The organism is Alteraurantiacibacter aestuarii (assembly GCF_039523595.1).
Taxonomy (GTDB): Bacteria; Pseudomonadota; Alphaproteobacteria; order Sphingomonadales; family Sphingomonadaceae; genus Alteraurantiacibacter; species Alteraurantiacibacter aestuarii.
This window is the reverse complement of sequence record NZ_BAAAFP010000002.1, coordinates 1,294,136-1,350,021: the sequence shown is the minus strand read 5'-3', so window position 1 is coordinate 1,350,021 and position 55,886 is coordinate 1,294,136. Positions and strand designations below refer to the sequence as shown.

General features: G+C 61.7%; 56 protein-coding genes and 2 tRNA genes (2 of these 58 running past the window's edge). 38 read left to right on the top strand and 20 right to left on the bottom strand.

The annotated features are described in order from the left end of the window. Positions 1-1,465, bottom strand: partial view of a M3 family metallopeptidase gene (locus tag ABDZ98_RS10120; RefSeq protein WP_343807204.1) — the 5' portion only. It extends 575 nt beyond the left edge of the window; only the first 1,465 of its 2,040 coding nucleotides appear in the window; the start codon lies at positions 1,463-1,465; its stop codon lies off the left edge, out of view. Between the two features lie 177 nt (positions 1,466-1,642). Between ABDZ98_RS10120 and ABDZ98_RS10115 the strand changes: the two genes are divergently transcribed. After that, the gene (locus tag ABDZ98_RS10115) at positions 1,643-3,961 is read left to right on the top strand and encodes a ribonuclease R family protein (protein WP_343807202.1); all 2,319 of its coding nucleotides are present in this window, start codon (positions 1,643-1,645) and stop codon (positions 3,959-3,961) included. Here the strand turns inward: ABDZ98_RS10115 and ABDZ98_RS10110 are convergent. Beyond that, positions 3,958-4,410: a universal stress protein gene (locus ABDZ98_RS10110; protein ID WP_343808929.1), complete on the bottom strand. Its 453-nt coding sequence runs from the start codon at positions 4,408-4,410 to the stop codon at positions 3,958-3,960. The two genes, ABDZ98_RS10115 and ABDZ98_RS10110, sit on opposite strands and share 4 nt — an antisense overlap. Positions 4,411-4,547: 137 nt before the next feature. On the opposite strand from ABDZ98_RS10110, the gene ABDZ98_RS10105 reads away from it, so the two are divergent. The 3 genes from ABDZ98_RS10105 (at position 4,548) to lpdA (ending at position 7,928) form a co-directional block, all read left to right on the top strand. Further along, on the top strand, positions 4,548-5,825 hold the full coding sequence (locus tag ABDZ98_RS10105) for a pyruvate dehydrogenase complex dihydrolipoamide acetyltransferase (RefSeq protein ID WP_343807201.1): 1,278 nt from the start codon (positions 4,548-4,550) through the stop codon (positions 5,823-5,825). A gap of 279 nt (positions 5,826-6,104) precedes the next feature. Next, positions 6,105-6,512 carry an acyl-CoA thioesterase gene (locus tag ABDZ98_RS10100; RefSeq protein WP_343807200.1) on the top strand — a complete coding sequence of 136 codons (408 nt, stop codon included), beginning with the start codon at positions 6,105-6,107 and terminating at the stop codon, positions 6,510-6,512. Between the two features lie 6 nt (positions 6,513-6,518). Then, the gene (gene lpdA / locus ABDZ98_RS10095; RefSeq protein ID WP_343807198.1) at positions 6,519-7,928 is read left to right on the top strand and encodes a dihydrolipoyl dehydrogenase; all 1,410 of its coding nucleotides are present in this window, start codon (positions 6,519-6,521) and stop codon (positions 7,926-7,928) included. A gap of 21 nt (positions 7,929-7,949) precedes the next feature. Here the strand turns inward: lpdA and ABDZ98_RS10090 are convergent. After that, positions 7,950-8,039: transfer RNA gene (locus ABDZ98_RS10090), tRNA-Ser, on the bottom strand. A 143-nt stretch (positions 8,040-8,182) separates the two neighbouring features. Between ABDZ98_RS10090 and ABDZ98_RS10085 the strand changes: the two genes are divergently transcribed. From ABDZ98_RS10085 to mazG, 12 genes are all read left to right on the top strand, one after another. Next, entirely contained in the window at positions 8,183-9,025 is an 843-nt protein-coding gene (locus tag ABDZ98_RS10085; protein ID WP_343807196.1) for a DUF8021 domain-containing protein, read from the top strand. A gap of 57 nt (positions 9,026-9,082) precedes the next feature. Further along, positions 9,083-9,943, top strand: coding sequence for a DUF8021 domain-containing protein (locus tag ABDZ98_RS10080; protein ID WP_343807195.1), 861 nt, complete (start codon positions 9,083-9,085; stop codon positions 9,941-9,943). A gap of 105 nt (positions 9,944-10,048) precedes the next feature. Beyond that, positions 10,049-11,068: a lytic murein transglycosylase gene (locus ABDZ98_RS10075; RefSeq protein WP_343807194.1), complete on the top strand. Its 1,020-nt coding sequence runs from the start codon at positions 10,049-10,051 to the stop codon at positions 11,066-11,068. A gap of 70 nt (positions 11,069-11,138) precedes the next feature. Then, positions 11,139-12,176, top strand: a complete 1,038-nt coding sequence (locus ABDZ98_RS10070; protein WP_343807193.1) for an SPOR domain-containing protein — start codon at positions 11,139-11,141, stop codon at positions 12,174-12,176. A gap of 7 nt (positions 12,177-12,183) precedes the next feature. Continuing rightward, positions 12,184-13,380: a D-alanyl-D-alanine carboxypeptidase family protein gene (locus ABDZ98_RS10065; protein WP_343807192.1), complete on the top strand. Its 1,197-nt coding sequence runs from the start codon at positions 12,184-12,186 to the stop codon at positions 13,378-13,380. Beyond that, positions 13,377-14,015, top strand: a complete 639-nt coding sequence (gene tmk, locus ABDZ98_RS10060; RefSeq protein ID WP_343807191.1) for a dTMP kinase — start codon at positions 13,377-13,379, stop codon at positions 14,013-14,015. Before ABDZ98_RS10065 ends, tmk begins: the two co-directional genes overlap by 4 nt. Next, positions 14,012-14,974 carry a DNA polymerase III subunit delta' gene (locus tag ABDZ98_RS10055; protein WP_343807189.1) on the top strand — a complete coding sequence of 321 codons (963 nt, stop codon included), beginning with the start codon at positions 14,012-14,014 and terminating at the stop codon, positions 14,972-14,974. Before tmk ends, ABDZ98_RS10055 begins: the two co-directional genes overlap by 4 nt. Then, entirely contained in the window at positions 14,967-16,529 is a 1,563-nt protein-coding gene (gene metG / locus ABDZ98_RS10050; RefSeq protein WP_343807187.1) for a methionine--tRNA ligase, read from the top strand. Before ABDZ98_RS10055 ends, metG begins: the two co-directional genes overlap by 8 nt. Next, positions 16,529-17,305, top strand: coding sequence for a TatD family hydrolase (locus ABDZ98_RS10045; protein WP_343807185.1), 777 nt, complete (start codon positions 16,529-16,531; stop codon positions 17,303-17,305). Before metG ends, ABDZ98_RS10045 begins: the two co-directional genes overlap by 1 nt. Further along, the gene (locus tag ABDZ98_RS10040) at positions 17,302-18,069 is read left to right on the top strand and encodes an MBL fold metallo-hydrolase (protein ID WP_343807182.1); all 768 of its coding nucleotides are present in this window, start codon (positions 17,302-17,304) and stop codon (positions 18,067-18,069) included. The genes ABDZ98_RS10045 and ABDZ98_RS10040 overlap by 4 nt, the downstream gene beginning before the upstream one ends. After that, positions 18,066-18,236 (top strand): hypothetical protein, encoded by a 171-nt coding sequence (locus tag ABDZ98_RS10035; RefSeq protein WP_343807179.1) that lies wholly within the window; start codon positions 18,066-18,068, stop codon positions 18,234-18,236. Before ABDZ98_RS10040 ends, ABDZ98_RS10035 begins: the two co-directional genes overlap by 4 nt. Positions 18,237-18,326: 90 nt before the next feature. Beyond that, positions 18,327-19,088 (top strand): nucleoside triphosphate pyrophosphohydrolase, encoded by a 762-nt coding sequence (gene mazG / locus ABDZ98_RS10030; RefSeq protein ID WP_343807176.1) that lies wholly within the window; start codon positions 18,327-18,329, stop codon positions 19,086-19,088. 9 nt (positions 19,089-19,097) lie between these two features. Here mazG and ABDZ98_RS10025 read toward each other — a convergent pair whose 3' ends face one another. The 8 genes from ABDZ98_RS10025 to dusB all read right to left on the bottom strand — a co-directional run bounded on the left by ABDZ98_RS10025 (position 19,098) and on the right by dusB (position 29,232). After that, positions 19,098-19,856: a Stf0 family sulfotransferase gene (locus tag ABDZ98_RS10025; RefSeq protein ID WP_343807173.1), complete on the bottom strand. Its 759-nt coding sequence runs from the start codon at positions 19,854-19,856 to the stop codon at positions 19,098-19,100. 87 nt (positions 19,857-19,943) lie between these two features. Continuing rightward, positions 19,944-21,236, bottom strand: coding sequence for a GTPase HflX (hflX, locus tag ABDZ98_RS10020; protein WP_343807170.1), 1,293 nt, complete (start codon positions 21,234-21,236; stop codon positions 19,944-19,946). A gap of 56 nt (positions 21,237-21,292) precedes the next feature. Beyond that, on the bottom strand, positions 21,293-21,859 hold the full coding sequence (hfq, locus tag ABDZ98_RS10015; RefSeq protein ID WP_343807167.1) for an RNA chaperone Hfq: 567 nt from the start codon (positions 21,857-21,859) through the stop codon (positions 21,293-21,295). Between the two features lie 144 nt (positions 21,860-22,003). Further along, positions 22,004-23,401 (bottom strand): nitrogen assimilation response regulator NtrX, encoded by a 1,398-nt coding sequence (ntrX, locus tag ABDZ98_RS10010; RefSeq protein WP_343807164.1) that lies wholly within the window; start codon positions 23,399-23,401, stop codon positions 22,004-22,006. Positions 23,402-23,420: 19 nt separating this feature from the next. Then, entirely contained in the window at positions 23,421-25,652 is a 2,232-nt protein-coding gene (locus tag ABDZ98_RS10005) for a sensor histidine kinase (RefSeq protein WP_343807161.1), read from the bottom strand. 72 nt (positions 25,653-25,724) lie between these two features. Next, positions 25,725-27,137: a sigma-54-dependent transcriptional regulator gene (locus ABDZ98_RS10000; RefSeq protein WP_343807158.1), complete on the bottom strand. Its 1,413-nt coding sequence runs from the start codon at positions 27,135-27,137 to the stop codon at positions 25,725-25,727. A 5-nt stretch (positions 27,138-27,142) separates the two neighbouring features. After that, the gene (locus ABDZ98_RS09995; RefSeq protein ID WP_343807156.1) at positions 27,143-28,213 is read right to left on the bottom strand and encodes a two-component system sensor histidine kinase NtrB; all 1,071 of its coding nucleotides are present in this window, start codon (positions 28,211-28,213) and stop codon (positions 27,143-27,145) included. Next, positions 28,210-29,232, bottom strand: a complete 1,023-nt coding sequence (gene dusB, locus ABDZ98_RS09990) for a tRNA dihydrouridine synthase DusB (RefSeq protein WP_343807153.1) — start codon at positions 29,230-29,232, stop codon at positions 28,210-28,212. Before dusB ends, ABDZ98_RS09995 begins: the two co-directional genes overlap by 4 nt. Before the next feature lie 71 nt (positions 29,233-29,303). On the opposite strand from dusB, the gene ABDZ98_RS09985 reads away from it, so the two are divergent. The 3 genes from ABDZ98_RS09985 to ABDZ98_RS09975 are packed head-to-tail and all read left to right on the top strand — an operon-like array spanning position 29,304 to position 31,511. Then, on the top strand, positions 29,304-30,461 hold the full coding sequence (locus ABDZ98_RS09985; RefSeq protein ID WP_343807150.1) for a bifunctional 2-C-methyl-D-erythritol 4-phosphate cytidylyltransferase/2-C-methyl-D-erythritol 2,4-cyclodiphosphate synthase: 1,158 nt from the start codon (positions 29,304-29,306) through the stop codon (positions 30,459-30,461). Between the two features lie 34 nt (positions 30,462-30,495). After that, positions 30,496-31,017, top strand: coding sequence for a hypothetical protein (locus ABDZ98_RS09980; protein WP_343807147.1), 522 nt, complete (start codon positions 30,496-30,498; stop codon positions 31,015-31,017). After that, positions 31,017-31,511: a CinA family protein gene (locus ABDZ98_RS09975; protein ID WP_343807144.1), complete on the top strand. Its 495-nt coding sequence runs from the start codon at positions 31,017-31,019 to the stop codon at positions 31,509-31,511. Before ABDZ98_RS09980 ends, ABDZ98_RS09975 begins: the two co-directional genes overlap by 1 nt. Here the strand turns inward: ABDZ98_RS09975 and ABDZ98_RS09970 are convergent. Together ABDZ98_RS09970 and lipA are read right to left on the bottom strand one after the other, a co-directional pair. After that, positions 31,472-31,933, bottom strand: coding sequence for a type II toxin-antitoxin system RatA family toxin (locus ABDZ98_RS09970; RefSeq protein WP_343807141.1), 462 nt, complete (start codon positions 31,931-31,933; stop codon positions 31,472-31,474). The genes ABDZ98_RS09975 and ABDZ98_RS09970 overlap by 40 nt on opposite strands. A gap of 5 nt (positions 31,934-31,938) precedes the next feature. Beyond that, positions 31,939-32,865 (bottom strand): lipoyl synthase, encoded by a 927-nt coding sequence (gene lipA / locus ABDZ98_RS09965; protein ID WP_343807138.1) that lies wholly within the window; start codon positions 32,863-32,865, stop codon positions 31,939-31,941. Between the two features lie 118 nt (positions 32,866-32,983). On the opposite strand from lipA, the gene ABDZ98_RS09960 reads away from it, so the two are divergent. From ABDZ98_RS09960 to ABDZ98_RS09945, 4 genes are read left to right on the top strand one after another with little or no spacing between them, the layout of a single operon-like run. After that, complete coding sequence (locus ABDZ98_RS09960; RefSeq protein WP_343807135.1) at positions 32,984-33,964, top strand: sodium-dependent bicarbonate transport family permease; 981 nt, start codon at positions 32,984-32,986, stop codon at positions 33,962-33,964. A 1-nt stretch (position 33,965) separates the two neighbouring features. Continuing rightward, positions 33,966-34,286, top strand: a complete 321-nt coding sequence (locus ABDZ98_RS09955; protein WP_343807131.1) for a DUF190 domain-containing protein — start codon at positions 33,966-33,968, stop codon at positions 34,284-34,286. Continuing rightward, the gene (locus ABDZ98_RS09950; RefSeq protein WP_343807128.1) at positions 34,286-34,924 is read left to right on the top strand and encodes a carbonic anhydrase; all 639 of its coding nucleotides are present in this window, start codon (positions 34,286-34,288) and stop codon (positions 34,922-34,924) included. The genes ABDZ98_RS09955 and ABDZ98_RS09950 overlap by 1 nt, the downstream gene beginning before the upstream one ends. A 40-nt stretch (positions 34,925-34,964) precedes the next feature. Then, positions 34,965-35,675 (top strand): NYN domain-containing protein, encoded by a 711-nt coding sequence (locus ABDZ98_RS09945; protein WP_343807125.1) that lies wholly within the window; start codon positions 34,965-34,967, stop codon positions 35,673-35,675. An 18-nt stretch (positions 35,676-35,693) separates the two neighbouring features. On the opposite strand, the gene ABDZ98_RS09940 is transcribed toward ABDZ98_RS09945, so the two are convergent. Together ABDZ98_RS09940 and mutL are read right to left on the bottom strand one after the other, a co-directional pair. Continuing rightward, positions 35,694-36,191, bottom strand: a complete 498-nt coding sequence (locus ABDZ98_RS09940) for a hypothetical protein (protein WP_343807122.1) — start codon at positions 36,189-36,191, stop codon at positions 35,694-35,696. Next, positions 36,191-37,996: a DNA mismatch repair endonuclease MutL gene (gene mutL / locus ABDZ98_RS09935; protein ID WP_343807119.1), complete on the bottom strand. Its 1,806-nt coding sequence runs from the start codon at positions 37,994-37,996 to the stop codon at positions 36,191-36,193. Before mutL ends, ABDZ98_RS09940 begins: the two co-directional genes overlap by 1 nt. Before the next feature lie 183 nt (positions 37,997-38,179). Here mutL and ABDZ98_RS09930 point away from each other — a divergent pair, with 183 nt between their 5' ends. The 8 genes from ABDZ98_RS09930 to ABDZ98_RS09895 all read left to right on the top strand — a co-directional run bounded on the left by ABDZ98_RS09930 (position 38,180) and on the right by ABDZ98_RS09895 (position 46,013). Beyond that, positions 38,180-39,226 (top strand): rod shape-determining protein, encoded by a 1,047-nt coding sequence (locus tag ABDZ98_RS09930; protein ID WP_343807116.1) that lies wholly within the window; start codon positions 38,180-38,182, stop codon positions 39,224-39,226. Positions 39,227-39,258: 32 nt separating this feature from the next. Next, positions 39,259-40,176: a rod shape-determining protein MreC gene (locus ABDZ98_RS09925; protein WP_343807113.1), complete on the top strand. Its 918-nt coding sequence runs from the start codon at positions 39,259-39,261 to the stop codon at positions 40,174-40,176. Continuing rightward, a complete protein-coding gene (gene mreD, locus ABDZ98_RS09920; protein WP_343807110.1) occupies positions 40,176-40,730 on the top strand; it encodes a rod shape-determining protein MreD in 555 nt (184 codons plus the stop codon). The genes ABDZ98_RS09925 and mreD overlap by 1 nt, the downstream gene beginning before the upstream one ends. Before the next feature lie 3 nt (positions 40,731-40,733). Beyond that, positions 40,734-42,761 carry a penicillin-binding protein 2 gene (mrdA, locus tag ABDZ98_RS09915; RefSeq protein ID WP_343807107.1) on the top strand — a complete coding sequence of 676 codons (2,028 nt, stop codon included), beginning with the start codon at positions 40,734-40,736 and terminating at the stop codon, positions 42,759-42,761. Then, the gene (rodA, locus tag ABDZ98_RS09910) at positions 42,758-43,876 is read left to right on the top strand and encodes a rod shape-determining protein RodA (protein ID WP_343807104.1); all 1,119 of its coding nucleotides are present in this window, start codon (positions 42,758-42,760) and stop codon (positions 43,874-43,876) included. Before mrdA ends, rodA begins: the two co-directional genes overlap by 4 nt. 76 nt (positions 43,877-43,952) lie before the next feature. Then, a tRNA-Lys gene (locus ABDZ98_RS09905) sits at positions 43,953-44,028 on the top strand. A gap of 102 nt (positions 44,029-44,130) precedes the next feature. Continuing rightward, positions 44,131-44,859, top strand: a complete 729-nt coding sequence (locus ABDZ98_RS09900) for an SDR family oxidoreductase (protein ID WP_343807102.1) — start codon at positions 44,131-44,133, stop codon at positions 44,857-44,859. Positions 44,860-44,864: 5 nt separating this feature from the next. Then, positions 44,865-46,013, top strand: a complete 1,149-nt coding sequence (locus ABDZ98_RS09895; protein WP_343807100.1) for an alpha-hydroxy acid oxidase — start codon at positions 44,865-44,867, stop codon at positions 46,011-46,013. On the opposite strand, the gene ABDZ98_RS09890 is transcribed toward ABDZ98_RS09895, so the two are convergent. Further along, positions 46,014-47,018 (bottom strand): GDP-mannose 4,6-dehydratase, encoded by a 1,005-nt coding sequence (locus ABDZ98_RS09890; protein WP_343807098.1) that lies wholly within the window; start codon positions 47,016-47,018, stop codon positions 46,014-46,016. It lies immediately after the preceding gene. Between the two features lie 196 nt (positions 47,019-47,214). Between ABDZ98_RS09890 and ABDZ98_RS09885 the strand changes: the two genes are divergently transcribed. Then, positions 47,215-48,189, top strand: a complete 975-nt coding sequence (locus ABDZ98_RS09885) for a M48 family metalloprotease (RefSeq protein WP_343807096.1) — start codon at positions 47,215-47,217, stop codon at positions 48,187-48,189. Here the strand turns inward: ABDZ98_RS09885 and ABDZ98_RS09880 are convergent. Beyond that, complete coding sequence (locus ABDZ98_RS09880) at positions 48,186-48,707, bottom strand: flavin reductase family protein (RefSeq protein ID WP_343807094.1); 522 nt, start codon at positions 48,705-48,707, stop codon at positions 48,186-48,188. The two genes, ABDZ98_RS09885 and ABDZ98_RS09880, sit on opposite strands and share 4 nt — an antisense overlap. Before the next feature lie 110 nt (positions 48,708-48,817). On the opposite strand from ABDZ98_RS09880, the gene ribB reads away from it, so the two are divergent. From ribB to ABDZ98_RS09855, 5 genes are read left to right on the top strand one after another with little or no spacing between them, the layout of a single operon-like run. After that, positions 48,818-50,140 (top strand): 3,4-dihydroxy-2-butanone-4-phosphate synthase, encoded by a 1,323-nt coding sequence (ribB, locus tag ABDZ98_RS09875; RefSeq protein WP_343807092.1) that lies wholly within the window; start codon positions 48,818-48,820, stop codon positions 50,138-50,140. Next, complete coding sequence (gene ribH, locus ABDZ98_RS09870) at positions 50,140-50,559, top strand: 6,7-dimethyl-8-ribityllumazine synthase (RefSeq protein ID WP_343807090.1); 420 nt, start codon at positions 50,140-50,142, stop codon at positions 50,557-50,559. The genes ribB and ribH overlap by 1 nt, the downstream gene beginning before the upstream one ends. Further along, a complete protein-coding gene (locus ABDZ98_RS09865; protein ID WP_343807087.1) occupies positions 50,556-51,482 on the top strand; it encodes an aldo/keto reductase in 927 nt (308 codons plus the stop codon). The genes ribH and ABDZ98_RS09865 overlap by 4 nt, the downstream gene beginning before the upstream one ends. A gap of 23 nt (positions 51,483-51,505) precedes the next feature. Further along, entirely contained in the window at positions 51,506-52,351 is an 846-nt protein-coding gene (locus ABDZ98_RS09860; RefSeq protein ID WP_343807084.1) for a class I SAM-dependent methyltransferase, read from the top strand. Further along, a complete protein-coding gene (locus ABDZ98_RS09855) occupies positions 52,284-52,598 on the top strand; it encodes a hypothetical protein (protein ID WP_343807081.1) in 315 nt (104 codons plus the stop codon). The genes ABDZ98_RS09860 and ABDZ98_RS09855 overlap by 68 nt, the downstream gene beginning before the upstream one ends. A gap of 18 nt (positions 52,599-52,616) precedes the next feature. On the opposite strand, the gene ABDZ98_RS09850 is transcribed toward ABDZ98_RS09855, so the two are convergent. The 3 genes from ABDZ98_RS09850 to eno form a co-directional block, all read right to left on the bottom strand. Beyond that, a complete protein-coding gene (locus ABDZ98_RS09850) occupies positions 52,617-53,468 on the bottom strand; it encodes a hypothetical protein (protein WP_343807079.1) in 852 nt (283 codons plus the stop codon). Beyond that, complete coding sequence (locus ABDZ98_RS09845) at positions 53,459-53,845, bottom strand: DUF6152 family protein (RefSeq protein WP_343807076.1); 387 nt, start codon at positions 53,843-53,845, stop codon at positions 53,459-53,461. Before ABDZ98_RS09845 ends, ABDZ98_RS09850 begins: the two co-directional genes overlap by 10 nt. Positions 53,846-53,909: 64 nt before the next feature. Continuing rightward, a complete protein-coding gene (eno, locus tag ABDZ98_RS09840; RefSeq protein WP_343807073.1) occupies positions 53,910-55,193 on the bottom strand; it encodes a phosphopyruvate hydratase in 1,284 nt (427 codons plus the stop codon). A 193-nt stretch (positions 55,194-55,386) separates the two neighbouring features. On the opposite strand from eno, the gene ABDZ98_RS09835 reads away from it, so the two are divergent. After that, on the top strand, positions 55,387-55,886 hold the 5' portion of the coding sequence (locus ABDZ98_RS09835) for a hypothetical protein (RefSeq protein ID WP_343807070.1). Its footprint extends 7 nt past the window's final position; the window shows 500 of its 507 coding nt (coding positions 1-500); its start codon is at positions 55,387-55,389; its stop codon lies off the right edge, out of view.

Sequence of the window (55,886 nt, the reverse complement as noted above, 5' to 3'; positions counted from 1 at the left end):
AAACGCCGAACCACCGCTGGTTGCCGCCCAGGATATTGTGCAGCAGATGGCCAAATTCGTGGAGAAAGGTCTCCACATCGCCATGCTCCATCAGGCCGGTCTCATACCCGCCACGCGGCAGGTTCATCGTCAGCACCGACACAGGCAGGCTGTCACCCGTTACACCCCGGCGCAGGGCGATGTGGTTGGCATGCTGGTACTTGCCCGGACGCGGGTGCGAATCGAGGTAGAACGCACCGAGCAACTGATCGCCGTCGAAAATCTGGAATGCTTCCACATCGGGATGCCACACCGGCGTATCCCACGGCCGGATATCGATGGAGAACAGGTCTTCCGACAGCTCCAGCACGCCGGCACGCACATTGTCATAGGTGAAGTACTGGCGCACTTCCTGCGCATCGAGGTCATAGGCACTTTTCAGAACCTGCTGGCTGGCCCAGCTGGCGTTGAACATGGTCAGCGGCGCGCCGCCGCGACGTTCATCCAGAACGGCCTGCATCTGGTCCTTGTCCCTTTGCGCGGCAGGGGTAGCGGCCTCAGCCATTTCGGCCATGTGCGCCTCCACCTGTTCGGCCGTGGTCAGCATCCGGTCTTCGAGCACCAGAGTCGCGTAATCAGGCCGCCCGATCAGGCGTGCCAGTTCATCGCGCTTGGTGAAAATCTGCCCGAGTATCTCGCTGTTCACCGGGAAGGCGCGGGACAGGTAAGCGCGTGAGAGCTTTTCACGCAGATTGTCATCCTCGGCATATTGCATCACCGGTAAGTAGTCCGGCGTGTCGGTGGAGATGTCCACCATGCCGTCCACGCCGGGCGGGTGGGCATCGATCCAGTCCTGCGGCAGTCCGGCCAGCTCTCGCGGCAAGGCCTTGATGATGCTGCGCGCATTGGCGTAATTTTCTGCGAACCGGGCGCTCAGATCGGTCAGTTCTTCCTGCAGGGTCTGGAAGCGATCGCGATCTTCACCGTCCAGCGCAACACCGCTGCGCTCAAAGCCCGCCAGGATCTGTTGCAGGTAATAGCGCGTGCCTTCATCCTCATTGCTGGCATCGATCGCGGCAAGGCGATCATAGATCGGGCGCGACAGGCCGATGCGCGTCTCGATCTCGTTCATCCTTGTATAGCAATCCACACCTGCGGCGCGCTTTTCCGCCGTATCCATCGACTGGCTGAACGAATAATACTCGGCGCCGCCGTAATAGAGGATGGCGGACAGATCATCGAACGGCCTGAGCGCGGTTGTCACCGTGGCCGGGCCGGTCTGGCCTGCCAGCGCATCGAAGCGCCGCTCAACCTCACCCACATATTCATCGCAGCGCACCCCAAGGGCCTCGGCATCGACAGCATCGGCATAGATTGCGCCGGCGAATGCGCCGGGGCCTGCAAATTCCTCGGCCTGATCCTGGGCAAGGGCAGGGGAAACAAAGACGCTGCTCGCAAGCAGGGAAGCGACGATCAGATGGCGCATGGGGGCAATATCCCGGTAATAGTTTGTGTAGAAACCAGTTAGGCATGGATTGGCCCGGAATCAATGAAGCATCAATGGAGCATCAATGAAGCGTCCACCAACCATCACATCCATGATCCGGCATGCTGGCGCGGCGGATGACTTGTGTTTTGCCGTCACCGCGCCCACATCGCACCCATGCCAGCGCGTCCCACACCCGGCCTGCCCAGCAAGGATCAGGTCCTCGAATTTATCCGCAATTCAGACATTACTGTCGGCAAGCGCGAGATTTCCAAGCATTTCGGCCTCAAGGGGCAGGAAAAGATCGCGCTGAAAGCGCTGCTGAAGGACATGGCCGAGGAAGGCCTGATCGATGGCAACCGCAGCGCGTTCCACCGCATGGGCGGCATTCCCAAGGTCACCGTGCTGCGCATTGTCGATATCGAGGAGGGTGAGCCAATCGCCATTCCCGAGACATGGCAGCCGGACGATGCCACGCCGCCGCCGCGCCTGCGGGTGATCGAGAACAAGAAGGGTCCCGCTCTTCGCAACGGTGACCGCATCCTTGCGCGCACCGAGGAAGCGGGCAGCGGCTGGACCGCCCATCCGATGCGCAAGCTGCCTTCGCAGGAAGGCGCCGTGTTGGGAGTGATAGAGATCGACAAGGCGGGCAAGGCGTGGCTGGCACCGGTCGACAAACGCATCCGCACCTCCTCGCCCGTGTCCGATCTGGGGCAGGCAGAGGCCGGAAACCTGGTGCTGGCGGAACCTGCCGGGCGTACGCCGCGTGCGGGCGTAAAGGTCATCGAAGTGCTGGGCGATCCGCTCGCCCCGCGCGCCTACAGCCTGATCGCGATCCACAAATACGGCATTCCCAATGTCTTCTCCCAGGAGACGCTGAGCGAGGCTGAGCGCGCTGCAAAACTGCCTTTGAGCGAGGAAAAGCGCGAGGATCTGCGTCACCTGCCGATTCTCGCCATCGATCCCGCCGACGCGCGCGACCACGACGATGCCATCTGGGCCGAGCCTGACGGCAATGGCGGCTATGACGCCATCGTCGCGATTGCCGATGTGTCTTTCTATGTCCGCCCCGGTGGCAATCTGGACCGCGAGGCCCGCAAGCGCGGCAATTCGGTCTATTTCCCCGACCGCGTGGTTCCGATGCTGCCCGAAGTGCTCAGCGCAGACGTCTGCTCTTTGAAAGAGGGGCAAGACCGCGCCGCGATGGCCTGCCACCTGAAGATCAACTCGCAAGGCGTGGTGACTGACTGGCGTTTCACCCGTGCGCTGGTGCGGATTTCCAATTTCTGGCCATACGAAAAGGCGCAGGAACTGATCGACAGCGGCGATGCGCCGGATAATCTTACCCATCTGTGGGGCGCGTGGAAGTTGCTGGCAGAGGCGCGCGCCGCGCGTGATCCGCTGGAACTGGAACTGCCCGAACGCCGGGTGGTGCTGGATGAAATGGGCAAGATAACCGAGATCGCCGTGCGCGAACGGCTCGATGCCCACCGCGTGATCGAGGACTTCATGATCTGCGCCAACGTGGCCGCGGCCAAGGCGCTGGAAAGCAAGGCCAGCCCGGTCGTCTACCGCGTGCATGAACCGCCAACGCGCGAGAAGCTGGTGGCGTTGAAGGAATATTTCGATTCGCTGGGCAAGAACCTGGCGCTGGGCCAGGTGATCACCCCCGGCCTGTTCAACCGCATGCTCAAGGATATTGGCGAGCCGGCGGAGCGGGCGCTGGTGATGGAGGCCGTGCTGCGCAGCCAGACGCAGGCCTATTATGGCCCGGCCAATGCCGGCCATTTCGGGCTGGCGCTGGGGTCCTACGCCCACTTCACATCCCCCATCCGCCGCTATGCCGATCTGCTGGTGCACCGCGCGCTGGTGGATGCCTTCCATCTTGAGCAGGACAAGCCAAAGCTGGACGTGCCGCATTCCACCGGCCTTGCCGACCGCGACCGCGAGGACCTGACCCGCATCACCGATGCCATCAGCGTGACCGAGCGGCGCGCGATGGAGGCAGAGCGCGACACGATTGACCGCTATGTCGCCGCATGGCTTTCCGCGCGTGTGGGCGAGACATTTTCCACCCGCATCACCGGGGTGCAGAAGTTCGGCTTCTTCGCCACTATCATCAGCCTGGGCGGAGACGGGCTGGTGCCTGTGTCATCGCTGGGCCGCGAATATTTCCGCTATGAAGAAGGCGCGCGTTCGCTGATCGGCGAAGACAGCGGGCAGAAATATTCAGTCGGCGATATTCTGGACCTGAAGCTGGCAGAAGCCAATCCGCTGACGGGTGCGCTCAAGTTCGAAGTGCCGGGCAGCGAGGGCCAGCGCATAGAGCCGCGCGGCTCCCGTCCGCAGTCACGCGGAAACCGGCGCGGTGAACATGCGGGCAAGACCGGATCTGGCAAGACCGGATCTGGCAAGCAAAGTGCAGGCAAGCATTCAGTCGGCCAGCGCGGGCGGCCCAAGAACATCCGCCACCAGGGGCGCGGCAAGAAGCGTTAGCTCAACCTGTCGATCTGCTCGTTCGTCAGTCCGCCGGGAACGATGAACAGCGGGCAGGGCAGGGCGCCGGCATTGGCGGAGAAATGCGCCACCAGTGGTCCCGGCCCGCCTTCGGGCGCGGCGCTGAGCACCAGTGCGGCCACCTCCGGGTGATCCTCCAGATATTCGATGATCACGTCCTTGCCGTCACCCACGCGCACGGCGATCTGCGGCATCTTGCCGCTTTCGATCATCAGTTCACCCGCCGCACCATTGGCGAGGATTTCCGCACGGTCGCGCGCCTCTTCCTCAATCGTGGCCTGCACGCCGCCAAAGGCGTTGAACGCCTGCTTGGGGACCAGCGCCAGCAGATGCACCACGCCGCCGGTCTTGGCCGCGCGCCGCGCAGCAAAACGCAGCGCGACATGCGCCTCCTCGGTCTCGTCGATGATAACCAGATAGACCCGCATTTTCTGTTCTCCCCGGCCAAAGTTATCCTGCGAAACGGCGAAACGTGCAAGAACCTTGCAGCACGGCGGCAAATTGGCCAGAGACAGCGACAACAAATCCGAACTGCAAGAATTGCTACAGGGAACCGCGCAGAACCATGCCCATCGCCATCAAGATGCCCGCCCTTTCGCCGACCATGGAAGAAGGCACGCTCAGCAAGTGGCTGGTCAAGGTGGGCGATTCCGTAGCCTCTGGCGACATCATGGCCGAGATTGAGACGGACAAGGCGACGATGGAATTCGAAGCCGTGGACGAAGGCATCATTGCCCACATCGCGGTGGAAGATGGTACTGAGGGCGTGAAAGTGGGCACGGTGATCGCCACGCTGGCCGAAGAAGGCGAAGATCCCGCCGATATACAGCCCGCCAGCGGCGCCGCTGCTGCGGCACCGGCTCCGGCAGCGGAAGCTCCCGCGGCCGCACCTGCGCCAGCACCTGCCGCTGCTTCCGCTCCGGCTGCTGCTCCCGCACAATCCGGTGACCGCGTCATCGCCTCGCCATTGGCCAAGCGCATTGCCGAGCAGAAGGGCGTGGACCTTTCCTCGATCACCGGCAGCGGCCCCAATGGCCGGATCGTCAAAGCCGATGTGGAAGGTGCAAAGCCCGGCGCGGCCGCTCCCGCAGTGGCGCCCGCCGCCGCAGCGCCCGCACCAGCCCCGGCAGCGATCGCCGGGCAGGACTTCGGCATCCCGCACGAGGTCGAGAAGCTTTCCGGCATGCGCAAGACGATTGCCCGCCGCCTGACGGAGAGCAAGCAGCAGGTGCCGCATATCTACCTCACCGTGGATATCCAGCTGGACAAGCTGCTCAAGCTGCGCAGTGAGCTGAACGCCGCGCTGGAACCGCAGGGCGTGAAGCTTTCGGTCAATGACCTGCTGATCAAGGCGCTGGCCAAGTCGCTGCTCGCCGTGCCTTCGTGCAATGTGCAGTTTGCCGGTGACGAGCTGATCAGGTTCGCTCGCGCCGATATCTCGGTTGCCGTGTCGATCCCCGGCGGCCTGATTACGCCGGTTATTACCGATGCCGGGTCCAAGGCCGTGTCCGCCATTTCCACCGAGATGAAGGACCTCGCCACCCGTGCACGCGATGGCAAGCTGGCTCCGTCCGAATATACCGGCGGCACCGCCAGCCTGTCCAACATGGGCATGTTCGGCATCAAGCAGTTCGAGGCGATCATCAATCCGCCGCAAGCCATGATCATGGCCATCGGTGCGGGCGAGAAGCGCCCCTATGTGGTCGACGGCGCGCTGGATGTGGCCACGGTGATGTCCGCCACCGGCAGTTTCGATCACCGCGCCATCGATGGCGCAGACGGCGCCGTGCTGATGAAGGCGTTCAAGGAACTGATCGAGGCGCCTCTGGGACTGGTGGCTTGAGGGGGCTGTCCTACCCGGTCCGACCCATGCCACACCCGGCTCGATGACCTGTCTTGTCCTGCCCGCGACCACACGCTCCGCACCCCTGACGGGGCGCGATCCAACGCGCGCGTGTAGGAAATTATCGAACAGGCGCGCGCACGAAAATTTTATTTTTTCCTACAGCTCGATCCACGCAAATTTTGCCTATAACCTGCTGGTTTTAAACGGTAATGTGGGCAGACACGCAGGGTTGCACCGTGTCACTTGTGTAAACCCCGGGCCGCAGGGGGCGCGCGCATGACCGATGCCGAAATCCTTGAGGGGCGCGACCCAGCGATTCGCGTTACCGCAATGCCGCGTGACACCAATGCATACGGCGATATCTTCGGCGGCTGGCTGATGAGCATCATGGACAGCGCCGCCGGCCTCACCGCCGCGCGCTTTTCCAAGGGCCGCGCCGTCACCGTGGCGATGGACGGCATGCAGTTCCACCAGCCCGTGAAAGTGGGTGAGGAAGTGTCCGTCTATACCGAGATTGAGCGGGTGGGGCGCACCAGCCTGACCATCGCCGTGGAAGCCTGGCGACGCCAGCGCCATTCCGAAGATGCAGTAAAAGTAACGCAGGCGAAGTTCACCTTCGTCGCCATCGATGATGAGGGGCGTCCCCGACAGGTTCAGGCGCGCCCGGCAAATATCCAGGAGTAAGAAGACGTGGCCAATAGCTATGACGTGATCGTTCTCGGTTCTGGCCCCGGCGGCTATGTTTCCGCCATTCGCTGTGCGCAGCTGGGCCTCAAGACCGCGATTGTGGAGCGTGAGCTGCTCGGCGGCATCTGCCTCAACTGGGGCTGTATCCCCACCAAGGCGCTGCTGCGTTCGGCAGAGATCATGCATTACATGCAGCATGCCGGCGATTACGGGCTGAAAGCCAAGGAAATCGAGGCGGATCTGGACGCGGTGGTCAAACGCAGCCGCGGCGTGGCCAAGCAGCTGAATGCCGGCGTCACCCACCTGATGAAGAAGAACAAGATCACCGTGCACATGGGCACCGGCACGTTGACCGGCCCCACCAGCATCACGGTGAAGGGCGACAAGGGTGAGGAAAAGCTGACCGCAAAGCATGTGATCGTGGCCACCGGCGCGCGCGCGCGCGACCTGCCGTTCGCTCCGGCAGATGGCAAGCGCGTGTGGACCTATCGCCACGCCATGACGCCAAAGGAAATGCCCAGCAAGCTGCTGGTCATCGGATCGGGCGCCATCGGCATCGAATTTGCCAGTTTCTACAATGACATGGGTGTGGACGTGACCGTGGTCGAAATGCTCGACCGGGTGGTTCCGGTGGAGGACAAGGATGTCTCCGCCTTCCTCGAAAAGTCGCTCACCAAGCAGGGCATCACCATCAAGACCGGCGCCGGTGTCGAGGAGCTGAAAGTCTCGGACAAGGCCGTGTCCGCCAAGATCAAGCTGAAGGACGGCAAGATCGAAAGCGGCGATTACAGCCACGTGATCGTGGCCATCGGCATCGTCCCCAACACCGAGAATATCGGGGTCGACAAGCTGGCCGATATGGACCGCGGCTTCATCCAGATCGATCCCTATGGCCGCACGAAGTCAAAGGGCCTGTGGGCCATCGGCGATTGCACGCCCGGCCCGTGGCTGGCGCACAAGGCCAGCCATGAAGGCGTGACCTGTGCAGAGGCTATCGCGCAGGAACTGGGCAACAAGGACGTCCACCCGCATGCGCTGGACCGCAATTCCATTCCCGGCTGCACCTATTGCCACCCGCAGATCGCCAGCGTCGGCATGACCGAGGCGAAAGCGAAGGAGGCGGGCTACCAGGTCAAGGTCGGCATGTTCCCCTTCATCGGCAACGGCAAGGCCATCGCCCTGGGTGAGGCGGAAGGCTTCACCAAGACGGTGTTTGACGCCAAGACAGGCGAATTGCTGGGCGCGCACATGGTGGGCGCTGAAGTCACCGAGATGATCCAGGGCTATACCGTGGGCAAGGTGCTGGAGACGACCGAAGCGGAACTGATGCAGACCATCTTCCCGCATCCGACCATCTCTGAATCGATGCATGAAAGCGTGCTGGCGGCCTATGGACGCGCGATCCATATCTAGGCTTGCGAAGTTCCGGAGAATTGGCGGACAGGGTGGGATTCGAACCCACGGTGGGCTTGCACCCACGCCGGTTTTCAAGACCGGTGCATTCAACCGCTCTGCCACCTGTCCGCAAAGCGAGGGGATCGCTAGCGAGATTCGAATTGATTGTCACCTGCGCTGGTGCATTTCGACGTGGTGACAGGCGCGAGAGCTTGGGTTAACAATGACGGCAATGGCCGCATGGATGGCTGGGGAGAGGAAAAATGATGGCGATGAAACGATTGGCATTCGCTTCGCTGGGGGCAATCGCCGCCGTGGCAGTGGCCAGCCCGGCCATGGCGCAGGCAGGGTGCAGCCGCGAAAGCCTGCAGGATCTGGCCGACACTTATGTGGAGGCGCAGACGCTGGGTGAGGGCTTCCGCGTTCCGATGGGCGAATGGGTCCAGTACCGGGAAAACAACGCGCTCTCCTCCATGACCTTTGGCGGCGTTCTGGCCGATCCGCACGAAGTGGACTGGTACCGCGCCTTCCTCGACACGCAAACCTGCAACATATTTGTCGAACTGATCGTCGACGATGCCGAAAGCCCCTGGGTGCTGGGCACCAAGATCAGCACGCGCGGCGGACTGGTAAACCGCTATGACGTGGTCACCTCCACCAAGGGAGACTGGCTGTTCGATGCCTCCAAGACGCTGGAATACGCCCAAGGCGAAGACTGGCGCGTGATCCCGGAAGCCGATCGCCTGCCACGGGAAGCCATCATCGCCGCAGCCGACGCCTATCTCGACCGGTTCAACGATACGTCCGTGGAAGTGCCGTGGGGGCCTGACTGCGCCCGGCTGGAAGGCGGCATGACCACCCCGCGTGATGCGCCGGGCAGCACGTGCGATCTGGGCATTCCCGAAGGCATTCAGCTGGTCGACCGGGACTACATCGTCGATGAGGCACTGGGCGCGGTCGCCGTGCGGCTGAGGTTCGGCAGTGAGGACGGCCTGAGCGACGCCCACATCTTCCGCGTGGAATCGGACGGCATTCGCTACATTCACACGATCACCAATTGCGGCGGCGTGGAGAATTGCGGTTTCCCGCCACTCGGTGAAGTGCCCGGGAGCTGATCCGGGCTGGTAACACTTCGCGCCAGTTGTTTGAAAATAAAGAGGATTGAGAGAGAAATGAAGCGCAAGCTCCTTGCCATATTGGCCGCCGGTACCGGCCTTGCCATCTCCAGCCCCGCTGCCGCGCAGAGCGCGTGCAGCCGCGATTTACTCCAGGGCATCAGCGACAGCTGGATTGCTGCTCTGGAGCAGGGCACGATGATGACCATGCAACTGGGCGAATGGGTCGATTATAACGAGAACTTCCGCCGCAGTTCGCTCGGCGTTTTTCTCGATCACCCGCGCCAGGTAGACTGGTCGATGAGCTTGTTCGACACGACCACTTGTCAGGTCTACGTCGAAGCCGTGGTCAGCAGCGAGAACGGCCCCGAAGTGCTCGCTTCACGCATGGGCAACGGGTTCTTCGGTGTAGGCCCCTTCAACAACATCGTCACCGATGAAGGTGACTGGCTGTTCGATGCCGAGCGCACGGCCTATTATGCGAGCCGCGAGGATTGGGGAATTATTCCCGAAGCCGAGCGCTCCTCCCGCGCCGAACTGATCGCTGCGGCTGACGCCTATCTCGACCTGTTCAACGATCCCAGTGTCGAGGTTCCGTGGGGGACGCCCTGCGCCCGTCTGGAAGGCGGGGTCTATACCGGCCGCGGCCTGCCGACGGACACCTGCAACGTGGGCGTGCCATCGGGCGTGGAACTGATCGACCGGGAATATCTGGTCGACGAGGCACGCGGAGCGGTGAACGTCTTCCTGAAATTCGGCTCCAGCCAGCGTCCGGACAGCCACACTTTCCGCATCGAAAATGGCAAGCTGCGTTATGTCCACACCGTCACCAATTGCGGCGACGAGGATAATTGCGGCTTCACTCCTTTCGCTGAAATGAAAGCCAATAATCCGGACATGCAGCCCGATCTGGATTGACGATCACGCCCATGCGCGGGTCTTACGGCCCGCGCATGAGGCTTTTTATCGCAACTTGTGACGCAAGGGATTCCCACCAGCACACAGGCGTGCCAAATGCAGGGAATGAAATTTATCCGACCTCTCCTGGCGATATGCGCGCTGGCCATCGCTGTGCCGGCCAGTGCCCAGAACCAGACTTTTGATGATTATTTGCGGGACGTTGCAGCCCAGGCCCGCTCCGAAGGCATAAGCCAGTCTGCGATAGACCGCGTGCTGGGCAATCTGACGGTCAGCAACCGGGTGATCGAACTCGATCGCCAGAACCTGTCATCGGGCAGCGACACCACCAGCACCGGCTTTCCATCGCTGGCCAATTACCTCAACCGCCACAACACCCAGTCGCGCATCGATGGTGGCAGGCGCACCATCGCGCGGGTCCGCTCGCTCGCCAGTGCTGCTGAGGCGAGGTACGGTGTCCCGGCATCGATCATGGTGGCGATCTGGGGGCATGAGACGGCCTATGGCGCGGTGAAAGGCGGCTTTGACCTGCCGCAGGCGCTGGCAACGCTGGCCTGGGAAGGACGCCGCCGCAGTCTGTTCGAGCCTGAGTTGCTGGCAGTGCTCAAGATGGTCGATCAGGGTGTCCCGCGCGGTGATCTGCTGGGCAGCCATGCAGGCGCCTTTGGTAACCCGCAATTCCTGCCCAGCGTGTACCTGCGCCTTGCCGTCGATGGCGACAATGACGGTGATCGCGACATCTGGAACAGCGATGCCGACACTTTGTTTTCCATCGCAAATTATTTCCGCGATGCCGGCTGGCGCCCCGGCCAGCCCTGGGGTGTGCGGGCCTATGTGCCCAACTCGGTGAACCGCGATGCCATTGTTAACGATGTCGAATCACCCGTTTGCCCGCGCGTGCATGGCAGGCACAGCCGCTGGATGACGGTGCGCGAATGGCGCGAAATGGGCGTTATCCCGCAAGCCCAGATCGCAGATGACGCGATGGTTTCGCTGTTTGAACCCGATGGCCCTGCATTTCCCGGCTATCTCTTAACCCAGAATTATAGGGTTATCCTCGAATATAACTGCTCGAACTACTACGCGATGAGTGTGGGGTTGCTTGCAGATGAGATTACACAATAACCGCAATCGGGGTCGCATAGCCAAAGCGTGCCTTGTCCTGACTTCAACCACGGCACTGGCCGCCTGCGGGGTGGTGGGCACAGACGCGCGCCCTTCAGCTGTGCTGGTCAGTGCGCTTCCTGCCAATGGTCCGCAGGCTGATTACCCCGTTGTAATCGGCCCGGCCTACATGGTGGATGGCAAGCAATTTACGCCTGCCGACGTGCTCAATTATGATGAGGTGGGCTATCTCGCTGCGGGAACGGGCGAGGGCATCACCGGTGCCCATCACACGCTTCCCGTGCCAAGCTATGTAGAGGTGACCTCGCTGGAAACGGGCAGGACCATTCTCGTCCGCCTGGAACAGCGCGGACCGATGGATTCCAGGCACCTGCTGTCCTTGTCTGCGCCTGCGATGGAGCAACTGCAGGCAAGCGCAGACACGCCAATTCGCGTCCGCCGTGTCAATCCGCCTGAAACACACCGCGCCGTCCTGCGCGCAGGTGAGGCAGCTCCGCTGCGCATGGATACACCGATGGGGCTGGTCACCGTGCTGCGTCGCCGCCTGCCGGAAGAAGGCTCTGCCAGCCTGCGGGCCGACCATGCGCCAGCAGCGCCCGCGCCGGTTGCAACCGTGGATCTGGCTGAGGCCGGTGCAAGTCCGCCACTAGTCGCCGCGGCGGAGCAGCCTTTGCCGCAGGTGCCGCAGCCCATTGAAACCATCGACCCTGAGCAGCCAACCCTGCCACCGCTTGCCGAAGCGGATCACGATGCCTTCGAACAGGCCTTCGCCGAAGTCGAAGATGCGGGTGAAGATGCAAGCGAAGTGGTGCCCGCAGAGCTGAGCGCAGAAACAGCAGAAGTGGCCCCGGCACAGCCTGCAACCGCCACTCCCCGCGCCGCCGAAGCCCAGCCTGTACAGGGCGGTTTCGTGGTTCAGGCCGCTGCTTTCTCCACCTCAGAGCGCGCCGAGCGGGTTGCCAATGCGCTTGGCGGTCAGGTGAGCCGGTCCGGGCAATTCTACCGTGTGCGCACCGGCCCCTTTACTACCCGTGCACAAGCCGAGGCCTCGCTCGCCAATGTGCGGGAGGCGGGCTATAGCGATGCTCGAATCTACAGCAACGGATAGGCCCTAGATGCGCAACCCGCATCACGGTGCGGGAGCGATTTTGAACAAGGCCGGAATTATTGCAGTTGCCGGGGCGATTACCGGGATAGCATCGCTGGTTTGCGGCGCCGTTCCCGCCATCTCTGCGCCTGCACCTGTGCCAACGGAAATTCCCGTGGCCATGCTGGTGGATGTGTCCTCCGGACAGACGCTCTACGCGCGAGAGACAGAGCGGCGCTTCATGCCGGCCTCCGTGGTCAAGGTGATGACCGCTTACACCGCATTTCGCCTGATCCATGAGGGCAAGCTCAACCCGGCAACGCCGTTGGTGATTTCGCAGGAGCTTGAGGACGAATGGTCGGGCGAGGGATCGACCATGTTCCTGCTGGCGGGGGAGCGGCCCACAGTCGGGCAATTGCTGCTGGGGGCCACCACGGTCTCGGGCAATGACGCCTGCGTCGCGCTGGCCATTGCCGCTACCGGATCGGTGGACAACTGGCTGGTCCTGATGAATGAAAATGCCAAAGAACTGGGCATGCGCAACACCCATTTCGGTTCCGCCAACGGCTATCCCGATGAAGGCCACACCTTCACAAGCGCGCAGGATCTGGCCAAATTGGGCCAAGCGATCACAAGCCGCTATCCCGACCTCTATCGCCGCTATTTCGGCCACCGCCAGTTGACCTGGCGTAAACTCACGCAAGCCAATCATGAACCGCTGACAGGCCGCGTTGCGGGCGCAGACGGCATGAAGACCGGCTTCACCAATGAGGCAGGCTATACGCTGCTGGGATCGGGTGAGCGCGATGGGCGCAGGTTGGTGCTGGTGCTGGCGGGCGCTCCCACGGCAAGTCTGCGCGATGATACCGCGCGCAAGTTCCTCGAATGGGGCTTTTCCGATTTCCAAAGGTATCCGCTGATCGGTAGCGGCGTCGTGATCGGTAATGCGATGGTTCAGGAAGGCAGCACCAACAAGGTGCGACTGCGCACACCTGCTCCCGTTGCCGCCAGCGTGCCCCAGGGGATGCAGCCGCAGGTGCAGTTCCAAATCCTGTATCAAGGACCAATTCGCGCGCCGATAATGCAGGGCGATGAGATTGCCCGCCTGCGTGTTACCATTGCCGGTATGGACCCCTACGAAGTGCCTCTGGAAGCGGCCGAAAGCGTGCCCGCTGCCAATCTGTGGCAGCGTGTGCGCAATGGGCTGGTGGGGCTGTTCGGATGACGGCAGGCCGGTTCATCACCTTTGAAGGCGGGGAAGGGGCAGGCAAGTCCACGCAAGCCCGCATGCTTGCCGATTGGCTGGAGGCGCGCGGCATTGCGCTTGTCCAGACGCGGGAGCCGGGCGGAACCCCCGGTGCAGAGGCGATCCGCGCCCTGTTGCTCGATCCCCAGGGCGAGGACTGGCCGCTGGAGGCAGAGGCATTGCTGTTCGCTGCCGCCCGTGCGGATCACGTAGCGCGGCTGATAAGGCCCGCACTGGCCGCCGGGAAGTGGGTCATATGCGATCGCTTCATCGATTCCACCAGGGCATATCAGGGCGGGGAGGGTAGCCTCTCCGATGCCGACATACTCGCCCTGCACCAGACCGGATCGGGCGGATTGCTGCCCGACCTGACCGTGCTCATCACCGTCGACGATACCGAAACGGCAAAGCGCCTTGCCGCCCGCGATGGCGATGAGAGTGACCGGATCGGCGGACGTTCCGCACAATTCCACACCAAGGTTGCCCGCCGCTTCACCGAAATGGCCAAGGCCGAGCCTGATCGCTTCGTGACGATATCGGGCGCGGGCAGCCCGCAGGAGGTGCACCAGCGCGTGATTGAAGCCGTGAGCGCGCGGCTGGGGGAACTGGCATGAGCTTTGTCGGCCATGACCAGCCCTGGGCGGAATGGCGCTCTGCTCTGGCAGGGCCGCGCATGCATCATGGCTGGATGCTGGCGGGCAAGCGCGGCATCGGCAAGGCTGGCTTCGCCATGCAGGCCGCGCGCGAGCTGGTGGCGCAGGACGGCATCGACCAGCCCAAGGGCAATCACCCCGATATCATTGTGCTCAGCCATCTTCCCGCCAACAAGGAGGAGGAGAAAAAGCAGGAGCAGGGCAAGCCCTTCCAGCTCAAGCGCAATATCTCCGTCGATCAGATCCGAGCCATGCAGCTGCGGCTGAACACGCGGCCCACGCTGGGATCGCGGCGGGTGATCATTATCGATCCGGCAGACGATCTGGAAAAAGGGGCATCCAATGCCCTGCTCAAGAGCCTGGAGGAGCCACCCGTGGGCAGCTTCTTCATACTGGTGACACACCGCCCCGGCCGCCTTCTGCCCACCATCCGCTCGCGCTGCCGCGTGCTCTCTTTCCCGCCCCTTGATGACAGCCAGCTGAGCTCGGTTCTGGCTCAGGAGGCTCCGCAAGCCGATGCTGCAACCCGTGCAGCTGCGATTGCCGCATCGGGCGGGTCGCCGGGGGCGGCGCTGGACTTCGTGGCGCTTGATCTGGGCAAATTGCACCGGCTGATGCTGGAGATCGCACAGTCTGGCGATCCGGATTTCAAGCGCCGTGGCCTGCTGGCAGAAGCGATGGGCGCAAGGCCTGATCGAGAGCGCCAGCTGGCAGCGGTTGAACTGGCGCGCGCAGTTGTGGCAGGGCAAATGGCAAACATTTCACCGCAAGCCATTCCCGGACTGGTCCACACCCACGCCGAACTGTCACGGCTCAGCGCACAGGCCCCGACCTATAATTACGATCCCGGACTGCTGGTGATGGAAATCGGCACCTTGCTCACCACTCTCGCGGCTTCTAGGGAACCCGCCCATGGCTGAACCCTATTATATTACCACCGCGATTCATTATCCCAATGGCAAGCCGCACATCGGCCACGCCTATGAAACGATCGCCGCCGATGTCATGGCCCGCTACCAGCGCCTTCGCGGACGTGAGGTGCGGTTCCAGACGGGGACCGATGAGCACGGTCTGAAGATGGCCCAGAAGGCGCGTGATCTCGGCATCACACCGCGCGCGCTGGCTGATGAAATGTCCGGCCATTTCCGTGACTTGTTTGACAAGCTCAACATATCCTATGATCGCTTCATCCGCACGACTGAGGATGTTCACCACCGCGCCAGCCAGGCAATCTGGCAGGCGATGGAAGCCAATGGTGACCTTTATCTCGATCGCTACGAAGGCTGGTACTCGGTTCGCGACGAAGCCTATTATGACGAGAGTGAGCTGGTGGAAGGCCAGGGCGATGAAAAGCTTTCGCCTCAGGGCACTCCGGTTGAATGGACGGTGGAGGAAAGCTGGTTCTTCCGCCTGTCCAGATATCAGGAGCCGCTGCTGGCACTGTACCGCGACAATCCGGACTTCGTTCAGCCAGACAGCCGCCGCAATGAAGTGGAGCGGTTCGTTGAAGGGGGCCTGCGCGATCTCTCGGTCAGTCGCACCAGCTTCGATTGGGGCGTGAAGGTGCCGGGCGCGGAAAATCATGTGATGTATGTCTGGGTCGATGCCCTGACCAACTACCTCACTGGCCTTGGCTATCCTGACGAAACTGAAGACTTTTCAAAGTTCTGGCCCGCAGACCTGCATCTGATCGGCAAGGATATCGTGCGCTTTCATGCTGTCTATTGGCCAGCCTTCCTGATGAGCGCGAAAATCGCCCTGCCGAAGAAGGTCTTCGGGCACGGCTTCCTGCTCAACCGCGGTCAGAAGGAGAGCAAGTCGCTCGGCAATGTCACCGATCCGGCAGAACTGGCGGACCGCTTCGGCGTGGACACTTTACGCTATTTCCTGCTGCGTGAATTCAGCTTTGGACAAGATGGAAGCTATTCCGCAGAAGCGATTGTAAACAGGTCTAATTCTGAGCTTGCAAATAGCTACGGCAACCTCGCCCAGCGCACGCTTTCGCTGATCTTCAAGAATTGCGGGGGCAGCCTGCCGCCCATCACCGGTCACACGCCGAAGGACAATGAGTTGCTGGCTCATGTCGAGCGCGTGATATCAAAGGAAATGCCCGAGGCATTCGAGCAGCTGGCATTTGCGCAGGCGCTGGAAAGCTGGATGGGCGCGATTTTCGCCTGCAACGCCTATGTCGATACGCAGGCGCCATGGGCCCTGAAGAAGAGCGATCCGGAGCGGATGAAGACCGTCCTGGCAACGCTGTACATCGCCATCGCCCATCTGACTGTTGCAGTTTCTCCATTCATTCCAGCGTCTTCGCGCAAGTTGCTCGATGCAATGGGCATATCGGAGAACCTGCGCACGATTGAGGGGATTTCGTCGCATTGGTATTCCCCGCTGGCGGAGAGCGATTTCCTGCTGGCGAAGCCGGAGGGCCTGTTCCCGCGCCTTGAAATGCCAGAGGAAGCGGCCGTCTGATGCTGATCGATAGCCATTGCCACTTGAACTACGAGGGCCTGTTCGAACGGCAGGATGAAGTCCTGGACAATGCGCGCGCGGCAGGTGTGACCGCCTTTCTCAACATCTCCACCCGGCAGAGCGAATGGGCCGCCATTGTCGCCACGTCAGAGCGCAACAGCGATGTGTGGGCTTCCATCGGCATCCATCCGCATGAGGCGGACCAGCACGCCGATCTGGGCAAGGCCGCTCTGTTCGAAGCAGCGGCCCATCCGCGCGTGATCGCGATTGGAGAGACCGGACTCGATTACTACTACGACAAGAGCGACCGCGCGGTGCAGCAGGCGCTGTTCCGCACCCACATCGAAGTGGCGCGCGAAACGGGCCTGCCGCTGATCATCCACACGCGAGATGCGGATGATGACACGGCCAAGATCCTTGCCGAAGAGATGGGGAAGGGGGCTTTCCCCGCCCTGATCCACTGCTTCACCGCCAGCCCCGATTTCGGCCGCAAGGTTCTGGATCTGGGCCTGACAATCTCGATATCAGGCATAGTCACTTTCAAGAACGCGCGTGAACTACAGGAATTTGCAGCACAAATTCCGTCTGACAGGCTGCTGGTAGAGACGGATAGCCCGTTCCTCGCTCCGGTCCCCCATCGCGGCAAGACTTGCGAGCCGGCATTCGTGCGCAACACGGCTGAGTTTCTGGCCGCACTGCGCGATGAGCCTGTTGAACAGCTTGCGGAAGCTACGAGCCGCAATTTCTACGCCCTGTTCAGCAAGGCCGCTGCATGAAGGTGATTATCCTCGGCTGCGGCACTTCCACCGGCGTGCCGCGGATCGGCCCGGACTGGGGCGAATGCGACCCGAATGAGCCGAAGAACAGGCGCAGCCGCGTGTCCATTGTTGTCGAAAACAATGACGGAAAACGCCTGCTGGTCGACACATCCACCGATCTTCGTCACCAGCTGCTTGCCAACAACATAGACAAGGTGGACGCGGTTTTCTGGACGCACGATCACGCCGATCACTGTCATGGCATCGATGATCTGCGGCCGATGCGCTATGGCCGGGCGGCGGCGCTGCCGGGCTTTGCTTCAACCGCCACCATGCGCAGCCTGAAACACCGCTTCAGCTATGTTTTTTCAGGGCAATTTGGCTATCCCACGATTGTCGAGATCGACAACCTTGATCGGTTGCGGATCCACGCAGGTTTCGGGATCGATTCCGTCGAATTGCCGCACGGACACACGATGAGCACCGCGTATCGCTTTGATGCTGACGGTAAATCAATAGGTTATGCGACAGACTTCAGTGAGATTACCAATGATCTGGTAGACATGTTCCACGGCCTCGACATCCTTGTGACCGACTGCTTGCGACGTGAAGCGCATCCCACGCATGCCAATCTGACCATGGCGCTGGAGCTGTCGGCGCGTTGCAGCGCCAGGACCACAGTGTTGACGCATCTGGACAAGAGCATGGATTATGCGACGCTGTCTGCCGAAACGCCGGACCATGTCCTGGTCGGCTATGATGGTATGGAGTTGGTGGCGTGAGCGGCCTTTCAATAGTGGCGATCCTGGCAATGGCAGGCTGGCTTGTGCTGGCGCTCAGCGCTTATCGTTCACACCGTGTTGGTGCCAAACAGACTGTGGTCATGGCGCTGGCCTGGGGCGCGTTGTTCCTGCTGGTCGCCGGGGTTTTTGCGGCGATAGGGACATGAAGAGGGGCCTCAAGCTCGTGCTGTGCCATCCGTACCGACCCATCTTTTATTTAACATAATATATATTATCATTCCAATATGTCCGAACAAATGGATCGCCTCCTCGCCATCATGGCCCGCCTGCGTGACCGCGAAAGCGGCTGCGAATGGGATGTTGCGCAGACTTTCGAGACCATCGCCCCCTATACGATCGAGGAAGCCTATGAAGTTGCCGACGCGATCGAGCGCGCGGACATGGATGACCTGCGCGGCGAACTGGGCGATCTGCTGCTACAGGTGGTGTTCCATGCCCGCATTGCCGAGGAAGCCGGAGATTTCACTTTCGCGGACGTAGCTGCGTCCATCAGCGAAAAAATGCTCGCGCGCCATCCGCACGTCTTTGGCGATGAAGGACAGCAAGGCCAGGAACACCGCTGGGAGGAGATCAAGGCAGCTGAGCGCGCCGACCGCGGCTCCACCAGCGCGATGGACGGCGTGGCCAAGGCGTTGCCGGCACTGCTGCGCGCCGAAAAGCTGCAAAAACGCGCCGCCCGCGTCGGTTTCGACTGGCCCGACCCAAAGGGTCCGACAGAGAAGATGGAGGAGGAGCTGGAAGAGCTCGCCACCGCCCAGAGCGATGCAGAACGCCTGATGGAAGCGGGTGACGTGCTGTTCGTGGCGGTCAACATCGTGCGCAGCTATGGCATTTCACCAGAAGACGCCTTGCGCGCCTCCAACGGCAAGTTCGAAAAGCGCTTTCGCCGGATGGAGGAACTGGCCGCAGCGCAGGGTAAGGATTTCGCCGCCCTGCCCCTGGATGATCAGGAACAATTCTGGCTACAGGTCAAACGCGAAGAAAAATCGCAAACCTAGCCCCCGACCCTAACCGCCAGCGTGGCCCTGTGCCCAGCGACGCGCCCCGTCCTGCGATTGCTTTTTGATCGGCGGCACGTCCACCACAGCGGCCGGATCGATTGCCACGCCGAGATAATCCGCCACCTGTCGCAGCGTCCCTGCCGGATCTGCCAGCGCATCTTCAAACCACAGCACCAGCGGTTCAATCCGCAGGTCCCGGTACATATCCTGCCACGCCGCTTCCTGCTGCTCGATCATCCGTGATGCCCGCTCAACCGCAACCGCAGAATATTCAGGCTCCTCGCGCCCGCCTTTTTCCTGTTCCTGCCGCCAGATCCCGCTCAACAGGGCGCGGGCGTAGGAAATGGCATGGGCATCGCGGTCCCGCCGCCGCAATTGCACCACCTTGCGGCCAGACTGGCCACCCAGCAGGAAGCGCATCACCTCGTCCACCAGCACCGGATTTGTCTGCTGGAGTTGATGCAACTGGCCAGGAAAGGTCTTGATCCCGAACACATCATTGGGAGATGTACGTGCGGCCAGTGCCCTGCGCCACAGGCCAATCTGCGCCGCCGGATCAGCATGCGCGGCGCCATATGGTCCGCCGGGTTCAAAGTTGAGGTATTCCAGCGGGGCGCCAAGGCAGCCGCATTGCCACAGGTGGTGGCTCAGCCAGGTACTGCCCGCACGCGGGACGGACGCCAGCATATAGGTCTGGCGCGGCGGCCATGCGCGCCGGGGAAAGTCGAAGCTTTCCTCATATCCCGTGATGATCCCGTCGAGCATGTGTCCATCCGCCAATTTGAAGCCCCAGCATCAGCAGGCTGGGCGGACTGTCAACCCGCGGGACAACCCCACGGATCAATCCGGAGCTCAATCGAGTTCAGGCAGTGCATAGCCGCTCATTGTGGCGAAGCGGCCCAGGTCCTTTACGCTCAGCCGCGCGTCGATCTCGCGCAGTGGGCCGTCATCCCCCTCGCCGCCATCGCGGTCTGCGGTCACTTCGCCATGAGCATAAAGCCAGGCAATGCGCGCGCCGTCGCTGGCCGGAATTGTGAACGTCTGGAGCCGCGAGCCCTTGGTCAGCATGGCGCCAAGCCGATCGAGCAGCTTGTCTACGCCAAAGCCGGTAATGGCAGAAATTGCCACGATATCGGGATCGCTGTCCGCCAGTGCGCCTAGCTCTGCCTGCCGGTCGGCATCGAGCATGTCCCATTTGTTCCACACTTCGATGATCGGCATGGCGCTTTCGCCATTGTCGCCATCGATCACGTCCAGTTCCGCCAGCACGTGTAGAACCTGGCTCTTTTGCGAGGTCGTATCCGGATTGGCAATATCGCGCACATGCAGGATGACATCTGCCGCCGTCACTTCCTCCAGCGTGGCACGGAAAGCCGCGACAAGCTGTGTCGGAAGGTCGGAAATGAAGCCCACCGTATCGGACAGGATGGCCTTTTCGATACCGGGCAAGGCAATCGCGCGCATGGTGGGATCAAGCGTGGCGAACAGCAGGTCCTCGGCCATCACGTCCGCACCGGTAATACGGTTGAACAGCGTGGATTTGCCGGCATTGGTATAGCCGACCAGCGCGATTACCGGCCATGGTGCCCTGCCCCGCCGTTTGCGGTGCAGTTCGCGGGTCTTACGCACCTGTTCCAGCTCGCGGCGAAGCTTGGCCATGCGGTTGCGGATCATCCGCCTGTCGGCCTCGATCTGCGTCTCACCCGGGCCGCCCAGGAAGCCGAAGCCACCGCGCTGGCGTTCCAGATGGGTCCAGCTGCGCACAAGCCGGCTCTGCTGGTAATCGAGATGCGCCAGTTCAACCTGCAAGCGCCCTTCGGCCGTGGCCGCACGCTCGCCAAAGATCTCCAGGATCAGGCCGGTGCGGTCGATGACCTTGCGGCCCAGCTTTTCTTCCAGATTGCGCTGCTGGATCGGGGACAGAGCGCCATCGATGATGACCAGCTCTGCCTCATGCAGTTCGCAATCGGTGACCATGCGCTGGACCTGGCCTTCGCCAAACAGCGTGCCCGCCTTGGCAACGCGAATGGGCAGGATATAGCTTTCCGCCACCACGATGCCGATGGCAAGCGCAAGCCCCCTCGCCTCTTCCAGCCTGGCTTCGGGGTCCTGGCTCTGGCGCTGCGCCCTGATATCCGGGCACACGACAAGGGCCCGCGCACCGCGGGTTACCTCACCTTCGATATCTTCATTTTCAAAAATCAGGCGACGTCGCCTTCTTCATCATCGAAATCGCCACTCAGATCCACATGCGATGCGGGCTGAATGGTCGAAACGGCATGCTTATAAGCCAATTGCACAAAACCATCGCGTTCCAGCAACATGCAGAACAGGTCGAATGCGGCGATCCGTCCCTGCAACATCACGCCATTGACCAGGAACATGGTGACCTGGACCTCGGCATCGCGCACGCGGGTGAGGAAAATATCCTGCAAAAGGCGCTGCTTGCGATTGCCCTCGCCGACATTGCCGAACTTGTCCGCATCAACCGGCTGACCGGGCATGATGGTGGAGATCGCGTGCTTGTATACCAGTTGGGACTGGCCGTCGCGGCGCAACAGGATGGAGAAATTGTCAAACCACGTGACGATGCCCTGCAACTTCACGCCCTTCACCAGAAACATGGTGACAGGAATCTTCTCCTTGCGCAGAAAATTGAGGAACACATCCTGAAGATTGCCGGCCCGCACTTCTATCGGGGCGCTGGCAGCATCGGCCTCGACCTCTTCGGCCGAGCGCGCACGGGGGGAAAGTTTGGCTCTGGTCATCTTTTCTGACTCCTGTTTTTGGCGACTGCTTGCCGCAGTCACATTCTGGCATGGCGATATGACAAATATCGGTCAGCCGGTTGGTTTGGTCCCACACGCACGTACAACACCTAAATAGGAAAGACGGCTCTCGGTTCCAGTAGTTTACTCTTTACCGTCCTCCGTCTCTGCATTTTCCTTGCGATCGCCCATGCCCAGAATTTTCAGTTTCCGGTGCAATGCGGAACGTTCCATGCCGATGAATCCAGCGGTCTTGGATATGTTACCAGAAAACCGGCGTATCTGAATACGTAGATATTCACGCTCGAAACTTTCTCGCGCCTCCCGCAGGGGCACACCCATCAGTGCGGACATGGCGCTGCCACCCGGCTCCGATCCGCCGACGATTTCGGCAGGCAACATGTTCGGATCGATCTTGCCGAACTTGTCACGCGGGGCGAGGATGACGGTGCGTTCCACCACATTGCGCAACTGGCGCACGTTGCCGGGCCAGTCATAGGCCTGCAGCGCGGCCATCGCCTCTGGCGTAACAGTGGGAGGAAGCAACCCCTGCTCTCGTGCATAGCGGGTGAAGAAATGATCGGTCAGCGATGGGATATCGTCACGCCGTTCCGCCAGCGAGGGGATTGCAATCGGCACCACATTCAGGCGGTAGAACAGGTCTTCGCGAAAGCGCTTCTCGGAAATCTCGCCTTCAAGGTCCCTGGCCGAAGAGGAGACAACGCGCACGTCCACGCCGATCTGCCGATTGCCGCCTACCCGCACAAAGCTCTGATCGGTCAGAACACGAAGGATACGGGCCTGCGTGTTGAGCGGCATATCGGCCACCTCATCGAGGTAGAGTGTGCCGCCATCGGCCATTTCCAGCAAGCCGGGACGCACCAGATTGCCGTCGCTTTCCTCGCCGAACAGCTCCTGCTCGAAACGTTCAGGCGTGATGCGGGCCGAATTGACCGTTACAAAGGCACTGTCGCGGCGCGGGCTCCAGCTGTGCAGAAGGCGCGCGGCCACTTCCTTGCCCGCCCCGCCCGGCCCGCTGATCAGCACCCGGCTGCCCGTGCCGGCAACGCGCTTCAATGTGGCGCGCACCTGATTGATGATGTTGGAATTGCCCGTGAATTCGTCCGGCGCGGAGAAGTCTTCCCGCAGGCGGGCGTTTTCACGGCGCAGCCGTTCAGTCTCGGTCGCGCGTTCCACCAGCAACAGCAGGCGTTCTGCCTCAAACGGCTTTTCGATGAAGTCCATCGCTCCGCGGCTGACTGCCGAGACGGCGGTATCGATGTTGCCATGACCGGAGAAGATGATGACGGGCAATTCAGGCTCACGCGCCTTGATGGCATCGAGCACCTCCAGCCCGTCCATCGGGCTGCCATGCAGCCACACGTCGAGCAGAACCAGGCTGGGCCGCCGTTCGTCAACCGCTGCAAGCGCGGACGTGCTGTCCCCCGCAGTGCGGCATTCATAGCCTTCATCGCTGAGCACACCCGCGACGAGTTCGCGGATATCCTTTTCGTCATCCACAACCAGGATGTCGAGCGCCATCAGTTATTCTCCTCAGGGGTCATTCGGCGGCCTCGCTTCCAGCGCCGAAATCGGCGGGCCTCAGCGCAAAACGCAGGGTGGCCACCGTCCCGCCACCCGGACCATTAGTGAAATTGAGATCGCCGCCGTGTTCCTCAACGATCTTCTTGACGATCGCCAGACCCAGACCAGTACCCTTTTCGCGGGTCGTAACATAGGGTTCCATAATGTTTTCATGGCTGCTGGGCAGGCCAATGCCATTGTCGGTCACGGTAATCTTCAAATGGGTGGAATTGGCCGTCACATTGATAACAATCTTGCCGCGATAGTCGGGTTCCGCATCGCGCTTGCGCGCTTCAACCGCCTCGGCGGCGTTCTTCAGCACATTGGTCATCGCCTGACCGAACTGGTGGCGATCGCTCTCGACCTTGGGAATTTCCCCTTCGGCGGAAAAGCCATAGGTGATGTCCGGATTGGCGACTTCCTGCAGGAACAGCGCCTGACGGACCAGGTCCACCGCATCTTCGGAGCGGAACACCGGCTTGGGCAGGCGCGCGAAGGAGGAGAATTCATCCACCATCTTGCGCAGGTCACCTACCTGGCGAATGATCGTGCCGGTAAGTTCATCGAACAGTTCGGCATCCTTCAGGATCTGCTTGCCATAGCGGCGCTTGATCCGTTCGGTGGCGAGCTGGATCGGGGTCAGCGGGTTCTTGATCTCATGCGCGATCCTGCGCGCCACATCGGACCACGCCGCCTGCCGCTGATCGATCAACTGGCGGGTGATATCCTCGAAAGTGATCACATAGCCATTGGCTGCTGGCGAAAGCTTGACCGCCAGCGTCAGCAGTTCACCATCCCTGCTGTATTGCACCAGCCCGCTGCTCGCTTCGGTCCGCACCAGCGTGGCGATTTCCGGTGTCACTTCCTCCAGCTTCAGGCCAACCGGAGTGGGGCCAGCGCGATCAAGCAGCAGTTGCTGGGCGGAATTGTTCATCAGCAGCACCCGCCCGTCCGTATCGACAGAGATGATACCCGCCGTGATCGATTGCAGCACGGCTTCGATAAAGGCCCGGCGTTCCCCCAGCTGGTGGTTGGCGCCAATCAGGGCATCGGTCTGCCGCTCGATCTGCGCCGTCATGCGGTTGAAGGCGCGGTTGAGCAGGCCGATTTCATCGGGCCCGGTCCGCCCGGAAACGCGCATGGAATAATTGCCGCTGCCAATCTCGCGCGCGGCAGTGGCCAGTTCCGCCAAGGGGGCAACCTGCCGATCGGCAAAGCGCAGGGCCGCCCACACCGCCAGACCCACCAATGCCAGCGACATGCCGAACAACAGCAGGTTGAAGCGCAATTGCAGGACCCGGGCACGCTGGATCAGGTCCTCGTAATCTTCAACGACGCTTTGTGCCTGCTCCCACTGCCCGAAGGCGAACGGGTTGGAATCGCGCATGATGAACAGGTAAACGCCCAGTGAGCGATCAAGCGGCGTAACCGCCTCGATCCGGTTCTGCCGCGCGGTGACCACCAGCTCTTCCCCGTCGCGCAGGCGCTGGACAGCTTCCTCGGGAATCAGGTCTTCCTCAGGCGTTCCGCCGGGATTCACGATCGCGACAACGCGCAGCGGACCATCGTCCCCTTCCAGAAGAATAGCGCTTCCGCTCAATTCGCGCGAGAAGACCTGGAGCCCGTACTGATACTGAAATTCATCGCTGTTGATGGTCATGTCCTGCAGGAAAAACCGCAGATCGCCGGACATCGCTGCGGCCTCTGCCCCCATGGCCCGCTGATTCTCGTCATAATAGCCGCGCGCCAGTTCGTTGGCGTTTTCAAGGATTCCGCGCTGCTTGTCAGAAAACCAGAATTCGACACCCGACTGGAACAGCAGCGAGGCAAATACGGCGACGACCAGCGTTGGAACAGCGGCGACCAGCGAGAAGAAGAACACCAGGTTCACGTGCAGGCGGGCAGTGGTGCCCCCGGTCCGGCGGATAGCCATTCTGCGCCCCCACAGGACGATCAGCCCCAGCGCCGGGATCAATGTTCCCACCAGCATGATGGCTGCCTGGGTTGCAGGCACCAGAGCGCCTCCATTTTCCATGCCGGCCAGCGCGAAATAGGACGTGAACAGCATGGTCGCCAGCGTGGCCGCGCAGACCACCTCCAGCCACAGGAACAGGTTGATGTGGCGCGCAGTCAGCTGCGCCTTGCGCCACCAGCGCGGGGAGCGGCGTGTCACGCGCTCTGGCGTGTGGGAGAGATCGGCCGAGACCACGTTGCAGACTTACAACGACCCTGTTGCCAAGATGCAAGGGTTTTGTGATGCATGATCGCAGGAAAGCGGTGGTTAACTGCTGCGGACGAAGCGATCGGGGTCAATTTCCAGATCCACAAGCCGTTTGCGCAAGGTGTTGCGGTTGATCCCCAGCAGCTGTGCAGCGCGCAGCTGATTGCCCCCAGTTTCGGACAGGGCATGTTCGAACAATGGCTTTTCAAATACCGCCAGCGCCCCGTGATACAGTGTGCCCGCGGGAAAGTTCGAGCGATCGAGCCAGTTGGCGATCACCAGATCGATATTCGTATCGATCGCCGTGGATGCTTCCACTGCAACGCTATCAAGCAGCAATTCCACTGTGGGGACATCGATTTCCTCATCACGCGCCAGCAAGGCTGCACGAAACATGAAATTGCGCAATTCGCGGACATTGCCGCGCCACACCTGGCGTGACAGCAGGTCCGCCGCTTCCCGCGAGAGGCGGCGCTGGGGCAGGCCATCCTTGACCGCGCGGCGCAGGAAATGGCGGGCCAGAGGCTCAATATCGCTGGCCCGGTCCCGCAGGGGCGGCAACTGGATCGGCACCACGTTGAGGCGGTAATAAAGATCTTCACGAAAGCCCCCGGCAGCAATCAGCGGCTCCAGATCACGATTGGTGGCGGCAATGATGCGCACATCCACGGCAATCTCCTGATCGCCGCCCACGCGCCGGATTCGCCCGGATTGCAATGCGCGCAGCAGCCGCGTTTGGGCCTCTGGTGGCATGTCGCCGATTTCATCGAGGAACAGCGTCCCGCCATTGGCCTCTTCAAACTTGCCGATGCTGCGGCTGGTGGCACCGGTGAAGGCACCCTTCTCATGGCCGAACAGTTCGCTTTCAATCAGTTCACGCGGAATGGCCGCAGTGTTGACTGCCACAAAGGCCCCTTTGCTGCGCGATCCAAGCTGGTGGATGGCTTCGGCGACCAGTTCCTTGCCAGTGCCGGATTCGCCCAGGATCAGCACGGTCAGATCATTGCGCAGGACGCGGGTAATCATCCGGTAAACGTCCTGCATCGGCTGGCTGCGCCCGATCAGCGGCAGGCCCTCGCCCGGATCGCCTTCATCCAGATCAACCTCGCCCTTTGAATCGGCAGCCTGACGCGCGGCGCGGATCAGCTCCTCCAGGTCGAACGGCTTGGGGAAATATTCAAACGCGCCGGTCACACTGGCGCGAACGGCCGTATCCAGCGTGTTCTGGGCAGAAAGGATGATGATCGGCATGTCTGGATGGCCAGACTGGACATTGCCCAGCGATTCAATGCCGTCTCCGTCCACCAGCATGACATCTGTCAGCATGACATCATATTGGTTCTGGCTCAGCAGCCGGTCGCGTTCGGAGATACGGTCACAGCGATCTACGGTGAAAGCTTCATCCTCCAGCGCGGCGGTGATCACCGTGGCGATCGATGCATCGTCTTCTACCAGCAAGGCGCGTCTGGCCATGATCCCTACCCCTGTTTTGCCATCGGCAGATGCACGCGAAAATGCGTCCATCCGCCCACGTCGTCACGCTCATGGCTGATCCGCCCGTCCATATCGCGCACCAGCTTTTGCACCAGCGCCAAGCCCAGCCCCTGCCCGTTGGGCTTGCTGGACACGAATGGTTCGAAAATATGCTCCTGCACAGCGGGATCGATGCCCGGACCATTGTCGCTGATCTGGATCTCGATCGGCAGCTTTACCGGGCGGCCAAGCCGGATCACATTCATCACCAGCCCGCTGACAAAGCGGGTGCGGATGATGATCTGCGGTTGCGGGGCAGCGGCACAGGCATCCCTGGCATTGGACAGCAGGTTGATCAGCACCTGCACCAGCGCCCCTTCATTGGCGAGCACCGGCGGTAGCGATGGATCGAACTCCTCGCGAACCGGCAATTGCCCGCTGGAGGCAGCGTTGACGGTATCCATCGCGCGGTGGATCGCTTCGTGAAGATTGGTTGCCCCCACAGGCGCCGCCTTCTCGCGGCCAAGGCGCTGCATGCGATCGATCAGCTGGGCGATGCGGTCCACCTCATCCGCGATCAATGCGGTAAGGCTGCGGTCCGCTTCGTCCAGCTTGCGCGAAACCAGCTGCGCCGCGCCGCGAATGGCGGCTAGCGGGTTCTTGATCTCATGCGCCAGAACGGCGGGACCACGCAGGCTGGCCCTGCGCTCCTCATCGCCAAAACGCTCACCCTGCCCTGAATCCGAAAGGGTCACCACCCGCCAGCCAACATGTGTCTGAAGGGGCGAAACCGTCAGATTGACCGAGACTTTCTTGTCATTGACCATCAGCGGTAGGCCGCGCGCAATCAGCTGCGCTTCGGTCTCGCGCAGCCGCTTGGCAATCTGTGGCTCACCGAAATCGAGCACATCGGCAATGTCCCGTCCGATCAGGCGGCGGGCGCTCTTGCCGATCAGGTTTTCGGCGGACGGATTGACCGTGCGGATGGAAAGATCGGGCGCGACCAGCAGCATGGCAAAGGTCAGGCCGGCAATCTGGTCCGTTGCTGCCGGGACGTCTTCAGCCAGTTCGTTCACGCAGCGCGGCGCCTCATGAACGGCTCGTAGAAACGCTCGATCTCACCCAGCACCTGCGCGGGATCGTCCACGAAGTTGACCATGTTGCGAAACTCCGCAGAGCCATGCATGCCCTTGGTATACCAGCCCAGATGCTTGCGCGCGAACTTGACGCCAACATCCGCACCGTAATGGTCCAGCATGGCGCGGTAATGCTCTGTCAGCACATCATACTGCTCGGTGAAATCCGGGCTTTCCAGACTTTCACCTGTGCGCCACCAGTTCATCACCTGCGCCAGCAGCCACGGTTTGCCATAGGCGCCGCGGCCAATCATCAGGCCGTCTGCGCCCGATTGATCGAGCGCGGTCGCAGCATCTTCGATGGTGCAGATATCGCCATTGACGATGACGGGGATGGAGACCGCGTCCTTGACCTTGCGGACAAAACCCCAGTCTGCGCTGCCCTTGTACATCTGGTTGCGGGTGCGGCCGTGGACGGTGATCATGCGGACGCCCAGATCCTCGGCAATCTTCGCCAGTTCCGGGGCGTTCAGGCTGTCATGATCCCAGCCCATGCGCATCTTGATGGTGACTGGAACGTCCACCGCCTTCACCGTGGCTTCCATCAGCTTTGTTGCCAGCGGAACTTCGCGCATCAAGGCGGAACCCGCCAGCTGCCCCACCACCTTGCGAACTGGGCAACCGAAATTGATATCGATAATGGCGGCGCCATTGTCCTGCTGGAGCCTGGCGGCCTCGCTCATGGAAACCGGATCGCAGCCAACCAGCTGCATCGACACCGGTTCCTCGATCTGGTCCCAGGCGGCCTTCTGCACTGACTGACGGGTATCGCGAATTGCCGCCTCGCTGGCGATCATCTCGGTCACGTTGAGGCCCGAGCCATAACGGCGCACCAGTTTGCGGAACGGCAGATCGGTCACCCCTGTCATCGGCGCGAGCACGACCGGGCAGTCGATCCGCACCGGACCGATCTCGATCGGCTTCAGCGCCGGAGGAGCAGGGAGAGACGTTTTTTCCATGATGTGCCTAAATATTGGGCAGCGCATAGTGGATTGCGAGGGTGGTCGCAAGTCGCTAGCGCCCACGCCATATGTCGCAAGCACCATCCACAGGCCCGATCAGGCTCGCCGCGGTGATCGTTGCAGCCGGCAAGGGACTGCGCGCTGGCCAGCCCCTGCCAAAGCAATTCGCCCTATGGCGCGGCAAGCCAGTGCTTCGCCATGCGGCGGACAGGCTGGTGGCCGCAGGTGCAGAGCTGCTGTGCGTTGTCATTCCCGAAGGCGCGGATGCGCATGCGCACGCTATTCTGGAGGGTGCCGGTCCGGTCCTGCTGGTAACCGGCGGAGAAACCCGGCAGGATTCGGTGCGCGCCGGACTGGAAGCCCTGCAACAGGCCAGTCCTGACCTGGTGCTGATCCACGATGCCGCCCGCCCCGACTGCCCGCCGCAAGTGGTTGAACGGCTGGTTGCGGCGCTGGCGGACAATCCCGGCGCGATACCGGTCCTGCCGGTGGTCGATTCCATGGTGACCGCCCACGCTGATCTGATGGGCGACAAGGCCGCGCGTGAGACTTTGCGCCGCGTGCAGACCCCGCAGGCGTTTCGCTATGCTGACATACTGGCGGCCCATCAGGCCTGGGAAGGTCCCAGCACTGCCGGCGATGATGCGCAGGTTGCCCATGCTGCCGGATTGGCCGTGGCACTGGTCGATGGTGATGAGCGGTTGCGAAAGCTGACATTTGCAGACGATTTCGGGCAAGGGGCGAGCATGATCAGGACCGGAACCGGATTTGATGTCCACCGCCTCGGCGAAGGCGAGGAACTGTGGCTTTGCGGTGTGCGCATCCCGCATGACAAGGGACTGGTCGGCCATAGCGATGCCGATGTGGCGCTGCATGCCGTGGTCGATGCCATATTGGGCGCAGCGGGCGAAGGCGATATCGGCCAGCATTTCCCGCCCAGCGATCCGCAATGGCGCGCCGCCCCATCATCGCGTTTCGTCGAACACGCCGTGTCGCTGGCTGCGGCCAAGGGCTATGCCATCGGCAACGTCGATCTGGCGATCATTTGCGAAGCCCCCAAGATCGGTCCCCACCGCGATGCAATGCGCGGCGAACTGGCCCGGTTGCTTGGCGTTCAGGCGGATTGTGTAAATGTGAAGGCCACAACCACAGAGAGGCTCGGCTTCACTGGCCGCGGAGAAGGTATCGCCGCGCAGGCCGTTGCCACACTGATCGCCCTTTCCTGAAGTGGATCACACAATGAATTCCATGATGAAATCCATGACGAAATCCATGCCCCTGGTCGCTGCCCTCGCCTCTCTTTCCCTGGCCCAGCCTGCATCGGCGCAGATGGAATTCAACGAGCAGGAAGTTACCGCGCTTGCCCGTGTGGGCATGCCAAGCGCCTTCCAGAGTCTGCAGCAACGATGCCGCAGCGCCCTGCCCGGCGATGCCTATATCTATGCGCAGGGCAATGCGCTTCGGACCAGATTGCAGAGCGTATCGCAGGGCGCATGGCCGCAGGCACGCAGCGCCATCATCCGGCTCGTTACGCGGGAAAATGCGGCCATCGCCGGCCTTCTGGCCTCCATGCCGCCCGAATCGCTCCAGCCCTTTGTCGATGAAATGATCGCCGGCATGGTTGCCACCCGGGTCGAGGTCGGTAAATGCGGCCAGATCGACCGATTCCTGCAACTGGTGGACCCGCTGCCTGCGCAAAACCTGGCGGAATTGATAGGCTTTATCGCCATGGAAGCGCAAAAGAACGATGCAGGCGCTATTGCAACAGGACTGGCCCGGTAATGAAATCCATTCTTCCCACCAAGGTGGTCACACTGGCGCGCCGCGTCATTGAGGAAAACCGTGCGGCGGGTCGCAAGATCACCTTGGCGGAAAGCTGCACCGGCGGGCTGGTAGCAGCCGCTCTGACGGAGATTCCCGGCAGTTCTTTGGTGCTGGAACGCGGCTTCGTTACCTATTCCAACGATTCCAAGATGGATATGCTCGGCGTATCGAGCGACATCATCGATGCCTTTGGCGCGGTATCGGTGGCCTGCGTCTATGCCATGGCAATGGGCGCGCTGGAACGCAGCGATGCTGATGTGGCGGTGGCCATCAGCGGTATCGCCGGGCCTGATGGCGGCAGTGAGGAAAAGCCCGTTGGCACGGTGGTTTTTGCCCGCGCCATTCGCGGCGAAGACAAGCCCGAAGCTGAATTCAAGATTTTCGACAAGAAGGAACGCGGCGACGTGCGGCTTCAGGCCACGCTTTGCGCGCTGGAATTGCTGCTGCCGTAAAGCGCATCGGCGCGTTCTTCGAATGCCGCCACCATCTTGCGAAAGGCGCGATCGATATATTGCCCGGCCAATGCCTCGAACATCATGCTCTTGAAGGCAAAATCCACGCAGAAGAAGATTTCGCAGCCACCATCCGCCGTTGGCGTGAAGGTCCAGCGGTTGTCCAGATCGCGCAAAGGCCCATCGACATAATGCACGCTGAGCATGTTCGGGCGCTGCTTCACCACCTTGGAGGTGAACTTCTCGCGCAAGGCCTTGAACCCCACCAGCATGTCTGCGGTCATCGAATTGGGGCCGTCTTCCTTCACCCTGGTGGCAACCACCCACGGCAGGAATTCAGGATACTTGTCGACATCGGCCACAAGGTCGAACATCTGCTCCGCCGAATAGGGGAGCTGGCGGGTCTCACGGATAGACGGCATCGCGCTCAGCCCTGCTTTTTCCGGATCCGCTCCTCACGAGCGGCCTTCATCTGGGCGAAGTCATCGCCTGCATGATAGCTGGAACGCGTGAGCGGGCTGGAAGCGACCTGCAGGAAGCCCTTGGCACGGGCGATGGCGCCATAGGCATCAAATGCCTTGGGGGTCACGAATTCTTCCACATTGGCATGTTTGGGCGTGGGCTGGAGGTACTGGCCCATGGTCAGGAAATCGACCTCTGCACTGCGCATGTCATCCATCACCTGATGCACTTCGAGCCGTTGTTCACCCAGCCCCAGCATGATGCCGGACTTGGTGAAGATCATCGGATCGTGGCGCTTCACCTCTTCCAGCAGGCGCAGCGAGGCATAATAGCGCGCGCCGGGCCGGATGGTGGGATAGAGGCGCGGCACGGTTTCAAGATTGTGGTTGTACACGTCCGGTCCCGCCTCGCAGATCGCTTCCACCGCAGGGCGCATCTTGCCGCGAAAATCGGGCGTCAGGATTTCAATCGTGGTGGACGGAGTCTCGCGCCGGATCGCCTGGATCACCTTGACGAACTGCCCTGCCCCGCCATCGGGCAGATCATCGCGGTCCACCGATGTCACGACGATGTGCTGAAGCCCCATCTTGGCAGCGGCAGTGGCCACATGCTCCGGCTCCAGCGGATCGACAATGCGCGGCATGCCGGTCTTGACGTTGCAGAAGGCGCACGCCCTGGTGCACACATCGCCCAGGATCATCACCGTGGCATGCTTCTTGGTCCAGCACTCGCCAATGTTGGGGCAGGCCGCTTCTTCACACACCGTATTCAGGTTGAGATCGCGCATCAGCTGGCGCGTTTCATGGTAACCCTTGCTGACGGGGGCCTTTACGCGGATCCAGTCAGGCTTGCGCTGGCGCGGCGTAGCGGGAGCGGTGGAGAGGTCATTCATCCGGCTCACTTAGGGAAGTGGCCTGCCACTGGCAATGGCGCAACCAGTCAATCCAATACTGTGGGTTGCGTGCCATGGCTTCTTGTCGCCATAATCATCCCGCGCTAGCAGAACGCCCATGGCTCCAGATGCTCTTGCAACCCTGACATCACCGGTCATTCTCTTCTTCATTTTAGGGATGTTTGCTTCCGCCGTCCGGTCGGACCTGGCGATTCCGGAAGCGATGGCCAAGGCCATGAGCGTCTATCTGATGGTCGCGATTGGCCTGAAAGGCGGTGTCGCCGTATCGCAGTCCGGATTGAACGCCACTGTTCTGGCGGCCATATTCGCCGGTTTTTCGCTCAGCCTGATCCTTCCGTTGCTTGCCTTCGTCCTCCTGCGTGGATTTGGCAGGCTGGATGGTATCAACGCCGGTGCTGTGGCCGCTCATTATGGGTCTGTGAGCGTGGTCACCTTCGTAACTGCGAGCGAGATCTATCAGGCTGCCGGATCGCCTGCTGATGGGTATATGGTGGCTGTGCTGGCGATCATGGAAACGCCGGCAATTCTCACGGGTCTGATGCTGGCGCGCCGCTGGATGCGCAATTCGGCAACGACGGATGCGGCAGACACCGATTCCAGCGGCCTGGTTCGCGAAGTGCTGCTGAATGCTTCTGTCATTCTGCTTCTGGGCAGTTTCGTGATCGGCACAGTGGTGGGTGAAAGCGGCTTTGCCGATATAGAACCGCTGTTCAAAACAGGTTTCAACGGCGTCTTGTGTCTGTTCCTGCTTGATATGGGCCTGCTGGCCGCAAGGCGGCTGCGAGAGGCCCGTGCGCTCACCGCGCGACTGGCTATTCTGGCGCTGGTCTTCCCGCTGGTAAACGGCACGATCGCGGTGTTTCTGGGTACTCTGGTCGGCTTGCCGGTCGGTTCCGCCGCAGCGCTTGGTGTGCTGGGCGCAAGTGCCAGCTATATTGCGGTACCGGCAGCAATGCGCCTTGCCTTGCCGCAGGCTGATCCCGGCATTTATCTGACCATGTCGCTGTCGATCACTTTCCCGTTCAACATCCTGATCGGGATTCAGCTGTTTGCCGCCCTGGCCCTGTATCTGCATTAGGATGAGCGAGCATATGATTGAAACCGTGATCCGCAAACGCATTGAAATTCTCGTCGACAAGCCGCTTGTCGGGCGCATCACGCGCGAGATAACCGCTGCCGGGATCAAGGGCTGGACAGTCATGCCGGTCATTTCGGGCAGTGGACGCGATGGACCCTGGCATGAAGACCGCATTACCAGTTCCGACAAGGCCATGATCATCACCATATCATCGGTGGAAAACGCCCTCAAACTGGCAGAGGCGCTGCAACCAATCCTGACCAGCCACGGCATGTTGCTGGATATGTGGGATGTGGAAGTCATTCGCGCGGAACGGTTCTGATGCCTGAATTTGCCCGCCTTCTGCAAGGTTATGAGCGCTTTCGCGGCGATCAGTATTCTCGTCAGCGAGAGCGGTTCGACCGCCTGGCGCAGCAAGGTCAAAATCCCGACATCATGGTTATCGCCTGTTCAGACAGCAGGGTCGATCCAGCACAGATATTCGATGTCGATCCGGGTGAGATTTTCGTTGTTCGCAACGTCGCCGCGCTGGTCCCGCCGTTTGAGACAACGCCGGGCCATCACGGTGTTTCCGCCGCGCTGGAATTTGCCGTGCATGCTTTGAAAGTGAAGCAGATCGTGGTGCTCGGCCACGGCATGTGCGGCGGTTGCAAGGCCGCCCTGTCACAGGAAATGCGCGGCAGCGCACCGGGCGATGGCGGATTTATCGCAGACTGGATTTCGCTGCTTGATGAAGCACGCGATGAAGTGGCCGGCAAATACGGGACGCAAGGCCGCGAGGCCGAACGCGCAATGGAGCAGGCGGGCGTGCAGGTCAGCCTCGCCAACCTGCGCACCTTCCCTTGCGTCAAGATCAAGGAAGATCGCGGCGACCTGAAGCTGCGAGGGGCGTTTTTCGCCATCTCTGACGGTGTTCTGCACCTGCTCGATGAAGATAGAGGTACGTTCAATCCTGCCTGATCGCTTGCGTGCGGGAACGACCAGCGCCATGTAATGCTGCATGTCAGAACATGCTCTCAAGAATATCGCCCTGCTGATCGATGCGGACAATGCCAGCCATGCCGGGATCGATCCGGTGCTGACCGTGCTGGCAGAGCTGGGACAGGTCAACATCCGCCGCGCTTATGGCAACTGGGCCAAGCCTGCGCTGAGCAACTGGAACAAGATCACCCATCGATTCGGCCTGCAACCGATGCAGCAATTCGATCTGACCAAGGGCAAGAACGCCACCGACATGGCGATGACGATCGATGCGGTGGACCTGCTGTATGCCGGTAAGGTCGATGGCTTCGGCATCATGAGCTCTGACAGCGATTTCACGCCGCTGGTCACGCGGCTGCGGCAGGACGGGCTGATCGTCTATGGCTTCGGCAGTTCCAAGGCGCCCGAACCGTTCAAGACCGCCTGCACCCGCTTTATCGATGTTGACCAGCTGATCGTCACCGCCCGCTCGGACGACAACAAGAGCCAGGACAATGAGCTGGATCCGGAACTGATCGCATTGCTGGGTGGTGCCTGGAAGGCGGCAAGCCGGGATGAGGATGGCTTCGCCAAATTGCAGGAAGTGGGGCAGATCGCCGGCAACCGGTCCAGCTTCGATGTGCGCAACCATGGCTTCAAGCGCCTGTCAGACCTGATGCGCGCGGCCAGCAACCACTTCCAGATGGAGCGCCGCGACGACAAGCAACTCTACGTCAAACGCCTGCGCTGATCCTTCGGTGCGGGCCGGTCAGACACCGCATTGCGCGGTGCCGCTGCCGCGATAGACCACCCGGTCCCAGCGATCGCGCAGGCTGATGGTGCCTTCGTAATCGACGGTTTCTTCACCCGACACATCGCCGCCGCCTGCAATCTCAAGGCGCAGCGAATATTCCCGGCCATTGTACAGGGATCGCGTGCCATAGGGCAGTTCGCGCGCGCCGGGATCGGCGGCAAATCGCAGGATTTCCCCATCCACCTTCATGAACGCATCCGCCTGCCGGGCAATCACCCGCGCACCCAGGCTGGTGCCCGGCGCATATGCGCAGGACGCGCCATAAATGTCATAGCGCTCTATGTCCGGGTACAGGATCGGTTCGGGCGTGACTTCCTCCAGCGGCGGGGAAACATTATTGGCCTGCTCGACCATTTCCACGGCCTGCTGGTCAAGCATGTCCTGCTGTTCCACGCTCGTTTCATGGCCGCATGCCACGCAGCCAAGCGCAGCGATCATGATAATCTTTTTCATCAATGCCTTCCGAACAGTTTTTCGACATCGTCCATCGACAGCTTGACCCATGTCGGACGGCCATGATTGCATTGCCCTGATCGCGGGGTAATTTCCATATCGCGCAGCAGCGCATTCATTTCCGCCACGCTGAGACTGCGCCCTGCCCGCACCGACCCGTGGCAGGCCATGGTGGCCAGCACGTGCTCGATCTTTTCGCCCAGCAGCAGCGAATCTCCATGCTTGGCCAGATCATCGGCCAGATCCTGCAACAGCGCCGCCGGGTCGGCGCGCTTGAGCGAGGTCGGCAATGCCCGCACCAGCATGGCGGCAGGACCAAAGCGCTCTATGGCCAGACCAAGCGCGGCGAATTTGTCGATCTGTTCCTCCAGCCTGTCGCAGCTTGGCTCATCCAGTTCGACGACATCGGGCATAAGCAGCGCCTGACTGGCGGCGACCTTGTCCCCCACCCCGGCCGCGCGCAGCCGTTCCAGCACAAGCCGTTCATGCGCGGCATGCTGGTCCACGATCACGAGCCCGTCGGCCGCCTCGGCCACGATATATGTCTGCGCAATCTGTCCGCGCGCTATGCCCAGCGGATATTCGCGGGCGCCCTCCTCCAGCTCCTCGGCCACTTCGGCACGGCCCTGCGGCAGCGCCATCACCCCGTCATCGGCACCGCGCCAGGCTCTGCCAGGCTCGCTGACACGGGTTGCAGGCGCGCTCCAGTCCCGCCCTTCGAAGATCGAGCGCATGACAGAGCCCGGTTCGACCGCTTGTCCCGGCTCCACCTGCCACCTGCCCATCGCCGCCGCATCAGGGGCCTGCGCGCTGCGCCTGTCGCCCGTGCCCAGCGCCTGCCGCAGACCGGAAACGATGAAGCCGCGCACCGCAGCGGCATCGCGAAAGCGAACCTCCGTCTTGGCCGGATGGACGTTCACGTCCACTTCCTCTGGCGTCATGTGCAGGAACAGCGCCAGCACCGCATGGCGATCCCGCGCCAGCATATCGGCATAGGCACCGCGCACAGCGCCCGTCAGCAGACGATCCTTCACCGGGCGGCCATTGACGAACAGATACTGATGATCGGCCACGCCGCGATTATAGGTTGGCAGGCCTGCCAGCCCGGTCAGCCGCATGTCACCGCGTTCCAGATCGATGGAAACGCCATTGTCGGCCAGTTCGCGCGCCACGATCTGGGCAACGCGCGCCTCCACACCCTGCCCGCTCTGCAGTGCCAGAATCCGCCTGTCGCCATGCTCCAGCGTGAAGCCGATGTCTGGACGCGCCATCGCGAGACGGCGCACCACGTCGAGGCAGGCGGCATATTCGCTGCGCGGCGTGCGCAGGAACTTGCGCCGTGCCGGTATCTTGTCGAACAGTTTCTCCATCCGCACACGCGTGCCGGGAGGCAGGGCGGCGGGCCCTTCTTGCGCCAGCACGCCGTGATCGACCACGCGGCGCCAGCCCTGATCTTCACCGCGCCTGCGGCTTTCCAGCGTCAACCGGGCCACACTAGCGATGCTGGGGAGTGCCTCTCCGCGAAAGCCCAGCGTGCATACCATCTCGATCGCCTCATCCGGCAATTTCGATGTTGCATGGCGTTCCAGCGCCAGCGCCATTTCTGCTGCATCCATTCCGCAGCCATCATCGGTCACTTCGATACGCGTCAGGCCGCCATCAATGAGCGAGACAGCGATGCGCGTGGCGCCGGAATCGATAGAATTCTCAATCAGTTCCTTCAGCGCAGAAGCCGGACGCTCCACCACTTCGCCCGCAGCAATGCGGTTAATCAGCGTTTCTGGAAGGCGGCGAATTTGCGGCATTGGCCAAGCCTAGCGACCCGAGGGGAAAAATTCGAGGCAAGCGGTGCAAAAGTTACGTCTTGTCGACACAAAATTTTGGCCTTTCCCAAAGCCACGCGCTAAAGAGCGTCTCCTCCATTTCATGCAAAACCATTTGGTGGCTGATTTGCTCTGCCACGCAGACGGTAAAATACGGATTTTTCGATGGGTTCCTTCTTTTCCAAATTTTTCAAATTCGGCTCGCAAAACATGGCCATCGATCTGGGTACGGCCAACACTCTGGTCTATGTCCAGGATCGCGGCATTGTGCTGAACGAACCGTCAGTTGTCGCGATTGAGACGATCAACGGAATCAAGCGCGTCAAGGCCGTGGGTGAAGACGCCAAGATGATGATGGGCAAGACGCCCGATTCCATCGAAGCGATCCGCCCGCTGCGTGACGGCGTGATCGCCGACATCGAAATCGCCGAGGAGATGATCAAGCACTTCATCCGCAAGGTGCATGGCAAGAAGAACCTGCTGCGTTACCCCGAAATCGTGATCTGCGTTCCTTCGGGCGCGACCTCGGTTGAAAAGCGCGCCATTCGCGATGCCGCCAGCAATGCCGGTGCGTCCGAAGTGTTCCTGATCCTGGAACCAATGGCGGCGGCGATCGGTGCAGACATGCCGGTGACAGAGCCTGTTGGCTCCATGGTCGTGGATATCGGCGGCGGCACTACCGAAGTCGCTGTGCTGTCACTGCGCGGCCTCGCCTACACCACCTCCGTGCGTACCGGCGGGGACAAGATGGATGAGGCCATCGTTTCCTACGTCCGTCGCCACCACAATCTGCTGATCGGTGAAGCCACGGCGGAGCGGATCAAGAAGGATTACGGTATCGCCACCGTCCCTGAAGATGGCGTGGGCGAACAGGTGACCATCAAGGGCCGCGATCTGGTCAACGGTGTTCCCAAGGAAATCACCATCAATCAGGCGCATATCGCCGAAGCCTTGTCCGAACCGATTGGTGCCATCGTCGAAGGCGTGCGCATCGCACTGGAAAACACCGCACCCGAACTGGCCGCCGACATCGTCGACCAGGGCATCGTGCTGACAGGTGGCGGCGCGCTGATCCGCGGGCTGGATGAACATCTGCGCGAAGAGACGGGCCTGCCCGTCAGCGTGGCTGAAGATCCTCTGTCTTGCGTGGCGCTGGGCACTGGGCGGGCGATGGAAGATCCGGTGTATCGCGGTGTATTGATGACGCAGTAACACCTGAGGCAAACAGGAGGGAAAGGCGGTTTATGGCACCGCCATCGGCACACAGATCGGGATCCAACAAGAGGGCGCAGTTCGGGCTGTTCGCCGGCTATGTTGTAGCTGGCACGGGCGCGCTGATCGGTGCCGTCCTGCTGGTGATCTCGCTTTGGCGTCCCGATACCTTCCTCGGCCTCAGGTCCATGGCAACAGACCTGGCCGCCCCTGCGGGACAGGCTGGCGCGGCAACACGCACCGAAACCCGCAATATCTTTGAGGCAATTGCCGGATATTATGACGCCGGCAGCAAGAATGCGGAGCTGGAGCGGGAGATCGCTATCGCCCGGGTCAGGCTGGCCGAAGCCGAAGCTCTGGAGCTTGAGAATGAGCGGCTGAAGGCGGCCCTGAACCTGACGACGGGTGATACCGCGCCGATAACCACCGCGCGGCTGATCGGCTCCACATCGTCCAGCGCCAGGCGCTTTGCCTATCTTTCAGCCGGGCGTCATCAGGGCGTGACGGCGGGGATGCCGGTAACATCGCCAATGGGGCTGGTGGGCCGCGTGCTGGAAGCTGGCGCAGACAGTTCGCGCGTGTTGCTGCTGACCGATAGTGAAAGCATGGTGCCCGTGCGGCGCGCGGTCGGCAATGTGGTGGCATTTGCCGAAGGGCGCGCCGATGGATCGCTGCGCATCAGGCTGATCAATCTGGGCATAAATCCGCTGGAAATTGGCGACGTGTTTGTCACTTCGGGCGCGGGCGGCCTGTTTCGTCCCGGAGTTGCCGTGGCCATGGTCACCGAAATTACCGAAGATGGCGCGATCGCCCAATTGCTGAGCAATCCGGCAGCAACCGATGTGGTGATTGTGGAGCCGATCTGGCAGCGCGAGGCCGTGGCGGCAGCTCAGGCGCCACTGGAATCGGATTCCCAGCCAGATTCGCAGCCAGAACCGCAGGCCGAGTAATGGAACGGTTCAACCCGCAGGCACGCAGAGATGCCTATGGCAGCAAGATCAATCGCGATCATTCACCCGCGCTGGTGTTCGGCGTGCCGTGGATCACCATATTGCTCGGTTCTCTGACCCCCATGCTGCCGATCATTGCCCCGGCACCGGTGGTTCCCCCGCTTGGCCTTCTGTTCCTGATCGCCTGGCGCCTGCTGCGCCCAGGCCTGCTGCCCTTGTGGGCGGGATTTCCGCTGGGCTTGTTCGACGATCTGTTTTCGGGCCAGCCAATGGGCAGCGGCATTCTGCTGTTCTCGCTGGCGATGATCGCCATCGATCTGCTCGAGATGCGCTTTCCGTGGCGGGGTTTCTGGCAGGACTGGCTGACCGCCAGCCTGATCCTGATCGTCTATCTGTGCGTCGCCGCGCTGGTATCCGGCGCGCAATTGACTGTCATCCATCTGGGAGTCATCGTGCCCCAGATATTATTGTCCATCGTTCTGTTTCCCCTGGTCGCCCGCATCGTATCCATGCTTGATCGCATCCGGCTGCTGCGCGTGCGGCGGATCGGCTAGGGCATGAACAAGGCGCCTACCTCCTCCACGCTGAAACAAACCTTCGACCGCCGCACATTTGTAGTGGGTGCGGTGCAAGGCGGCATTGGCCTGCTGCTGGCTGCGCGCATGGGCTACATCGCGGTGGCCGAGAATGAGAAATACCGGATGGAGGCGGAGAGCAACCGCGTAAATCTGTCGCTCATTCCGCCGCGCCGGGGCTGGATACTTGATCGCAACGGCTCCCCCCTCGCCTCCAACCGCGCGGATTTCCGCGTCGATATCATACCCGAACGGGTGAAGGACGTGGATGCAACGGTGGCCATGCTGGGCGATCTGCTGGCCTTCACCGAGATTGAAAAACAGGACCTGCGGGACAAGCTGGAAGATGGCGCGGGTTTTCGCGCCGTGCCGGTTGCCGCCGGGCTCGATTACGAGAAATTCGCCGCCGTCAGCGTCCGCCAGCCCGAATTGCCCGGCGTGGTGCCGCAGCGCGGATTCTCCCGCTATTACCCGACCGGCCCATCGGTCGGCCATCTGATCGGCTATGTTGGTGCGGCAAGCCGCGAAGAATATGACCTGGAGCCTATCCCGCTGCTGGTCACGCCCGGCTTCAAGCTGGGCAAGGACGGGCTGGAAAAGCAGTTCGAACAGCAATTGCGCGGAGAGCCGGGAGCCAGGCGCGTGGAGGTCACAGCCTCAGGCCGGATCGTGCGCGATCTGGAAACGCGCGACGATGTGCAGGGACAGGCGATCAAGCTGACGATCGACGGCCCGCTGCAGGATTATGCCGCCCGCCGTATCGGCATGGAATCAGGCTCGGTGGTGGTGCTCGATTGCCTGACCGGCGACCTTTTGTGCATGGCCAGCATGCCCAGCTTTGATCCCAACAGCTTCTCTGACGGGATCGGCCGGGTCGAATATCAGATGCTGAGCGAGAATGAGCGCGTGCCGCTGCGCAACAAGGTGCTCAAGGGGCTCTACCCGCCCGGCTCCACCGTCAAGCCGATGGTGGCCATGTCGTTCCTGGAGGCCGGCCTTGACCCGGAAGCGACCGTGAGTTGCCGCGGCGGGCTGCGCGTGGGCAATCGCGTGTTCAATTGCTGGAACAGGCGCGGCCACGGCACCGTCAACATGGCCAAGGGCATTTACCAGAGCTGCGACGTCTATTTCTATCACTTCGCCCAGCAGCTGGGCATGGATGTGATCGCCCCCATGGCCAGGCGTTGCGGCATGGGTCAGACATTCCCCCTGCCCGTGCTCAGCCAGTTCTTTGGCACTGTGCCCGACCCGGCGTGGAAACTGGAGAAATACGGTCAAACCTGGCAGCCCTTCGACACGGTGAACGCCACTATTGGACAGGGCTATATGCTGGCCAATCCGCTGCAGCTTGGGGTGATGGCGGCGCGGCTTGCAACCGGGCGACAGCTGACCCCGCGCCTGATCCTTGATGGGTCGTCCCCGCGCTTCGATCCGATGGGTTTTTCGACCGATCACGTCCATCTGATCCAGTCCGCCATGAGCGATGTGGTCAACGGCCCCGGCACCGCTGGGCGCGCCCGCATTCCCGTTCCGGGCATACAGATGGCCGGCAAGACCGGCACCGCGCAGGTGGTTGGCCTGAACATGTCCAACGGCAAATCCGGCCCGTGGAAATACCGCGACCACGGCCTGTTCATCTTCTTCGCACCGTTCGACAACCCGCGCTATGCTGGCGCCGTAGTGATCGAGCATGGCGGCGGATCGGGCGCAGCCTATCCGATTGCGCGCGACGTGATGACCTTCATGTTCGATCCGGCAAAGGGACTTGAGGCCCTGCACGCGATGGAGCGCCAGTGGGGCGGCACCGCGCAGCAGCGGCTGGATGCCGATTATGCCCGCTATGCCCAGGCCGCCGGGATCGACATCCCGCCCCCGCCCGATCCCGATACGCTGGCGCAGCTGGTGGATGCCGAAGCGCGCGCCGCCGCGCTGGAGCCCGATGCCGCCGTAACAGGTGCCATCACGCCAAGGTCCGAAGCCAATCCCGGCGCGGAAGGAGCGGACACATGAAGTCATCGCTGACCTTGCCTGCATCCATCGCCCGTATTCCCTGGGCCATGCTGATCCCGCTCACCTTGCTGGTGATGTTTGGCGCGGCAGTGCTCCATTCAGCCGCCGGCGGATCAATGGAGCCTTATGCCTCTTCGCATCTGATCCGGTTTGGGGTGTTCCTGGTGATGGCGCTCATCATGTCCCGCTTTCCGCGCGACTGGGCCTTCATGGCGGCCTATCCGGTCTATGGCACGGTCCTGCTGCTGTTGCTGGGCGTGGAGATTGTCGGCCAGGTTGGCGGTGGCAGCCAGCGCTGGCTGGAGCTGGGCTTCCTGCGGCTGCAACCATCTGAACTGATGAAACCCGGCATCGTGCTGGTGCTCGCAAGCTTCTTCCACACATTGCCGGTGCCGATGATCAGCAGCTGGCGCGCGCTCATCCCTCCAGCCATCTTGATGGCCCTGCCCATGGGCCTGGTCCTCATGCAACCCGATCTGGGCACAACGCTGGCCATCGCCTTTGGCGGGGCGGTGATGCTGTTTCTGGCTGGCCTGCCGGCGCGGTGGTTCGTAGGCGGCGGGCTTGCTGCGATGGTCGCCCTGCCAATCGTCTATTTCTTCGGCATGCAGGATTACCAGCGCCAGCGGGTCACCACCTTCCTCGACCCGGAAAGCGATCCGCTGGGATCTGGTTACCACATCACCCAGTCCAAGATCGCCATTGGATCGGGCGGGCTTACCGGCAAGGGCTTTGGCGAAGGATCGCAAAGCCATCTCAACTATCTGCCCGAACCGCATACGGACTTCGTATTTGCCACCATGGCAGAGGAATGGGGACTGATGGGCGGGCTGCTGGTGCTGCTGATCTTCGGCATCGTGCTGCGCTGGGGGATGAATGTTTCGCGCGCTGCCAATGATCGTTTTTCCCGCCTGCTGGCGGCCGGAATGACCGCCACGATATTCTTCTATGTCTCGATCAATCTGATGATGGTGATGGGCCTTGCGCCCGTGGTGGGCATCCCCTTGCCGTTCATGAGCCACGGCGGATCATCGATGATGACCAACATGATCTGCATCGGTTCGCTGATGATGGTGGACCGCTGGAACAGGCAAACCGGCACTTCCTCGCTTTGAGGGCCTTTTCACGCGCGAAACATCCGCTATATGAGCGCCTCCCCGTGATTCGCGGGGCCCCCGGAAAACCCGGTACGGACGCATAGCTCAGTTGGTAGAGCAGCTGACTCTTAATCAGCGGGTCCTAGGTTCGAGCCCTAGTGCGTCCACCACCCTTCTCCAGCTCATAACGCCCCGATCTGCAGATTGCCTGTTTCGCTTCGCCTTGGGTGAAGCTAAGCCGCTGGCATTGTTTTGACGAAGGGGAATGACGGGTGAGTATCTGCAAGGGCCGTGTGGCCGTGGTGACCGGGGCCAGCTCTGGTATTGGCGAAGCTGTGGCGCTGTCCTTTGTCGAAAAGGGCGCCAAGGTCGTGCTGGCGGCGCGGCGCACCGATCGTCTGGCGGATCTGGTTTCGCGGATTGAGGCGATGGGCGGCGAAGCGCTGGCGGTTGCCACCGATGTGACGGACGAGGCCGCGGTGCAGAACCTGTTCGCCAGCGCTGTGGAGCGTTTTGGCACCGTCGATTACCTGATCAACAACGCCGGTATCGCCGACAGCACTGCTGCTGACGAGCTTGATCTGGAATTGTGGATGCGGGTGATCAACACCAACCTCACCAGCGCCTTCCTGTGCGCCAAGCATGCCTTCCCGATCATGAAAAAGGGCGGCCACGGGCGGATCATCAACGTCGGCTCGATTTCGGCCCGCGTGCCTCGGGCGGAAAGCCCTGCCTATACCGCCAGCAAGTTCGGCCTCAATGGCCTGACCCATTCGCTGGCACTGGATGGGCGCGATCACAACATCGCCGTGTCGATCTTCCATCCCGGCATCGTGGCCACGGAAATCCTGCCCGGCTCGGTCAAACTGCCGGAGAATTTCGCCGCCCAGCCCAAGGATGTCGCCGATATCATCGTGCATATGTGCGACGTGCCCGACCACCTCAATTTCTATGAGGCGCTGATCGTGCAGAACAAGCTGCCCTTCCTCGGCCGCGGCTGAGCCTGATGCCGGGGGATCTGGGCTGCTATAACATCGCCGACCTGCGCGAGGGGGCGCGGCGGCGGCTGCCCAAGGGCGTGTGGGAATATCTGGAACGCGGGGTCGAGGATGAAACCGGCATGGCGCGCAATCGCCATGCGTTGGACGCGCTCACCTTCGTGCCACGCGTGCTGCGACGGGTCGACGCGGTAGACACCACCAGCCCGATCTTTGGTCAGCCCAGCGCCCTGCCCATGGCCATTGCGCCCACCGGCGCGGCGGGGATCATGTGGCACAAGGGCGATGTCCACCTTGCCCGGGCGGCGGCACAGGCCGGGGTGCCCTTCACCATCTCCAGCGCCAGCACGATGGATGTAGAGGATATTGCCGCAGTCGGTGGACGCTTGTGGTTCCAGCTCTATCTGCGCGAAGATCGCCAGCTTTCCTACGATGTGGTGGCACGCGCGCATGGCGTTGGCTGCGAGGCCCTGTTTGTCACGCTGGACCTGCCGGTACAGCCTAATCGCGAGTATCTGCACCACAACGGATTTGGCATGCCCTTTGGCCTCAACCGCAAGAACATGGCCGATCTGATGCTCCACCCGCGCTGGCTGGCGGGAGTGATCGGCAGGTACATGCTGGAAGGCGGCATTCCCGCACAGGCCAACCTGCCTGCTCATCTGCGCCATTCGATAGCGCGTGGAGCCAAGCCGGGTGCGCTGTTCAAGCAGGACGATCTGGACTGGGAAGGCGTGGCCGTTCTGCGTGACAAGTGGCCGGGCAAGTTCGTGCTGAAGGGCATTCTCCATCCCGATGATGCGCTGCGGGCGCTGGCGATGGGCGCAGACGGGATCGTCGTCTCCAACCACGGCGCACGCTCGCTCGACGGATCAATTGCCTCGATAGACGCCCTGCCCGCCATTGCCCGCGCGGTCGGCGGCAAGATGACGATATTGCTCGACAGCGGAATCAGGCGCGGCAGCGATGTGGTGAAGGCAAAGGCGCTGGGCGCAGATGCCGTGATGGTTGGCCGTGCGCCGCTGTATGGGCTGGCAGCGGCAGGCGAAGCGGGCGTGACCCGTTCGATTGACTTGCTTCACGCCGAAACACGCCGCGTGATGGCGATGCTCGGCCTGCGCAATATGGACGAGATTACCCCCGCCCTGCTTGCCTGATCAGCCTTTCATGCCGTGATAATCGCGGAACCAGTCAACGAATTTGGGCACACCAACGTCTACCGATGTGGTGGGCGCATAGCCAAGATCGCGGCTGATCGCATCGATATCGGCAAAGGTTCGCGGTACATCGCCGGGCTGCATGGGCAACATGTCCAGCTGCGCCTTCTTGCCGCAGGCATCTTCCAGCACGGCGATCACATCCATCAGGTGCTCGCAGCGGTGATTGCCGATGTTGTAAATGGCATGCGGCTTTGTGCTGCCGCCGGCCTTGACCGTGCCATCATCTGCAGGCGGTGCATCAAGGCTGGCAATGACGCCCGCCACGATATCGTCGATAAAGGTGAAATCGCGCCAGACTTCGCCGTTGTTGAAGACCGGGATCGGCTCACCCGCCAAAATCCTGGCGGTGAACAGCCACATCATCATGTCGGGCCGTCCCCACGGTCCATAGACGGTGAAGAAGCGCAATCCTGTCTGCGGCAGGCGGTAGAGATGGGCGTAGGTCTCGCTCATCAATTCGTCCGATTTCTTGGTGGCGGCATACAGCGACAGCGGGTGATCCACCCGGTCATCCACCGAGAACGGCGTCTTCTCCGCGCCGCCATACACAGAACTGGAACTGGCATAGACCATGTGCTCCACCTGCCGCTCCCGAGCCATTTCGAGGATGTTGAGGTGGCCCATCACATTGGCCTGAATATAGGCACGCGGATTTTCGATCGAATAGCGCACGCCCGGCTGCGCCCCCAGATGCAGGATGCGGTCGAAATGTTCGCCCTCCATCCCCTCTGCCAAAGCCGTATGGTCGGAGAAATCGAGTTTCCTGAAGGCAAAGCCGTTGCCGTGAAGCTGCGCCAGGCGATCACGCCGCGCCAGCTTCAGATCGACCTGATAGTAATCATTGAGATTGTCGATCCCCAGAACCTCGTCCCCGCGCGCCAGCAGAACGTCAGAGACGGCGGCGCCAATGAAACCTGCCGCGCCGGTTACCAAGATTCGCATCGCATACCCCAATCGCTTGTGCCGGTGACGTCCGGCGGGCTCATCGTGCCCTGCCTGCCATGTATAAGCCTACTATATATAAATCGTGAGCAGGGAAGCACGTGCGGCCGCGCTTCATCCGATCTTGTCCTGATTTCACCGTGCTGACGCCAATCTGTCCTTGATTGCCTGCTGGTAGCGATCCAAACCGGGCGCCATGCTCAATATCCTTCCCGCACTTGTGGCTGCCATCATGCTGGCCGCGCCGCTTCCCGCTTCGGCTCAGGTGGATGACGCAACCGCCGCCCTGCGCGTGCAGGACCTGCGGCTGGCGCGCATTTCGGAACGCATGCTCGCGGCCAATGTAACCCTGTGCAACGCCACCATGCCGCTGACGGGGATGATCCTGCACAGCCGGGACCAGTACTCCGATCAGCAGGCAGGCTGGTTCACCAATGGCGACGTGACGATTGCATCCGTCCTGCCCGGCTCACCGGCGCAGCTTGCAGGTTTGCAGGAGAACGATGGCATCGCCGCGCTGAACGCTGTGGCAGTTGACGCTCTGGCCCGCGTGGAGGGGGAGCCGCGCCGGGACACGGTATTTGACTGGATTGCCGCGCAGGAGAGCGCGACGCTCGCCATCACCTACAGGCGCGGTGCGCAAACGCATGAAGCGGACCTGGCCGTGCCGCGCGGTTGCCGCGCTCTGGTGGAAATCCTTACCGAAAACGGCAAGACAGCGCGGTCGGACGGGCGCGTGATCCAGATCAGCTATGGCATGGCCGGCCAGCTGAACGATGATGAGCTGGCGGTGGTTTTCGCGCATGAGCTGGCGCACAGCGTGCTGGAACATCGGCGGCGGCTGGTGGCAGCCGGGGTCAGCAAGGGCCTGCTGGGAGAAATCGGCCGTAACCAGCAACTCAACCGGCAAGTGGAGGTGGAGGCTGACAGGCTGGGCGTGCACCTGCTCGCCAATGCCGGATATGATCCGATGATTGCCCCGCAATTCTGGCGATCCGATATGGGGAACTCAGCCGGGGGCGGGATGATGCGCAGCTGGATCTATCCATCGCACAACGCCCGGGCCGATATTGTCGAGCGGGAAATCCAGCGCCATTTGCCGCTGCATGCAGGACCCAGCTGGCCTGGCCATCTGCTGGATCTGAGAGAGCGCGGTTTTAACGAGAACTAGATCTGGTGGTCGCGCTGCGGCGCCTCGCTGATATCGATATAATGCCTGTCAAAATAGGTCAGCGGCGCAGCATCCTGACGGTGCTTGGCCGCCAGCAATTCGCCGATGAAGATGCTGTGCGTGCCGAATTCATGACGATGGGCGGTGCGGCAGATGAAGCTGGATTGCGCGCTGGCCAGCACCGGCACGCCATCGGTATCTTCCCAGTCACCGACGGAAAAACGATCCGCCGCGTCGGGCTTCATGAAATGTTCGGCCACATCGCGGTTGCCGAGGCCGAGCACGTTCACGCAGAAAGTCTTCTGCGCGAACAAAGGATCATGCAGGGATGATGTGCGGTTGATGCACACCAGCAGCGATGGCGGATCGAAGCTGAGCGAACTGACCGCCGTGGCCAATATGCCGAAGCGAACGCCCTCATGCATTGTGGTGACCGCATAGACGGTGGCCGCAACATGACGCATGGCATCGCGATAAGCGGCCAGCAATTCGTCCCTGTTCTGCGCTGAATCGCTCACTGATCCTCCAACCCCGCCTTCAATGCGGTGCTGCGGCTTCTGGTGCAAGTGCGAAGATGAATGTGATGCAGGCCTCTTGCAATCACATTTCAATGTGATATCCGGCGGTCATGGCAGACAACACAATCGATAAAGTGCGCACGATCATTGAAGAGGGGCGCATGACGCGCGCGGGCCTGGCCCGTGCCGCTGGCCTGCACGCCAATACCTTGCGCGAATGCACCGATGAAAGCTGGAACCCCACCGTCGACACGCTCGGCAAGCTGGAGCGCTTCCTGTCCGAAAACGATGATACGCCGGTGCTGGTGGGGATCGAGGAGATCATCGATGAGGCCCGCAATGGCCGCATGTTCATCCTGGTCGACGACGAAGATCGCGAGAATGAGGGCGACCTGATCATCCCGGGGCAGATGGCCACGCCTGATGCGATCAACTTCATGGCCACATACGGGCGCGGGCTGATCTGCCTTGCCCTCACCCCTGCCCGCGTTGAAACGCTGGGCCTGCAATTGATGAGCCGCACCAACCGCACACGGCATGAAACCGCCTTCACCGTGGCGATAGAGGCGCGCGAAGGCGTGACCACCGGCATCAGCGCAGCGGACCGTGCGCGGACGATTTCGGTCGCCATCGATTCGTCCAAGGGCGCGGACGATATCGTCACACCGGGCCATGTCTTCCCGCTGGTGGCGCGCGAAGGCGGCGTGCTGGTGCGCGCCGGCCATACAGAGGCCTCCGTCGATATTGCGCGGCTGGCCGGGCTCAATCCTTCGGGCGTGATCTGCGAGATCATGAACGAGGACGGGTCGATGGCCCGCTTTGACGACCTGATCCGCTTTGGCCGCAAGCATGGCCTGAAAATCGGCACGATCCGCGACCTGATTGCCTATCGCCGGCAGCACGATCACCTGGTCGAACAGCGCGAGGAAATCCGCTTCAAGAGCCAGTGGGGCGGTGACTGGCGCGCCATCAGCTTCTGGAACAAGGCCACCAAGGGAGAGACGATGGCGCTGGTCAAAGGCCACATCAATCCGGCCTTGCCAACGCTGGTGCGCATGCATGCGCTGTCTATCTTCGATGATGTCTTCGCGCAGGAAACCGACCGTCACGGCCTGCTGGAAGGCGCCATGCGTATCATTGGCGATGAAGGCGCGGGCGTTGTGGTGCTGATCAACCGCCCCTCCCCCAATTTCGCCTCACGCGCGATCCGCGCGCTCAACAAGCAGGAACCGCTGCCCGAAAGCGACAATGACATGCCGCCCGAACAGCGCGATTATGGCGTTGGCGCGCAGATCCTGTCCGAACTTGGCGTGCGCGACATGGTACTTTTGACCAACACAAAGCACTCGCTGGTTGGCCTGGAGGGCTATGATCTGTCCATCGTGGGCGAACGGCCCATAACTCATGCTCATTCTCCCGAAGGACCCAATTGATGGCCCGTTTCCTGATCGTCGAAGCCCGTTTCTATGCTCATCTGAACGATATGCTGATTGCCGGCGCAAAAGCTGCGCTGGAGGCCAAGGGGCACCACGTCGACGTACTGACCGTCCCCGGCGCGCTGGAAATTCCCGGTGCGCTCGCCACAGCAGCCGAGAGCGGCCAGTATGAAGGCTTCGTCGCCCTAGGCGTGGTCATTCGCGGTGAGACCTATCACTTTGAAATCGTTGCCGGGGAAAGCGCGCGCGGGATCATGGCGCTGACCATGGACGGCATCGCCATCGGCAATGGTATCTTGACCACCGAGAACGAAGAGCAGGCCATCTACCGCGCCGACCCCGAACAGGCGAACAAGGGCGCAGGCGCTGCCGAAGCAGCCATGGCGCTGCTCGCACTGCAGGAGAAATTCGCATGAGCCAGAACCCCGCAATCGCTGGAATTCCGCTGGTCCTTGGCGGCAATGTGTTCGGCTGGACCGCCAGCGAGGCAGACAGCTTCGCAGTGATGGACCGCTTTTACGAAAAAGGCGGACGGATGATCGATACGGCGCAAGGCTATTCGGTCTGGGTCGAAGGGCATGAAGGCGGCGAGAGCGAGAAGGTCATCGGAAAGTGGCTGGAATCCCGCGGTGTTCGTGCTGACATGCGCATTGCCACCAAGACCAACATGTCCGCCGCAAAGGGTGGCCTGGAGGCACACAAGATAGCCACAGAGCTGGACAAGTCGCTTGAACGGCTGCGGACGGATTACGTCGATCTGTATTACGCCCACACCGATGAGGACCAGACTCCGCAGCGCGATGTGGCGGCGGGTTTCGATGCGCTGGTCAGGGCTGGCAAGGCGCGCGCGCTGGGCGCGTCCAACTTCACCGCCGATCGGCTGCGCTCCATCCTCGATATCGCCGATGCCGACGGGCTGACCGGTTTCACGGTGCTGCAAAATGAATATAACCTCGTGATGCGTGAGGGTTTCGGGCCGGAAATGCAGGAATTGTGCATCAGCCGCGGCGTCGCCATGCTGCCATGGTTCGGGCTTGCTGCCGGTTTCCTGACCGGCAAGTACCGCACGAAGGAAGACCTTGAGACCCATAATCGCGGATCGAGCATCGGGCGTTTCTTTGAAAAGGGCCTGACCGTTCTGCCCGCTCTCGATCAGGTCGCCGTGAAAACCGGTGCGAGCCACGGCGCAGTGGCGCTCGCATGGTTGCTTGCCCAGCCCGGCATCACCGCCCCCATCGCCAGCGCCCGCGTGCCGCAGCAGCTGGACATTCAGTTTGAAGCGCTGGCGCTGGAACTGAGCGCAGCCCAGCTGGCGCTGCTGACCGCAGCCAGCGACTGAGCGGACATCATGGGCGGCAGGCCATGAGCAACGAACCGCCGCCCTATGATGTAATCGGCGTCAACTATGCCGATCTCAGGAAACCCGATCCACGGATCGCCGTGCAGATAGATGCTGCACTGGGCTGTGCGAAGACGGTTCTCAATGTCGGGGCTGGTACAGGATCGTATGAACCGGCAGCGCGCCAGGTCACCGCGATAGAGCCATCTGCGGCCATGATCGCACAGCGCGCGCCGGGGTCCGCACCTGCAATCCAGGGCCAGGCCGAAGCCCTGCCTTTTGCGGACAACAGCTTCGATGCATCGTCGGCCATCCTGACCATCCATCACTGGACTGATCAGGCCAAAGGGCTGGCAGAGATGCGCCGGGTCACGCGGGGGCGGATCGTGCTGCTGACCTTTGACCCCATGCACAAGGGCAGCTGGCTGGGCGATTACCTGCCGCAATTGCGCACGCTGGATGAGGCGCAGATGCCGCGCATGGAGGATTATGCGCGATGGCTTGGTCCCGTAGAAATTGCTTCGCTGGAAGTACCGTGGGATTGCAGCGACGGGTTCCTCTACGCCTTCTGGCGCCGGCCTGAAGCCTATCTCGATCCGCGCATACGCTCGGGCAGCTCGTCGTTCTGGAAACTGGGTGACACCCAGGAAGGACTTGTCCGGCTGGCGGAAGATCTGCGCAGCGGCCTATGGCACGAACGCCACTCTGATCTTCTAGCGCGGGAGAGCTGCGACGTTGGATATCGGCTGGTCATCGCAGATTCTTTCGGAACCTGCGCGCCCCTCAATCGCTCATCATCGCATGAACGGACCGCTGGAATGGATTGCCGCCTTTGGCACGATGATGGCGGCGGGGCTCATTGCCGCTGACCTTGGCCGGCGCGCCACGGGCTGGGGCTTTGTGCTGTTCTGTGCCGTGTCTGCGGTGTGGATCGTCTCCGGCATGACATCCGACGCCATGCCCATCGCGGCGATGAACGCCATCCTCCTGCTCATCAACATCTGGGGTGTGTGGCAATATCTGCTCAGCCCGAAGAACCGCCGGGTGATGGAGAAAATGGAAGCCATTGAGGAAGATGTTGAACGCCAAGTCGAAGCGGAGATGCAGCGCGAATGACGCCGGGAACAGCGCCGGTCAGTCCGCTGCGTAACCGGTATCAATCGGCTCCCCGTCCGCGCCCAGTGTGAGCGTGCGGCCGGTATCGGGATCGACCGGATTGCGGTTATTCTCCGCACAGGCATAGTCCATGATCCGCGCGTCGCCTTCGAACTTGCGATAGGTCTTAGTCACTGTCCACGGCGCGGTCAGCGCGGCGGGGTCCTCCATGGTGATGACGGCTTCCATCATCCCGTCCTCCCGCTTGCGCAGGCGGGTGGTGCCATGCGCCTGATCGGACAGGATCAGCCCGGTGCGGTCGACAATCGTGCCATCCTCGCCGCGCAGGCCGATGGTGGTGAAAACCAGCGTATCGCCTTCCCAGTGGCCGACCGAGTCGCCTGTATATGTGGGCCAGATCACATCGGCATCCATATGGTCACGGCCATCGGTATAGATGCGCACCACATTGGGGCCGTTCTCGGTCAATATCCACGTCTGGCCGGGCGTGACCACGAATTCATAGCCATCCACCACCTGCATCACGCGCGGAAAGCCCACCGGCGTGCCGCAGGTGGTGACGGGATCGGGGAAGCGATCCTGCACAACCAGCGCGATATTGCGCTGATATTTCGCCTCCCACTCTTCATTATAGGGCGGATGTTCGCGCGCACCGGGATCACCGGCGCGGGCCCCTTCGGGCACCATGGTCGGACGGTCATAGACCGTGCCGCCCACCAGTTCCCACACGCCGCTCCAGTCAGGAAGATCATCGGCCAGCGCGGGTTGCGCAGAAAGAAGCACTGCAAGCGGTGCAATGACGGTGAGCCAGCGCTTGCGGATATTCATCGCCCTGCTCATCGCCCCGCTCACCGCCCAGTTCAACGCCATGACAACCGGTTGCCCTGCGCATCGATGGCATAGACCATCGCCCCGCCCGGCGCGCCGTCCCGCATCGGATTCATTACCACGGTCACGCGGTCTCCGGGCTGGAATGTGGTGCGCCGCCAGCCCCGGCGGGACATGGAATTGGGGCTGCCCAGCTCGATCGAATATTCAACCTCGTCGGCGCCCTGCCCCACCCGCAATTGCAGCCAGCTGTGCGGATTGGTCCACTGGAATTCGCGCACGACGCCGGTCAGCGTCACTTCCCGCTGAACATCGAACATGCCGAAGGAATGATGCGCAAACGCAGGCTGCATCGCAGCCCCGCCGCCGCCAAGCGCCAGCGCACAAAGCACCGCACCAATCCGCTTGCATGCCATCATTTTCTCTCCCTTGTGCGCACAATATCAAGTGCAGCGCCGGGAGCAAGGTGGCAGCTTGGACCGATCAGCCAAGCCGGCCGAAGCAGCCCTTGCCGGCATAGATTGCGCTGTCGCCCAGCTCTTCCTCGATCCGGATCAGCTGGTTGTATTTTGCCAGACGATCGGAGCGCGCGAGCGATCCGGTCTTGATCTGTCCGCAATTGGTGGCAACCGCCAGATCGGCAATGGTGGCATCCTCGGTTTCGCCCGATCGGTGCGACATGACCGAGGTGTAACCCGCACGGTGCGCCATATCGACAGCCTGCAGCGTTTCGCTCAGCGTGCCGATCTGGTTGACCTTGACCAGCAGCGAATTGGCCAGGCCCATCTCAATGCCCATCGCCAGACGCTGGGGATTGGTGACGAACAGATCGTCGCCTACCAGCTGGACCTTGCCGCCAAGCTTGTCGGTCAGCAGCTTCCAGCCTTCGAAATCGTCCTCGGCCATGCCGTCCTCGATCGACCGGATCGGGTAGGCGGCGCACAGGTCTGCCAGATAATCGACCATCTCGGCGGCGCTGAGCGATGTGCCCTCGCCCGCCATGTCATAGCGGCCATCGGCGAAATATTCGGTGGAGGCGCAGTCCAGCGCCAGCGCCACATCCTGACCCGGCTTGAAGCCTGCGCGTTCGATCGATGCCATGATGAAATCCAGCGCATCGCGCGTGCTGGCAAGGTTGGGGGCAAAGCCGCCCTCATCGCCAACCGACGTGGACATGCCCTGATCGGACAGGCCCTTCTTCAGCGTGTGGAAGATCTCCGCGCCCCAACGCACCGCTTCGGCAATGCTGTCTGCGCCCACCGGCATGATCATGAATTCCTGAATGTCGATGGGGTTATCGGCATGTTCGCCGCCGTTGATGATGTTCATCATCGGCACGGGCAGGACATGCGCGGAAACGCCGCCGACATAGGAATACAGCGGCAGGCCGCGCGAATTGGCAGCTGCCTTGGCCACGGCCAGGCTGGTGCCCAGGATCGCATTGGCGCCCAGATTGGCCTTGTTGGCGGTGCCGTCCAGTTCCAGCATGATCGCATCGATATCGCGCTGGTCTTCGGCATCCACGCCCAGCAGCGCATCGGTGATCGCTTCGTTGACCGCATCGACGGCCTTGAGAACACCCTTGCCCAGATAGCGATCCTTGTCGCCATCGCGCAGCTCGACCGCCTCATGCGCGCCGGTCGATGCACCTGATGGCACAGCCGCGCGGCCAAAGCTGCCGTCTTCCAGCAATACGTCCACTTCCACCGTCGGGTTGCCCCGGCTGTCGAGGATTTCACGGCCATGGATATCGATGATCGCGGTCATGCGTCGGGCTCCGTCTGGTGATTGGTGTTGTAATATGCTAAGACACCCCCAAATCGGAGGCCTGCGGCCTCCTATGCCGCGGAACAAAACGGTGCAAGCCGCGTTGAAAAATAGAAGGGCGGGTCATTTTTGACCGCGCCAGTGTTCACCGGGGGGTCTCCCCCCTTTCGAGAGACCGGAAAGGGTATTTCACATGGCCGGAAAAACAGCCAAACCCAAGACATCACCAGCAGTCGAGCCTGAAGTTCAGGCCGCCACGTCCGAGGCCAAGACGCGCTTCAATGCAGCGCTTGAAGAAGCCAAGGCTGGCGCTGCCGTACTGACAGGCGAAGCGCGTGAACGCGCCACGACTGCCGCAACCGAAGCCCGCGCCCGTAGCGAAGACTGGGCTGCCGAAGCCAAGACCAAGGCCGGCGAACTGGCCACCGAAGGCAAGGCCAAGGCCAGCGAAGCGCTGACCGGCCTGAGCCGGATTGTTGAGGAGAATGCTCCTGCAATCGACGAAAAGCTGGGTGAGAAATACGGCGAATATGCGCGCAGCGCGTCGCGTTCGATCCAGAACACTGCTACCACGCTGAATGACAAGAGCGTGGAGGAACTGGGCGCAGATGCACGTGAATATGTTCGTACAAATCCCGGCAAGGCACTTGGCTTCGCGGCAATTGCAGGCTTCCTGCTGTCTCGCCTGTTTCG

What these genes read in the sequence shown, in the direction of transcription:
- dusB (WP_343807153.1), bottom strand. Translation starts at nt 29,232, where the DNA reads ATGGAAAAAACGTCTCTCCCTGCTCCTCCGGCGCTGAAGCCGATCGAG.
- ABDZ98_RS10080 (WP_343807195.1), top strand. Translation starts at nt 9,083, where the DNA reads ATGAAGCGCAAGCTCCTTGCCATATTGGCCGCCGGTACCGGCCTTGCC.
- ribB (WP_343807092.1), top strand. Translation starts at nt 48,818, where the DNA reads ATGGCAGACAACACAATCGATAAAGTGCGCACGATCATTGAAGAGGGG.
- ABDZ98_RS09940 (WP_343807122.1), bottom strand. Translation starts at nt 36,191, where the DNA reads ATGAAAAAGATTATCATGATCGCTGCGCTTGGCTGCGTGGCATGCGGC.
- ABDZ98_RS10025 (WP_343807173.1), bottom strand. Translation starts at nt 19,856, where the DNA reads ATGCTCGACGGGATCATCACGGGATATGAGGAAAGCTTCGACTTTCCC.
- ABDZ98_RS10110 (WP_343808929.1), bottom strand. Translation starts at nt 4,410, where the DNA reads ATGCGGGTCTATCTGGTTATCATCGACGAGACCGAGGAGGCGCATGTC.
- hfq (WP_343807167.1), bottom strand. Translation starts at nt 21,859, where the DNA reads ATGACCAGAGCCAAACTTTCCCCCCGTGCGCGCTCGGCCGAAGAGGTC.
- ABDZ98_RS10040 (WP_343807182.1), top strand. Translation starts at nt 17,302, where the DNA reads ATGAAGGTGATTATCCTCGGCTGCGGCACTTCCACCGGCGTGCCGCGG.
- mreD (WP_343807110.1), top strand. Translation starts at nt 40,176, where the DNA reads ATGGAACGGTTCAACCCGCAGGCACGCAGAGATGCCTATGGCAGCAAG.
- ABDZ98_RS09845 (WP_343807076.1), bottom strand. Translation starts at nt 53,845, where the DNA reads ATGATGGCATGCAAGCGGATTGGTGCGGTGCTTTGTGCGCTGGCGCTT.
- ABDZ98_RS09985 (WP_343807150.1), top strand. Translation starts at nt 29,304, where the DNA reads ATGTCGCAAGCACCATCCACAGGCCCGATCAGGCTCGCCGCGGTGATC.
- ABDZ98_RS10055 (WP_343807189.1), top strand. Translation starts at nt 14,012, where the DNA reads ATGAGCTTTGTCGGCCATGACCAGCCCTGGGCGGAATGGCGCTCTGCT.
- ABDZ98_RS09925 (WP_343807113.1), top strand. Translation starts at nt 39,259, where the DNA reads ATGGCACCGCCATCGGCACACAGATCGGGATCCAACAAGAGGGCGCAG.
- mutL (WP_343807119.1), bottom strand. Translation starts at nt 37,996, where the DNA reads ATGCCGCAAATTCGCCGCCTTCCAGAAACGCTGATTAACCGCATTGCT.
- rodA (WP_343807104.1), top strand. Translation starts at nt 42,758, where the DNA reads ATGAAGTCATCGCTGACCTTGCCTGCATCCATCGCCCGTATTCCCTGG.
- tmk (WP_343807191.1), top strand. Translation starts at nt 13,377, where the DNA reads ATGACGGCAGGCCGGTTCATCACCTTTGAAGGCGGGGAAGGGGCAGGC.
- ABDZ98_RS09890 (WP_343807098.1), bottom strand. Translation starts at nt 47,018, where the DNA reads ATGCGAATCTTGGTAACCGGCGCGGCAGGTTTCATTGGCGCCGCCGTC.
- metG (WP_343807187.1), top strand. Translation starts at nt 14,967, where the DNA reads ATGGCTGAACCCTATTATATTACCACCGCGATTCATTATCCCAATGGC.
- ABDZ98_RS09855 (WP_343807081.1), top strand. Translation starts at nt 52,284, where the DNA reads ATGAACGGACCGCTGGAATGGATTGCCGCCTTTGGCACGATGATGGCG.
- ABDZ98_RS09930 (WP_343807116.1), top strand. Translation starts at nt 38,180, where the DNA reads ATGGGTTCCTTCTTTTCCAAATTTTTCAAATTCGGCTCGCAAAACATG.
- ABDZ98_RS09850 (WP_343807079.1), bottom strand. Translation starts at nt 53,468, where the DNA reads ATGGCGTTGAACTGGGCGGTGAGCGGGGCGATGAGCAGGGCGATGAAT.
- ABDZ98_RS10075 (WP_343807194.1), top strand. Translation starts at nt 10,049, where the DNA reads ATGAAATTTATCCGACCTCTCCTGGCGATATGCGCGCTGGCCATCGCT.
- ABDZ98_RS09955 (WP_343807131.1), top strand. Translation starts at nt 33,966, where the DNA reads ATGAGCGAGCATATGATTGAAACCGTGATCCGCAAACGCATTGAAATT.
- eno (WP_343807073.1), bottom strand. Translation starts at nt 55,193, where the DNA reads ATGACCGCGATCATCGATATCCATGGCCGTGAAATCCTCGACAGCCGG.
- ABDZ98_RS10045 (WP_343807185.1), top strand. Translation starts at nt 16,529, where the DNA reads ATGCTGATCGATAGCCATTGCCACTTGAACTACGAGGGCCTGTTCGAA.
- ABDZ98_RS09950 (WP_343807128.1), top strand. Translation starts at nt 34,286, where the DNA reads ATGCCTGAATTTGCCCGCCTTCTGCAAGGTTATGAGCGCTTTCGCGGC.
- ABDZ98_RS10115 (WP_343807202.1), top strand. Translation starts at nt 1,643, where the DNA reads ATGCCAGCGCGTCCCACACCCGGCCTGCCCAGCAAGGATCAGGTCCTC.
- lipA (WP_343807138.1), bottom strand. Translation starts at nt 32,865, where the DNA reads ATGAATGACCTCTCCACCGCTCCCGCTACGCCGCGCCAGCGCAAGCCT.
- ABDZ98_RS09895 (WP_343807100.1), top strand. Translation starts at nt 44,865, where the DNA reads ATGCCGGGGGATCTGGGCTGCTATAACATCGCCGACCTGCGCGAGGGG.
- ABDZ98_RS09975 (WP_343807144.1), top strand. Translation starts at nt 31,017, where the DNA reads ATGAAATCCATTCTTCCCACCAAGGTGGTCACACTGGCGCGCCGCGTC.
- mazG (WP_343807176.1), top strand. Translation starts at nt 18,327, where the DNA reads ATGGATCGCCTCCTCGCCATCATGGCCCGCCTGCGTGACCGCGAAAGC.
- ABDZ98_RS10085 (WP_343807196.1), top strand. Translation starts at nt 8,183, where the DNA reads ATGAAACGATTGGCATTCGCTTCGCTGGGGGCAATCGCCGCCGTGGCA.
- ABDZ98_RS09865 (WP_343807087.1), top strand. Translation starts at nt 50,556, where the DNA reads ATGAGCCAGAACCCCGCAATCGCTGGAATTCCGCTGGTCCTTGGCGGC.
- ABDZ98_RS09885 (WP_343807096.1), top strand. Translation starts at nt 47,215, where the DNA reads ATGCTCAATATCCTTCCCGCACTTGTGGCTGCCATCATGCTGGCCGCG.
- ABDZ98_RS10105 (WP_343807201.1), top strand. Translation starts at nt 4,548, where the DNA reads ATGCCCATCGCCATCAAGATGCCCGCCCTTTCGCCGACCATGGAAGAA.
- ntrX (WP_343807164.1), bottom strand. Translation starts at nt 23,401, where the DNA reads ATGGCGCTCGACATCCTGGTTGTGGATGACGAAAAGGATATCCGCGAA.
- ABDZ98_RS09860 (WP_343807084.1), top strand. Translation starts at nt 51,506, where the DNA reads ATGAGCAACGAACCGCCGCCCTATGATGTAATCGGCGTCAACTATGCC.
- ABDZ98_RS10065 (WP_343807192.1), top strand. Translation starts at nt 12,184, where the DNA reads ATGCGCAACCCGCATCACGGTGCGGGAGCGATTTTGAACAAGGCCGGA.
- ABDZ98_RS10000 (WP_343807158.1), bottom strand. Translation starts at nt 27,137, where the DNA reads ATGGCCAGACGCGCCTTGCTGGTAGAAGACGATGCATCGATCGCCACG.
- ABDZ98_RS09960 (WP_343807135.1), top strand. Translation starts at nt 32,984, where the DNA reads ATGGCTCCAGATGCTCTTGCAACCCTGACATCACCGGTCATTCTCTTC.
- mrdA (WP_343807107.1), top strand. Translation starts at nt 40,734, where the DNA reads ATGAACAAGGCGCCTACCTCCTCCACGCTGAAACAAACCTTCGACCGC.
- ABDZ98_RS10100 (WP_343807200.1), top strand. Translation starts at nt 6,105, where the DNA reads ATGACCGATGCCGAAATCCTTGAGGGGCGCGACCCAGCGATTCGCGTT.
- ABDZ98_RS09970 (WP_343807141.1), bottom strand. Translation starts at nt 31,933, where the DNA reads ATGCCGTCTATCCGTGAGACCCGCCAGCTCCCCTATTCGGCGGAGCAG.
- ABDZ98_RS09980 (WP_343807147.1), top strand. Translation starts at nt 30,496, where the DNA reads ATGACGAAATCCATGCCCCTGGTCGCTGCCCTCGCCTCTCTTTCCCTG.
- ABDZ98_RS09945 (WP_343807125.1), top strand. Translation starts at nt 34,965, where the DNA reads ATGTCAGAACATGCTCTCAAGAATATCGCCCTGCTGATCGATGCGGAC.
- ribH (WP_343807090.1), top strand. Translation starts at nt 50,140, where the DNA reads ATGGCCCGTTTCCTGATCGTCGAAGCCCGTTTCTATGCTCATCTGAAC.